The sequence below is a fragment of the Pseudodesulfovibrio sp. JC047 genome (genome assembly GCF_010468615.1).
Classification (GTDB): Bacteria; Desulfobacterota; Desulfovibrionia; order Desulfovibrionales; family Desulfovibrionaceae; genus Pseudodesulfovibrio.
Genome location: NZ_WUEH01000027.1, coordinates 1 through 42,282, shown reverse-complemented (window position 1 = coordinate 42,282; position 42,282 = coordinate 1). Strand labels below are relative to the sequence as shown.

38 protein-coding genes are annotated in these 42,282 nt (G+C 53.8%); 13 read left to right on the top strand and 25 right to left on the bottom strand.

The window, feature by feature from the left end; translation table 11 throughout:
• Positions 1-284: 284 nt before the first annotated feature.
• The 12 genes from GO013_RS14950 to GO013_RS14895 all read right to left on the bottom strand — a co-directional run bounded on the left by GO013_RS14950 (position 285) and on the right by GO013_RS14895 (position 13,938).
• Positions 285-2,432, bottom strand: a complete 2,148-nt coding sequence (locus GO013_RS14950; protein ID WP_343219581.1) for a response regulator — start codon at positions 2,430-2,432, stop codon at positions 285-287.
• Between the two features lie 209 nt (positions 2,433-2,641).
• Positions 2,642-3,991 carry a tetratricopeptide repeat protein gene (locus GO013_RS14945; protein WP_163812511.1) on the bottom strand — a complete coding sequence of 450 codons (1,350 nt, stop codon included), beginning with the start codon at positions 3,989-3,991 and terminating at the stop codon, positions 2,642-2,644.
• A 25-nt stretch (positions 3,992-4,016) separates the two neighbouring features.
• On the bottom strand, positions 4,017-4,973 hold the full coding sequence (locus GO013_RS14940; RefSeq protein ID WP_163812510.1) for a type II secretion system F family protein: 957 nt from the start codon (positions 4,971-4,973) through the stop codon (positions 4,017-4,019).
• 8 nt (positions 4,974-4,981) lie between these two features.
• Complete coding sequence (locus GO013_RS14935; protein ID WP_163812507.1) at positions 4,982-5,953, bottom strand: type II secretion system F family protein; 972 nt, start codon at positions 5,951-5,953, stop codon at positions 4,982-4,984.
• Between the two features lie 3 nt (positions 5,954-5,956).
• Complete coding sequence (locus GO013_RS14930) at positions 5,957-7,360, bottom strand: CpaF family protein (protein WP_163812505.1); 1,404 nt, start codon at positions 7,358-7,360, stop codon at positions 5,957-5,959.
• The gene (locus tag GO013_RS14925; protein ID WP_163812503.1) at positions 7,357-8,538 is read right to left on the bottom strand and encodes a histidine kinase; all 1,182 of its coding nucleotides are present in this window, start codon (positions 8,536-8,538) and stop codon (positions 7,357-7,359) included. The genes GO013_RS14930 and GO013_RS14925 overlap by 4 nt, the downstream gene beginning before the upstream one ends.
• Before the next feature lie 177 nt (positions 8,539-8,715).
• Complete coding sequence (locus GO013_RS14920) at positions 8,716-8,997, bottom strand: hypothetical protein (RefSeq protein ID WP_163812501.1); 282 nt, start codon at positions 8,995-8,997, stop codon at positions 8,716-8,718.
• A 17-nt stretch (positions 8,998-9,014) separates the two neighbouring features.
• On the bottom strand, positions 9,015-10,421 hold the full coding sequence (locus GO013_RS14915) for a type II and III secretion system protein family protein (protein ID WP_163812499.1): 1,407 nt from the start codon (positions 10,419-10,421) through the stop codon (positions 9,015-9,017).
• Positions 10,422-10,431: 10 nt separating this feature from the next.
• Entirely contained in the window at positions 10,432-11,250 is an 819-nt protein-coding gene (gene cpaB / locus GO013_RS14910; protein ID WP_163812497.1) for a Flp pilus assembly protein CpaB, read from the bottom strand.
• A gap of 12 nt (positions 11,251-11,262) precedes the next feature.
• Entirely contained in the window at positions 11,263-11,811 is a 549-nt protein-coding gene (locus tag GO013_RS14905) for an A24 family peptidase (RefSeq protein ID WP_163812495.1), read from the bottom strand.
• A 138-nt stretch (positions 11,812-11,949) separates the two neighbouring features.
• Complete coding sequence (locus tag GO013_RS14900) at positions 11,950-12,129, bottom strand: Flp family type IVb pilin (protein WP_163812493.1); 180 nt, start codon at positions 12,127-12,129, stop codon at positions 11,950-11,952.
• A 423-nt stretch (positions 12,130-12,552) separates the two neighbouring features.
• On the bottom strand, positions 12,553-13,938 hold the full coding sequence (locus GO013_RS14895) for a sigma-54 dependent transcriptional regulator (protein ID WP_163812514.1): 1,386 nt from the start codon (positions 13,936-13,938) through the stop codon (positions 12,553-12,555).
• Between the two features lie 260 nt (positions 13,939-14,198).
• On the opposite strand from GO013_RS14895, the gene GO013_RS14890 reads away from it, so the two are divergent.
• From GO013_RS14890 to GO013_RS14875, 4 genes are all read left to right on the top strand, one after another.
• Positions 14,199-14,591: a TadE/TadG family type IV pilus assembly protein gene (locus tag GO013_RS14890; protein WP_163812491.1), complete on the top strand. Its 393-nt coding sequence runs from the start codon at positions 14,199-14,201 to the stop codon at positions 14,589-14,591.
• Positions 14,488-15,822 (top strand): VWA domain-containing protein, encoded by a 1,335-nt coding sequence (locus GO013_RS14885; protein ID WP_239057895.1) that lies wholly within the window; start codon positions 14,488-14,490, stop codon positions 15,820-15,822. The genes GO013_RS14890 and GO013_RS14885 overlap by 104 nt, the downstream gene beginning before the upstream one ends.
• Before the next feature lie 11 nt (positions 15,823-15,833).
• On the top strand, positions 15,834-16,301 hold the full coding sequence (locus GO013_RS14880) for a TadE family protein (protein ID WP_163812489.1): 468 nt from the start codon (positions 15,834-15,836) through the stop codon (positions 16,299-16,301).
• Positions 16,302-16,591: 290 nt separating this feature from the next.
• Complete coding sequence (locus tag GO013_RS14875) at positions 16,592-17,329, top strand: tetratricopeptide repeat protein (protein WP_163812487.1); 738 nt, start codon at positions 16,592-16,594, stop codon at positions 17,327-17,329.
• A gap of 103 nt (positions 17,330-17,432) precedes the next feature.
• Here GO013_RS14875 and GO013_RS14870 read toward each other — a convergent pair whose 3' ends face one another.
• From GO013_RS14870 to GO013_RS14835, 8 genes are all read right to left on the bottom strand, one after another.
• Entirely contained in the window at positions 17,433-18,260 is an 828-nt protein-coding gene (locus GO013_RS14870; RefSeq protein WP_163812485.1) for a carbohydrate ABC transporter permease, read from the bottom strand.
• 1 nt (position 18,261) lies between these two features.
• A complete protein-coding gene (locus GO013_RS14865; RefSeq protein ID WP_163812483.1) occupies positions 18,262-19,380 on the bottom strand; it encodes a sugar ABC transporter permease in 1,119 nt (372 codons plus the stop codon).
• An 89-nt stretch (positions 19,381-19,469) separates the two neighbouring features.
• Positions 19,470-20,723, bottom strand: a complete 1,254-nt coding sequence (locus tag GO013_RS14860; RefSeq protein ID WP_163812481.1) for an extracellular solute-binding protein — start codon at positions 20,721-20,723, stop codon at positions 19,470-19,472.
• A gap of 76 nt (positions 20,724-20,799) precedes the next feature.
• The gene (gene ugpC, locus GO013_RS14855; RefSeq protein WP_163812479.1) at positions 20,800-21,897 is read right to left on the bottom strand and encodes a sn-glycerol-3-phosphate ABC transporter ATP-binding protein UgpC; all 1,098 of its coding nucleotides are present in this window, start codon (positions 21,895-21,897) and stop codon (positions 20,800-20,802) included.
• A gap of 35 nt (positions 21,898-21,932) precedes the next feature.
• Positions 21,933-22,964 carry an aldose epimerase family protein gene (locus GO013_RS14850; protein WP_163812477.1) on the bottom strand — a complete coding sequence of 344 codons (1,032 nt, stop codon included), beginning with the start codon at positions 22,962-22,964 and terminating at the stop codon, positions 21,933-21,935.
• Positions 22,961-23,983 (bottom strand): LacI family DNA-binding transcriptional regulator, encoded by a 1,023-nt coding sequence (locus GO013_RS14845; protein WP_163812475.1) that lies wholly within the window; start codon positions 23,981-23,983, stop codon positions 22,961-22,963. Before GO013_RS14845 ends, GO013_RS14850 begins: the two co-directional genes overlap by 4 nt.
• Entirely contained in the window at positions 23,980-25,290 is a 1,311-nt protein-coding gene (locus GO013_RS14840; RefSeq protein WP_163812474.1) for a galactokinase family protein, read from the bottom strand. The genes GO013_RS14845 and GO013_RS14840 overlap by 4 nt, the downstream gene beginning before the upstream one ends.
• On the bottom strand, positions 25,290-26,339 hold the full coding sequence (locus GO013_RS14835; RefSeq protein WP_163812472.1) for a UDP-glucose--hexose-1-phosphate uridylyltransferase: 1,050 nt from the start codon (positions 26,337-26,339) through the stop codon (positions 25,290-25,292). Before GO013_RS14835 ends, GO013_RS14840 begins: the two co-directional genes overlap by 1 nt.
• 283 nt (positions 26,340-26,622) lie before the next feature.
• On the opposite strand from GO013_RS14835, the gene GO013_RS14830 reads away from it, so the two are divergent.
• On the top strand, positions 26,623-27,615 hold the full coding sequence (locus tag GO013_RS14830; protein ID WP_163812470.1) for a Gfo/Idh/MocA family oxidoreductase: 993 nt from the start codon (positions 26,623-26,625) through the stop codon (positions 27,613-27,615).
• A 481-nt stretch (positions 27,616-28,096) separates the two neighbouring features.
• Here the strand turns inward: GO013_RS14830 and GO013_RS14825 are convergent, their stop codons facing one another.
• The 4 genes from GO013_RS14825 to greA form a co-directional block, all read right to left on the bottom strand.
• Positions 28,097-30,280 carry a glutamine synthetase III gene (locus tag GO013_RS14825; RefSeq protein WP_163812468.1) on the bottom strand — a complete coding sequence of 728 codons (2,184 nt, stop codon included), beginning with the start codon at positions 30,278-30,280 and terminating at the stop codon, positions 28,097-28,099.
• A gap of 335 nt (positions 30,281-30,615) precedes the next feature.
• Positions 30,616-31,260: an RluA family pseudouridine synthase gene (locus GO013_RS14820; protein WP_163812466.1), complete on the bottom strand. Its 645-nt coding sequence runs from the start codon at positions 31,258-31,260 to the stop codon at positions 30,616-30,618.
• Positions 31,257-31,952 carry a hypothetical protein gene (locus GO013_RS14815; RefSeq protein WP_343219580.1) on the bottom strand — a complete coding sequence of 232 codons (696 nt, stop codon included), beginning with the start codon at positions 31,950-31,952 and terminating at the stop codon, positions 31,257-31,259. The genes GO013_RS14820 and GO013_RS14815 overlap by 4 nt, the downstream gene beginning before the upstream one ends.
• Positions 31,953-32,148: 196 nt before the next feature.
• Entirely contained in the window at positions 32,149-32,640 is a 492-nt protein-coding gene (greA, locus tag GO013_RS14810; RefSeq protein ID WP_163812462.1) for a transcription elongation factor GreA, read from the bottom strand.
• 397 nt (positions 32,641-33,037) lie between these two features.
• Here greA and GO013_RS14805 point away from each other — a divergent pair, with 397 nt between their 5' ends.
• From GO013_RS14805 to GO013_RS14770, 8 genes are all read left to right on the top strand, one after another.
• The gene (locus tag GO013_RS14805; protein ID WP_163812460.1) at positions 33,038-34,213 is read left to right on the top strand and encodes a BMP family ABC transporter substrate-binding protein; all 1,176 of its coding nucleotides are present in this window, start codon (positions 33,038-33,040) and stop codon (positions 34,211-34,213) included.
• 24 nt (positions 34,214-34,237) lie between these two features.
• The gene (locus GO013_RS14800; RefSeq protein WP_163812458.1) at positions 34,238-35,716 is read left to right on the top strand and encodes an ATP-binding cassette domain-containing protein; all 1,479 of its coding nucleotides are present in this window, start codon (positions 34,238-34,240) and stop codon (positions 35,714-35,716) included.
• Complete coding sequence (locus tag GO013_RS14795) at positions 35,713-36,753, top strand: ABC transporter permease (RefSeq protein ID WP_163812456.1); 1,041 nt, start codon at positions 35,713-35,715, stop codon at positions 36,751-36,753. The genes GO013_RS14800 and GO013_RS14795 overlap by 4 nt, the downstream gene beginning before the upstream one ends.
• Positions 36,754-37,737 carry an ABC transporter permease gene (locus tag GO013_RS14790; RefSeq protein WP_163812454.1) on the top strand — a complete coding sequence of 328 codons (984 nt, stop codon included), beginning with the start codon at positions 36,754-36,756 and terminating at the stop codon, positions 37,735-37,737.
• Between the two features lie 89 nt (positions 37,738-37,826).
• A complete protein-coding gene (locus GO013_RS14785) occupies positions 37,827-39,014 on the top strand; it encodes a response regulator (RefSeq protein ID WP_163812452.1) in 1,188 nt (395 codons plus the stop codon).
• Positions 39,015-39,471: 457 nt separating this feature from the next.
• Positions 39,472-40,218 carry a glutamine ABC transporter substrate-binding protein GlnH gene (glnH, locus tag GO013_RS14780; protein ID WP_163812450.1) on the top strand — a complete coding sequence of 249 codons (747 nt, stop codon included), beginning with the start codon at positions 39,472-39,474 and terminating at the stop codon, positions 40,216-40,218.
• A 75-nt stretch (positions 40,219-40,293) separates the two neighbouring features.
• Positions 40,294-40,962: an amino acid ABC transporter permease gene (locus tag GO013_RS14775; RefSeq protein ID WP_163812448.1), complete on the top strand. Its 669-nt coding sequence runs from the start codon at positions 40,294-40,296 to the stop codon at positions 40,960-40,962.
• Positions 40,963-40,971: 9 nt separating this feature from the next.
• Entirely contained in the window at positions 40,972-41,703 is a 732-nt protein-coding gene (locus GO013_RS14770) for an amino acid ABC transporter ATP-binding protein (protein WP_163812446.1), read from the top strand.
• A 6-nt stretch (positions 41,704-41,709) separates the two neighbouring features.
• Here GO013_RS14770 and GO013_RS14765 read toward each other — a convergent pair whose 3' ends face one another.
• Positions 41,710-41,970 (bottom strand): hypothetical protein, encoded by a 261-nt coding sequence (locus GO013_RS14765; RefSeq protein ID WP_163812444.1) that lies wholly within the window; start codon positions 41,968-41,970, stop codon positions 41,710-41,712.
• Between the last annotated feature and the right edge of the window lie 312 nt (positions 41,971-42,282).

Here is a 42,282-nt window from a genome sequence, read left to right as displayed (position 1 = left end):
GTTAAGCTGTTTGTGTCCCATGTGGTGTTGTCCCTCCGTTGTGGAGTTTTAGTGATAGGACAACATTTTCATGGGACATTCATTTTGGGAACTCCCCCCCCCGAAAGTGTTAAGTTTGAGATTACAATCTGCGCCAACAAAAAAACGGCCCCCGCCGGGAGGGCATGGAAGTGGTTCGGGTGCGCAGCACCCACCCTGGCTCCGCGCCAAAGGCGCATCTTTTTCTTCTCTTCTCTTCTCTTCTCTCCAAGAAAAGCATCACCGCTGCAAGCGGCATCCTTCAATTACTCTTTCGCCAAAAGCCGACTCATCGCCGCAATAAGATCATGCTTCAAAATCGGCTTCATGATGAAATCACCAACACCGATGTCACGCAAACGATCATATGAAACAGCATCCGAAAATCCGGTGCACAAAATAATCGGCGTATTTGGCCGCAATTTGAGCACCTCTCTGGCAAACTCCATGCCGGTCATGTTGGGCATGGCTTGATCGGTAATAACCAAATCAAAATCATTCGATCGATGCCTGAAAGCCTCCAACGCCTCAATGCTGGATGTTCGGGTCACCACCTCAAACCCGCAGGATTCAAGCATTTCCCGACCAATATCAATGAGCGGTTTTTCATCATCAACAAATAAAATGCGCCCTTCGCGAAAGACCAGATCGACCGGAGCCTCGACAGTCGCGTGTCCAATGTCCGAACTCTTGGGCAAAAATATGTGAAAAGCCACTCCATGGCCCGGATTGTTTTCGAGCTCAAGATACCCGTCATGCTGCTTGACGATACCATGCACCATGGCCAGCCCCATTCCCGTGCCTTCCCCATGTTGTTTTGTCGTAAAAAACGGATCGAAAATACGGTCAATCAACTGCGGATCAATGCCCGGTCCCGTATCGGCGACAGTCAACCGCACAAAACGTTCCGGTTTGCCCAAACCAACCGGCGGGACCACAGCATCCGAATCAAAAACATCGGCCAACGTAACCGTCAACGTCCCGCCTCTGCCCTGCATGGCAAAGGATGCGTTCCCACACAAATTCAACATGATTTGATGAATCTGCGTTGGATCGGCCATCACATGATCCTGATCGGTCTTGATGCGGGTAATGATCTCCACATTTGACGGCACCGAAGATCGGAGCAATTTGAGTGCTTCCTTTATCAAGGGAGTGAGCGTCATGGCGTGCCGCTCCTGCGGGCCCTGCCGCGAAAAATTCAGAATCTGCGTCACCAAATCCCGTGCCCGCTTGCCCGCCCGGGCAATCTCCTTGACGCGTCGCTCAAGCCCGGACCCGGCTTCGGCTCTTGATTCGATAATTTCTGAATAGCCCAGAATCACGCCAAGAATATTGTTGAAATCATGGGCGATTCCACCGGCCAATGTGCCCAGGGCCTCCATTTTCTGCGACTGGCGGAGTTGATCCTCCAACCGCTTTGGCTCTGAAATATCAAAAAGATAGCCCCGATATTCCTGCACATCGCCATGAGAATTGGGCACGGTGTCACAACTGACCAATAAATGCCGCCGAAGGGAATCCCTATGAAAAACAACCTCATGATTGGCCAGTCGGCCAACGCCGACAAGCAGCTCGTGAAGGGATTCGGATGCCTCCATCCCCTCCCACAACGTGAACACGTTGGAACCGGAGGCCTCCTCGGGAGACGCAAAGCCGAACAGGTTGGCAAAGGCGGCATTGCAGTCGAGAATCACCCCGCCACTGTCCGCCGCAAAGTTGCCAGTAATATCCTTCTCGAACAAAAGCCGATATCGTCGTTCACTGGACTGCAATTCACGAAGCACGGCGGCACGTTTGGAGATGTCCAATCGAAGACGATGGTTGACCGCATTCAATTCGGCGGTACGGGCCTCGACCTTGACCGCCAGAGTCGCGTTGAGATCACGCAGCCGATTCTCCACGTCCCACTTGGAACTCAGCGACATGGAAAGCTGCTTCAACTCCGGGGCACGAAACGGCTTCTGGACAAAAAGGAGTTTTTCGGGCGGGGGCACACGTCGATTGATTTCCTTCAAAGGGATTTCATGCATGGCCGACAACAAGACAATTTCCAGATTGGGATCGACGGCACGAATTTTCGCCGCAACATCCAGCCCAAGCAATGAATCCTCATCCTTGGACAACTGGATGTCGATCAAGGCGATGGCAAAAGGCTCGCCCTGCTTCAGGGCATCCGCCATGGCGTACAACCCTTCGGTGGCCGACGAGGTCTGTACCACTTCAAAGACGGGTTTACCCGACTCTTCGTTGATCTCTTCGGGAGACGGCAGTTGCACGTCGTCGCCAAACAGTGCTTCCAAGGCCGATGGCTCGGCACTCTCATAGCACAGGATATCGCGATACAGCGTGAGCATGGACGGATCATGGTCCACGGCAAGAACCCGAAAACGAGTGATGGTTTCTGTTTCCAAATACGGTCTCCCCAACTGGCTCAAGGCCCTGGCTTTTAGCCAGTTTCCAAATGGAATATAGTGAAATCCACTTGAAAAGCAAAGGGCGTCAGCCGTTGGTCGCTCCTCAGACCGAACAGACTTCTCCTGTCTGCCAATGAGACCGCATTTCCCGACTCCTTTTCCGGTTGTCACAACACAATCCGCTTTTGCAACCCATGCCGTGTCATTTACAACCCTGCATCCGCAACAGCAGCCAAATCACGCTCCAACACCGGAGCACGATCCACGTTCAAAAGCACAAGTACGTCATCCCGCTCCCTGCGGGCCTCGGCTATCGAGTCGAAACGTCCCACCAACACGCGATACCATGTGCCCTTGGGACCAAGATCAATGGAATTGATCCACGTCTCAAACCCTTTTTCTCGCAAAATGACGCACTGGGCAGCCGCCTTTTCTGAGCTGGACCAGGAACTGACATGCAAACCATATGAGACACCCTCTTTGCCCTCATCCCTGACATCCGCTTCAAACGGCCCCTTGAGAAGACCATCGTCAGAAGATGGCGAACCTGCGGACGCGGGAGTTGCCGCAGGTTCGCCGGGGTTCTGCTTCGCGTCGGGGAAAGACGGACGAAGCAGCGGGTTCGGGGTGGAACCGTTCAATGGTGTCTGGGCATCGCCGCGTTGAAACCGGGCCGCAAGTCGGGCACGTTTCAGATTGTCGGCAGCCTTGACATAATAGCTGGGAGAAAGCGTGAGTGCCTTCTCGAAATACGGGACAGCCCGAGCGGGCTGGTCGTCAGTCAAAAGCACGTACCCGAGGTTATTGTAGGCCTTGGCCTCACCTCCGGCATATTTAAAGGACTCAAGGGCTTCATCGAGCCGCCCGGCACGGGTCAGGGCCAACCCCAAGTTGTTATATGTACGCACGGATATGCCGCCAGCCTTCAAGGCCAACCGAAAGGAATCGATCGCCTTGGAATATTCCTTGCGAGCGATGTGAACCACGCCGAGATTATTGTACATGGTATCGACACCCGTGCCCTGATGGATGGCAAGGGCCTGCGAAAAATGATTGGCTGCGGCATCATAGTGACCGTCTCGGTCTTCGAGAATCCCCAGATAATTATGGGATTTCCACAACAACGGATTGAGCTGCACCGCCTTTTCAAGATGCAGTCGGGCCTCATCGAACAAACCGGCACGAAAATACACGCCGCCCGCAGCCTGATTGGCAATGGCGTGATCTGCGTCCTGTTTGAGCACATTGTTGAATTCAGCCAATGCCTGTTCATCCAGACCTTCGGCGACCAGCAGTTCTCCCCGCTTCACACGGACATCCATGTTTGTCGCGTCCAATGCAATGGCCTTGTTGTAATGAATCAGGGCCATTTCCGGCTTGACCCGACGCACAAACCCGTCCCCGACCTGCTCGTGCTGTTCGCTGGTCAGGGAAACCGTCCGCTCATCACCATACGCCAGTTCGTCAAAGGTCATGTCATTGCGAGAGGATGCCGCACACCCGGCCAACACCATTCCGGCCACCATCACTATCAAAAACTGAATACGCGTCTTCATCAGAGGTCTCCTTGGCACACGCTGCCTAATTATTCATGGCCTTGAACATATCCATGCTCATGATGACCGCTGGGCCGAGAATCGTCACAAACAACGCCGGAAGAATGAAGGCGATCAGGGGAAGCAACAACAAGACCGGCATCTTGGCCGCTTTTTCCTCGGCCCGCTGGGACCGCTTCACCCGCATGGCATCGGAATAGACACGCAGGGTTCTGCCAACACTGATCCCGAAGGCATCAGCTTGAATAAGCAGTGACGTCAGGCTGTTCAAATCATCCATTCCCACCCGCTCGGCCAAAGAACGAAGGGCCTCTGTCCGGGCCTTGCCCGCACGCAATTCCAATGTCAGCAACTTGAACTCCGCACTGATGACCGGCCCGGACCGCCTCAGCTCGTGACACACCCGGTCAATGGCCTGATCCAACCCCATGCCGGATTCGACACAGACGACCAGAAGGTCCAAGGCATCGGGCAACTCATCGGCCACGGCCCGCTTGCGCCCGTTGATCTTCTTGGTCAGCCAGTATTCCGGTCCGTAGACACCGATGGTGGCCAGAAAGACGGTCCCAAAGGCTGTGCCCGCCATGCTCATATCCGTGACAAAAAGAAAACGGATCGCCAGGAATCCACCAGCAAGCACACAGGCCAGAACGCCCTTGATTCCCTGAAAAACCTTGAATGAATCCGGACCACGCAACCCGGCCTGTATCAATCGCATCCGATTTTTGGTAATTTCCGCAGCTTCCGTGGGACCAATTTTTGATCCCATACGGCCAAACAGACTCAAAGAATTTTCCACCACGGAGGCCAACGGGGCGGTCAATGCCTCGGACCGCTTGACCGACGTTCCAGCGACACGTTCCTTGAGCTTGGCCGTATCCGTAGCCCCACCCAGATAACTGCTCACCCCGTACCCGCCCAAAAGCACGGCCACAAATCCAAGCCCCGCAGCAAACAGGGGAATCAATTGCGCTTCAGTCATGCCCCCCCTTATACCTTGATCTTGATAATCTTACGGATGACCAGCACACCCAGTACGATGGAAACAGCGGCGGTCCAGACCATATTCTGCCCGAGTTCACGGGTCCACAGTAGGCTGACATACTTGGCATTGAGCATGTACAGAATGCCACTCAACAAAAAGGGAAGAGATGTCAGAATGTAGGCGGACACGCGACCTTCAGCCGACAGCACCCTGATCTTGCCAAACAGGGCGAAACGTTCTCGGACCAGTTCCGCGATCTTGGCAATGATTTCCGCAAGATTGCCGCCGGTTTCACGCTGGATATTGACGGAAACGATGAAAAACTTGAGGTCAGTGCAGTCCACCCGGTCTTGCAGATTGAGCAACGCCCGGTCCACATCCATGCCATAGTTGATTTCATCCAGCGTCTGGCCGAATTCAGGACCGATTGGGGCTACAAACTCATCGGCCACCATACGCATTCCACCCCCGAATGTGTGCCCGGCCTTCAATGCCCTGGCCATGAGATCGAGCGCCTCGGGCAACTGTTGTTGAAATCTGTCCATCCGTTTCCGCTTCATGCCTTTCAGTCGCATGATCGGAAAATACCCGAGCAACAGCCCGGAGCCGAGGCTGATCAGTGTCCGGCCAGAAAAACTCCCGGCATAAAACCCGATCACGAACAACAGCGCGCAGACCAGAAAATACACCCCCGCTGTCCCTTTGGCATCCGCCTGGGAAATCGTTTTTTCCAAGGCCGATGCCCACCGCATCTTTTCCAGTAACCGATTGAATAAAGGGACTTCGCTCATGGCGGCTTCGTGCAGAACAAGATCGATATTTTCGGCACTGATGTCGGTCATGGCCATGGCCTTGAGTCGATTCCTGACCCGCTGTTCAGCCTTGTCCGACCCGGACTGCATCAGCGAACTGATGCCCATGACCAATCCGAAAACGATAAGGACTGCCACCACCGCGAGAATCACTGTCAATGGCATAAGCTACCTCTTTCCCTGCGGTTTATGGGCCACATGAAACAAGTCCTTGGGAAACGGAAAGCCCATCCGCTCCAGCTTGTCCGCAAATTTCGGACGAATACCACGGGCCGTGAAAAAGCCTTCGACCTTGCCTTCCTGACTCATGCCGGTCTGCTCAAAGGCGAAAATTTCCTGCATGGTTATCATTTCCCCTTCCATGCCGGTCACTTCCTGAATGGAAATCACTTTTCGTGTGCCATCGACCATACGCGTGGCCTGGATGATGACGTCAATGGCCGACGAGATATACCGCTTCATGGAGATGGGCGAGAGATTGAGTCCGGCCATGGAAATCATGGTTTCCAACCGCATCAGGGCATCGCGCGGGGTATTGGCATGAATGGTGGTCAGCGACCCATCATGCCCGGTATTCATGGCCTGAAGCATATCCAGAGCCTCGGAGGCGCGGACCTCTCCAACGATAATGCGATCAGGACGCATACGCAGACAGTTCTTGACCAGATCGCGCATGGTGATCTCACCCTTGCCCTCGATATTGGCCGGACGGGTTTCCAGCCGGACCACATGATTCTGCTTGAGTTGCAGCTCAGCAGCATCTTCGATGGTGACGACCCGTTCATCTTCCGGCACATTGCGAGACAGGCAATTGAGCAACGTGGTCTTGCCGGACCCTGTGCCGCCTGAAATCAGGACATTGAGCTGCGTGGTGACAATGCCTTCCATGAGCACCGCCATTTGCTGAGTCAACGAATTGAACCCGATGAGGTCCGCGACTTCGAGTGGGTCCTTGGAAAATTTACGAATGGACAGGGACGGTCCGTCAATAGCCAATGGGGGAATGACCGCATTCACACGCGAACCATCCAGCAAGCGAGCATCACAGAGCGGTTGCGATTCGTCGATTCGGCGACCGACCTTCGAGACGATACGATCGATGATCCGCCGCAGATGATCGTCATCCTTGAATCGGGCAGGTGTCAGCTCCAACACACCAGCCCGTTCCACATAAATCTGTTTGTACCCATTGACCAAGATATCATTCACGGTGGAGTCCTGAATGAATGGTTCCAGCGGTCCAAGGCCGATGACCTCGTCCTGAATCTCGGACAGCATCCGCTTGCGTTCTGCCAAATTCAAGGGCGCGTTCTGAAATTCCTCCCACAACAGCCCTTCGGCCACCTTGGCAATCTCCGACCGCATGTCGCTTTCGCTCAAGGTGTCCAAAAGCGAGAGGTCGATCATGTCAATCAGCCGGTCATGGATACGTGTCTTGATGTCGAAATACTGATCCTGTGCTTCATTTCGGGATACGACAGAAGACGATTGACCGCTCTGGGACCGAGCCTTCTCTGAATTGGCCACCCCACGCTTGACCGCCTTTCGTTTCAATCGTTCAGCAAGATTCATATAGACGCTCCTGCAACCGACTCATCCTTCTTTTTTCTTCTGAACAAGGATGCGACGCGCGTGGACAATTTTCTGTGTGGAAGCTTCGTCGCCGGGACCAGATCTGCCACCAGAGCACGAATGTTTTTTGTCACAGGGGATTTCGGATAGGCCTGCACCAGTGGCTTTCCCTGATTGATGGCAGACAGGGCCGCCGCACTGTCGTCCGGGATCACCCAGGCAACGTTCCGGCCCAAAACATCCGAGGCCTCGCTGAATCCAATGGAAGAATTCTTTGCCACACGGTTGGCCACCAGCTTCATGCGCCGCTCTGCATCCGGGTCCTGCCCACGGATGGAGTCCATAAGCCGGGATGTTCGGGCCAGACACGGTAATGAAAGCTGAAAGGCGATGAGAATGTCATCGGCCTCTTCCACTTCCTTGGGCAGAATTTCATCGTGCGGATATGCGGTGTCCACGACCACATGCGTATAGGTACGGCGCAACTGTTCCAAAATGAGATACAGAGCGTGTGCGTCAGGCGAACCAAATCCCGCTGGTCCGGGCAAGACATGCAGACCGGATTCGTGTTCGGTCACCACACTTTGCAGATAGGTCGCATCCAGGCGCGAAATATCCTCGATCAGATCCCCCCAGGAATAGTCATATTTCAAATCCAGAAAATAGGGAGTCTCACCACCCGGACGCCGCAGGTCAACGAGAATGGTTCGCCCCGGGTCCTGTTCATTCAGGATCGAGGCCACATTCACGGCCAGAGAAGTTACCCCCATGCCGGACTTGCAGCCGAGCACCGTCACGACCCGGCCTTTTTCACTGTCGTCTTCCACGAGACTCGACCGCATGGCCGTCCGCACAATGGCGGCCCGAAAACTCTGCTCATCCACCGGGAATTTGATAAATTCACGAATCCCGCTCTGCATGGCCTGAATGAGAATGTCGGGATCGGTATTCTTCCCAGTCAGGAAAACGTCTTCGGCCTGCCCGGTTTCAAACGCCTGAATGACGTGCGGCATGTCTTCCGCCACGGAGGCACTCGGTTCATAAATGAGTATGCCGACTTCATCGGCATCGTCTTCCACCAAACGCACCATGGGATTTTCCGCAATGATCCGCTCGAAACGCGCCTGCTGTTCCTTGGTGGTAACCGCCAGTGAAATCGGTATGATTCTGCTGTTCATGGTTTTTCCCGCATCCCCTTTCCTCTGCTATGCCGTCCACCGATTGAAGGAGGTCCTTCACGGTTTTCCCCTACGGCCACAATGATTCAAACAGCGTAAAATTCAGAATCAGCACCCCCACCATCAGCATCAGGAGAATACACTCCGGCCAGTAGTCAAAATGCCCTGAACCCCGCATCACTTCGACGCCTCGACAACGCCGAAAATCGAACCGGACTCCCGGTCCTTTTTCTCTTTGGGCCCGGCCTGATATTTTTCGGCGGCCTTGGCCGCGTAGCGACCGTCAAGCCCCACCACCGGCGCGCTGGAACCGGCTTCGGGGTTGGCTCGCTGACTTTCAAGCGCCATGCGGACCGAACTGCCGAACCGCGGCGCCGATGTATCCACATTGTTCATGATGCCACACCCAGCCTGAAGCATGATCCCAATCATGCCGAGATAGATCAAAAGATTCTGCATGGTCCCCTCCGCGCATATTATTGTGGCCAGGAATGACCAAACTCCCCGTCAAATCCACTTTCAGGACGAACCACTGTTCCGGGTTCCGCCGCGCCGACACCGACCTCGGTGACCGCTGTTTTCCCGCTTCCACTCAGTCCTTCCATCAGTCCCAGAATGTAAAATTCACTGTCGCTCGGTTCCGAGAATCCATCGGTGGGCAACGTCTGAGAAGCCATGTCCACGGGCTTTGCCAGATGGGCGGTAACCAGCACGACCAACTCGGTCTTGTTGCTGGAAAAATCTCGGGAACTGAACAGATTGCCAAGAATCGGCACTTCACCCAATCCCGGCAGTTTACTCGAATTTTCCTTGAGAGAATCACTAATGAGTCCCGCGATCACAAAAGATTGTCCGTCACCCAGCTCAACCACGGTATTTGCTCGACGCGTCGATATGGTCGGGATTTCATACCCGGAAACCGCGATGGATTTGGAATAATCCAACTCGGATACTTCCGGGTTGACCTGAAGATTGATCGTACCGGAACTCATGACCGTGGCCACGAATTTCAGTCCAATGCCAAAGGGTTTGTACTCGATATACACATTTCCCAACGTCCCGGGCATGGGAATGGGAACTTCACCACCCACCAGAAATTCAGCGGATTCGCCGGACACGCAGGTGAGATTCGGCTCGGCCAGCATTCGGACCAACCCGTTGGCCTTCAACGCATCGATCATGCCGAATATATTGGTATTGCCGCTCCGATACGCCCCGTTGAAGGTAATATTGTCGGTCAACTCGAACACATCGTCATCCGCATTGTACCGGGTCAGATTGTTGATGATGGAATAGATGGAAAAATTCGATCCGATCGCTGCGAAGTTGATACCGAGCCGCTTGGTCACGGACCGGGACATTTCCGCCACACGCACTTCCAGCATGACCTGCTGAATACCATCCACGGACAAGAGATTGACCACCTTGCCCGGAGCGGCGGCCTCGGCCAAGGCCAACGCGGATGACAGATTGGCAGTATTGGAAACACGACCAGCCAGGGTCACGGAATCGCCGGACGTCAGCACCTTGATATTTTTTTCAGAGGGCATGACCTCGTGGATCATCCGCTTCAGGTGCGTCATGTTCGGGGTCACGATCACGTCAAAGACATCGGCCACAGCACCGTTGGACCACAGGGTCAAGGTGGTGGACCCCAGTTCCTTGCCGCTCAAATAGATTTGTCGGGGCGAAAGGACTACGATCGACACCACGGTATCGGAAGCCAGCGAAACCCGACTCACCTTGAAATCCGTATCAATAACCAGAGATTTACCCAAGGTCAGCTTCAGAGCCTCGGATGGTTTGGCATGAACCAGCGAAGCCCACAGCACACACCACACAAGGCTGATCAACAGGAAACGGAGACCTTTTTCACTTTTCATGACACGCCCCCTAAAACCTGACCGACGAGCGTTCGCCGCCGGTGATCACTTCAACCCGCTGAGACCGCTTCCGTTTGACATGTCGCACAGGAGCTTTCGGACGCAGGGCAGCAAGCGTCTTCGGGATATCGGATCCATTTGTCCGCACCGTTGCTTCATCCTGTTCATTACGCAATGCAAAATGCAGCGTTCCCTGCGTGGCCGCCAAAGCCAGCCGTTCACTTTGCGGTGGGCTGAGTTCCAGGGTGTAGACATCCACACTGGCAGTCGAACCATCCTCATCCGGCGGCGTCAACTGTGTGCCAGTGGCCAGGACCTTGACCCGCTCAAGCACCAATTTGGTAACGGGAATTTCTTCCCGGCCAATAACCAGCGTGACAATGACATCCACTCGGTCGCCAGGGCGCACAAAACCGGACAGTCCCATAACCGCATTCCCCTTGACCGCCATGGCCCGTTTTCCGGGTTCGATAAGCGCACTGACACCGCCGCCAATGACGGATTCGTCCGCCAACCGCATGGCGGTCACCGCTTCATTGGCCCCGACGGTCTGGTTGAGCACACGGCCCAACAGCTCTTCGGGATCGGAAAACGCACCGGATGGACGAGAGTCATGTGTATATTTGCGGACACTCAACATCTCTTCTGTCAGTTTAAGTCCCCGCTTGATCTTCACCGTGGCAACCACGACAGGGACCGTGTCGGCAGTCTGTTCAGCTGATCCCCCCTGCGTGATCGTACTGGACCATTGAAAAATGAGCACACCGGCAACGATGGCCAACACCAGAGACACCGTTATCTGAATCAAGGCTCGCTTGGATTTCGTCATACCGCCCTTCCCCTAGTACGCCCCGAGCACGGTGCCGGTCTGCCAGACCTGCAACACCATGGCGGAAGCGGTTCCAATGGCAATAGCCACCCCGTAGCACAACCGGGGCAAAGTCTTGTGCGTCTCGGTGGGCGCAAAGTTGAAACGACGGGTGGCCACGAACACGGAAAAAGTTGTGGTAATATTCGTCAACACGGCTTTGAAAACAGCTCGGTCAAAGGCCAATACACAGACGGCATAGACCCCACCTGCGATGCAGGTAAACAGGAAGGCGACCAGGGTCAGAGGAAAACCGAGACACGCCCCGATTCCCGCCATCAGCTTGACATCTCCCGCCCCCATGACCCCCAAAAAATATGGCAGAACCATGGCTCCAAACCCGAAGGCAAACCCCAGGCTGGCAAATTTCAATCCTTCCAGCCCGCCAAACACGGTATGTGTGGCAAATCCTCCCAGCAACAACGGAAAGGTCAGCCAGTTGTAAATTCGCTGATAACGAATGTCTGTCATGGACGAGACAAGCAATGCCACCGTCAGCACGATACTGATACACAAATTCATGGTCCCCCCCGAGATTGTTCAAAGCCGATCTGGCCGTCTTCGTTTCCCCTCAAAGACAAAACCAGGGCAACGGGCCATTCCCGAAGCCCTGGTTCGGCTGCTCTGGCTGCTTCCGTTAAACGGTGAGCGTGCCGTGATTTAGGGAGTGGTGGCTTCAGCCATTTTACCTTCAATGAAAGAAAAGGTTGCGACAACCTGGTCACCCAAGGCAGAGGTCGCACCAACGATACCGGCGGCGATCAAAGCGGCGATCAGACCGTACTCAATTGCAGTTGCGCCTTCTTCATCAAGAAGCAGATTCAGCATTTTTCTCATCATTTTCTCCTTACGGTTGATTCATTCCAAAAAACCACTGTCATTCATGCAAAAAAACACCAGACTGACCACCATAAAGCAACGCGTGTGCCACACGCGGCCCAAAAAAATGAATAAGCACTCAAATACTTAATATATTTGGATATAAATCTAAAAAAATGAAAGAAAGTAACTTTGCGTGTACTGTTCACGGTACAGACAATCCACAATTTATGGATCATTGTTTTTGGGATTTTCGATACAAATTGATAAAAAGAAATGTATTTTAATAGGTTGAGTCAATCCATAAATAATCGATTCACTGAATGTTACAAACGATGTCGTTCAGAGACAGCGGGCACAAGTAAGCCCCACGAAACGGACGGAATCATGGACAGGAAAAAGAGACAAAAAATCTGTCACCGAAAAAGCAACTGATTGATTTTCCTATTTTTTGAAAAGAGCCGGATGAATCCCGTGCTTGCGCAGCTTGTTCCACAAATTCTTGGCTGACACGCCGAGCTGTGTGGCGGCTTCGGTCTGGGTCCCCCCGCAGGAGCGCAGGGCATTCTCGATAAGAAACTTTTCATACTCGTTCAAGGCCTGTTTCAGCGGTAGTCCGTCGCAGAGAGGCGCGGGTATCCCGGTATCCGCCACCGGAGGCGTGTTGGTAAAGGCCTGATCCACCTCTGCCGGGGTAATGGTGGTCGATTTGCAAAAAATGGCAGCCCGTTCAACCGCATTGGCAAACTGCCGAACATTGCCGGGCCAATCATAATTGAAGAATATTTCCATGGCGGAGGTGGAGATGGAACTGATATCCGTCCCAAGGCGTCTATTGGCTCGATCAAGAAAAAAATCAGCCAGTTGAGGAAGGTCTGATTTGCGATCCCTGAGCGGGGGAAGCACCAGTGTCGCGACATTCAACCGATAGTACAGATCGCTCCTGAACTTCCCATCCTTGACTCGTTGCTCAAGTTCCTGATTGGTGGCCGCAATGATCCGCACATTGTACCGAATGGGTTTGGCACCACCGACCCGTTCCGCCTGTTTCAACTCCACGGCGCGCAACAATTTCGCTTGCAGATGAAAGGGCATATCGCCGATTTCATCCAGCATGAGCGACCCGCCTTTGGCCTGTTCAAACTTCCCCTGTTTCATGGCCGTCGCCCCGGTAAAGGCGCCTCTTTCATGGCCGAACAATTCGGATTCGATAAGATTTTCCGGGATAGCGGCACAGTTGATTTTGACAAACGCTTCTTTGGACCGCGTGCTCATGTCATGAATCACATCCGAAACCAGCTCCTTGCCAGTCCCGGTTTCTCCCATCACCAGGACATCGGCATTCAGCTCGGCCACCCGAGCAATGCGTTCCTTGATCGCCATCATGGGCGCGGACTGACCTATAATGGAGTGTAATGGACTGGCTCCGTCCTTGCGTTTCAGCTCGGATAATTCCTTTTGCATCCGCCGCTTTTCCAGTGCGCGGCGAACAACGACCTCCATCTCGCCCAACGAAAACGGCTTGGTAAAATAATCATACGCGCCACATTGCATGGCCTGCACGCCGGAATCCTTGGACGCATACCCGGTCATGACAATCACATCCACGCCAGGAGCCGCGTCGCGCAAGTGAGGCAACGCCTCCAACCCGGACATGCCGGGCAATCGGATGTCGTGCAAGATAAGATCAAAGGAACCGGCCTTGGCCTTCCTGATTCCGGCCTCGGCAGTGGAGGCGATCTCCACAGCATAGCCCTTGTCCTTCAAGGCTTCGACCAACATACCTTGAAAAGCCCTGTCATCATCAACAATCAATATTCGTTCCGCCAAAACATCCCCCATACAGACTCTTTCCCGCAAACAGACAATAGATCAAACATGGATATTTATCCACAAAAAATAGATACATATACATATCCTCACCATTCCCGACACACGAAACCAGCCATCTCTATTGTCAATATCATCAAATATATCAATGATAAAAAGACAACACAAAGAAATATTTCACTCTTTTGGCACAGCCATTGCTTTATTCCACATGCCATGTGTGAAAAACGATTTTAAATGGACAATCAAGGAGAACGGGAATGGGAAAGAAAAAACAACGTCAAGGCATGGCCGCCATTGAATTCGCCTTGGTGCTTCCCGTAATAGCCCTTTTACTCATGCTTCTCGTGGAAGGAGCCAACGCCATGCACACCTATTCCTCATTGGTCGAAGCCAGTCGGGAAGGCGCACGGCATGTGCTTTTGGAAGGGAATGAAGCCAACGTAGAAGCACTCGTCAACGCCCTGGTTGCCGATCTCGATACACGGGACCTGTCCACCAATGTGGTCATGGACCCTGTCGCCAAAACCGTCACAGTAGAGGTTTCCTATGACTACCAATTCTTCGGCTTCAATAACGCCGGTCCATCCATCCTTGATGACGAGTCAAAAACAGTCCAGCTCATCGCTCAAACCACAATGCCAATGCCATAAATCGAACCGTCGAGGGTCAACCTGTACTATCCTGGCTCTCGTCCTTCCCGTCATTCTGGGAATCACGGGAATCGCCATTGACATGGGGAACATGTATCTGACCCACACCAGGCTCCAGGCCGCGGTGGACGCCGGGGCTTTGGCAGGCAGTCTCGAACTGCCCTATGACCCGGATCTGACCAAGGGTATAGTGCGTCAAGCCGTGGAAAATATGGTCGCCAAGAATATGGACGCGGCCGAAATTCAATCAGTAGTCGCTGGAACCGAAATCAGAAGCGTCCAGGTCTCTGCAAAAGCGGAAGTCTCCATGTTGCTCATGTCCATTCTGGGCATGGCGGATTCCGAGGTGGAGGCCCATGCAAGCGCGGGGTTCAACAAACTGGAAGTGGTCTTTGTCATCGACAACTCCGGGTCCATGAAAGGCACGCCCATTAATATGGTCAAGCAGGCATCCATCGAATTGACCGACCTGCTCATACCGGATGGCGCATCGTCCGACACCAAAGTCGGACTGGTCCCCTTCAAAGGCAAGGTCCGCATCGGGGATGGAGCTGATATGGACGCGGGATGTTACAACGCCGACGACACCGTCAACACGGGTATCCACGAAGATTTCATGGACAACTACTGGCGGCTGTCCTCCTATTACCGACGACGAATTTCTCTGGATACCTGCTCGGATATTCCCAAGGTACTCCCCTTGAGCAAAGACAAGAGCAGAGTCATCAACTCCATCAACACCCAGACCGGCACCGGGGATTGGTCCGGGACTGTCATTTCCGAAGGGATTAAATGGGGACGGCGTGTTCTGACACCGGAACCACCCTACACACAGGCCGGAGACAAGGAAGATTTCCGCAAAATCATGATCGTTCTCACAGATGGAGACACCGAAGACGGCGAATGTGGTGGCAGCCACAGTGTCTCATACAGGCCGAACAACTATTGGACAAACGCTTACTTCGGCAGTGGTCGCGATGATGCCCACTGCGAAAACGGTGGGGTGCTGAACACCGACATGCTGACAGAAGCGCACCAGGCCAAAGAGGCGGGTATCGAAATATTCTCCATCCGGTTCGGCAGCTCGGACCGCGTTGATATCGCGCTCATGCAGGAAATCGCCTCCAGCAAACCCGGGACCAACGATCATTATTTCGACGCCCCATCGGTCTACGACATTCCTGACATATTCAAACAAATCGGCAAACAGCTCGGCTGGCGGCTGCTCTAGGGAGATTGTCCATGCGTACCCACACACAGAGAACCCGAAAGGCCGGTATGGCCGCGGTTGAAACAGCCCTGATTCTCCCCATTCTCTTTACCATGATAATGGGCGTCATCGAAGGCGGAAACGCCGCGTACTCGTGGCTGACCGTCCAAAAAGCGACACAAATCGGTGCTCGATTCGCTGCCACAGGTCGTGGTGACGAAGACGGAACCCGACTGACACAAATCATCACCGCCACGGAAAAGGCCCTGGCAACACTGGACGAAAAAGCCTTCGTCATTTCGATCCGGTCCTGGCCGGACATGGACGCATCCGGTGACGGCATCGAGAACGATCCCGGCGCGCCTTGCCATCTGACCGAAGTCGCCGTCCACTATACGTACAAGCCCTTCACCCCCCTGGTCAGTGCCATACTCCCGGACACCATTCCACTGTATGGATATGACCGAAAAATCAACGAACCATGGAAGCCTTGCGATTAACACCCCCACTCCTCCCAACAGCCCTCCCAAGGGCGTGCAGAAAATGACCCCATTCTGAGAGAGTGTTAAGAAAGCTTCACGAGCAAGGCGAACACACAGATCAGAGCCACAACGTCTTCCAGAACGCGAGGCTCTGATCTTTCCATGAACGCACGATTCGTCCTGCGGCGGTATGGCAAAAGCACCCACTGAAACAGGAAGACCAATTGCTTTCCATCCTGACGTAGGATACGTTTTTACGAGCGACGTATAACAGGCACCACACCGTGCAAGACCAGGAGTTCAGTCCTTTGAGCGAATATCCCGAAGTACTTGGCGTTTACTCGCTTAAAATTGACGCTGAATTGGGAGCGGGAAGAACGTCTTCCTCCCATGACAACGTCACCTATTGGTACGCCCGGCAACTTTCAAAGCATGAATTTGAAGTGCAACCGCTCAATGCACAACATGTTCCGTCCGGGGTCCGCAGCCAGATGCAGGAAGTCGATTTTCTGAGTCAATACAGGCCGGAAATGGACTACTATCGATTGCATACCGTCCCGGCCCTTGAAACGCTGCTCAAAAAAATCAGAATGGGTGAACAGGCATTTTTCAATGGCGATCTGGATGAAGCGGAACGGCAATTCATCAAGGCCCTGATGATCGACGACAAAAGCGTTGACGCCAACTACGGTCTCGGCGCGGTCTATTCCGAACAAAAGGATTTCGACAAGCTCAAGAAGGTGCTGGATACCCTGCTCAGTCTGGAAGAGGCGTTTTCGGAAAAACACCGATTCAAATTCAATCAGTTCGGTATTTCCCTTCGCAAAAACGGCCATTACGACGAGTCGATCCGCTACTATAACAAGGCACTTGAAATCGTCGAAAGCGACGAGCACCTCTATTTCAATCTGGCCCGGGTTTTTTTCGAGAAAAAACACATCCGCCAATGCATTTCCAGCCTGGAAACAGCCCTCTCCTTCAACCCCGAGTTCACGGAAGCCAAGCAGTTTCTCTCGTATTGCAAGAAATGGCAGGAAGACGCCTGATCGGTCGCCACAGCATTGATCGCAACGCCCTTCTGTCTCAAGACCATCGTCAGCCCAAGTTCAACCATCGTCCGCCCCGGCCTGAACCGGGGCACAACGTATTCTATTCCTTGACCGAACCGGCCAACAACCCTCGAATGAAGTATCGACCCAAGAAGATGTAGATACAGAGGACAGGCACTGCCGCCATGATAGACCCGGCCATAGGGAGATTCCAACTCACGGCCTGCCCTCCGGCCAATTGGGCCAGTCCCACGGTGATGGGATTATCCGCATGGCGCGTCAAACAGATACCCCACAGGAATTCATTCCAGATCTGGGTGAACTGCCACAGGGACGTGACCACGAATCCAGGAATGGACAGCGGGAAAACAATCCGAAAATAAATCGAAAAGAATCCGGCACCGTCCAATCGGGCGGACTCGACAAGTGCGGTGGGAATCTGGGAATAGAAATTTCGAAAAATCAACGAAGTGATGGGCAACCCATATACGATGTGCGCCAAAATAAGCCCCGGAAGGCCGCCATAAAGATTCATGGCGCGCAGCGTTTGAAAAAGCGGAATCAGAATAACCTGATACGGAATGAACATGCCAAACAGAAACAGGGTGAACACAATTTCCGACCCTTTGAACTTCCATTTGGAAAAGACATACCCATTCAGGGAACCAAGCACCGTGGACCCCAGCGTGGCGCATACTGTCAAAATGACCGAATTGATAAAGCTGGGTTTAAGCAATTCGACAGCCTCGGAGAAGCTGCCCCAGTTAAAGGTGGCAGGGAGTTCCCAGGCCGACGGCAGACTGATATCCCCCGGCATTTTCAAGGCCGTGACAGCCGCCATATAGGCGGGCATGAGAAAAAGCAGCGCAAGGACGGCCAGGGTGCCGTACAGGAAGATGGAACCCGGCGTAATTTTTTTCGTGGTCATGTTAGCGTCTCCCTCTCTGGCGATATTGACTGACCAGGTAGGGCACGATGAACATGGCCGCAACCAGGAAAAGCACGATGGCAATGGCCGCGCCCTGCGCAAAATCATTGGCGCGGAACGTGGTCAAATACATATTCAGGGCAGGATGACCGGTTTCCGCATTGTCCGGGCCGGTCATGGCAAAGACAAGGTCAAACATCTTGAGCGAAATGTGCGACAAAATAATCACTGCGGAAATGGTGATGGGTTTCAGCATGGGGATGGCAATGTATCGATAATATCCGACTTCCGATGCGCCATCGAGCATGGCTGCATCCCGCAGATCCTGCGAAATGCCGTTGAACCCGGCCAGATACAAGGCCATGGTATAGCCTGAATATTGCCAGATAGTGGCCATGATGATCCCCAGCGTGGCCATGTTGAATCCGTGTTCCTCTTCCATCATGTAGGCATCGGGAATCAGACTTCCGAACAGCCAAACACACGCACCAATGACGATTCCAGGGACAAGCCACCGTTTCATGGCTTTGCCCGTGTCTTTCCGCATGGCAAAAAGACCGATCAGAATCAGCACGAAGGAGACCAGATACAACAGGATTCGAAGGATGTCCTGCCAATTGAAAACGAGAATGGACGCCTGACTGGACAACCAACTGAAGGTCAATGGTTCCAGACCGACATAGGTCGGCAGGACATTGACGCCCCCCTGCGGAGCCAGCAACCACCGCCAGATCGTGCCGGACACGATGAACGACAGGGACATGGGGTACAGAAAAATGGTCCGTAACAGGTCCTCGCCCTTGGGTTTCTGGTCAAGCAGAATGGCGATGAACATTCCAAGTCCCACCGCGCCCACCAAAAGCATGACGGAATAGTACACGGCATTGACCAAATCCTGACGAAATCCTCCTCCGAGAAACCCGGTAAACAGATCCACGTAGTTGGCCAATCCGATAAAATTCTTTTCCGGTTCGAGAGCAAGGGCGCCGGAGCCGCCCCAGTCCGTCATCGAGGTCCAAATGGTGTTGCCAATAAACCCGTACACAAAGACCCCGACAAGGATCATCGACGGGAGCAACGTCAAAAACGCTTTCAATCTATCCAATGACGCTTCGCGCATACTTCACTCAAATACGTAAAAATATCCAAAAAAGGGATGATGTGCCGAACGCCGAACAGCGTCCGGCACATCATGATCCCATTCATTCACTACATACCGGCTTTATCGGCGAGTTGCTGACAGGCCTTGGCTGCGGCAGTTGCATTCTTTGACTTGAGGAACATTTCCATGACAGAGGCGAATCCACCCATGAAGGTTTCATTGGCGGCCACACCGTGTGCCAGGGAACCAACCACCTGGTCCTGGCTGAAATCGGCAGCAGCGGACTGGAGGTATTTGTTGTACTTGCTCAGATCGGAATCGGTCCGGGCTGAGATGGAGCCCTTGAGCGGGTTGAAGGTATCACTCCCTTCCTTGGAACCCAGCACCTTGAGCCATGCGATGGCGTTATCACGATGTGGGGAGCCTTTGGGCAGACCAAAGGAGTCGGCCAGGAACATGAACTGTCCACCCGTTGCAGGGGAAGCGATCCAGCCATATCCGGTTCCGGGAGCCAACTTCTTGGTGGTGGACATATAGCCTGCGGCCCAGTCACCCATGATGTTGAATGCGGCACGGCCATCAATGACCATGTCTGTCGCCTGCTGCCAGGACAGGGAGGAGGCATCGGCATTGGTGTATTCAAGCACACGGCCGAACAATTCCCATGCCTTGACGCCTTCGGGAGAATCAAAGGCCAACTTGCCGGACCACAAGGCGTTCCAGTTGTCGGCACCAAGAGCTGCCAGGGCAACGGATTCCCACAGATGGTTCGCGGTCCAGTTCTGGGCCAGAGACAACGGGATAACACCCGCGGCCTTCAGCGTATCAGCAGCGGCAAAGAAATCATCCCAGGTCTTGGGCGGCTCAATGCCCCATTTCTTCAGATTTGCAGGCACATACCACATCACGTTGGAGCGATGGATGTTGACCGGCACGGACCAGATGCCCTTGTCGGTTCCGATGAGCTTGATAACGCCTTCAGGGAACACGTCCATCCAGCCCTGTTCCTTGAACAGCGGAGTCAGGTCTTCCATACGATCAGCCTGGACCCAGGTTCCGATCAGTTCCTGACCGGCGTGGACCTGGAAGGAATCCGGCGGCTCACCACCGAGCATCCGCGTCTTGAGCACGGCTTTGGCATTGACGCCGGAACCGCCGGTGACCGTGGCGTTGATCACGTTCACATTGGGATGCTGGTTTTTATAAATGTCGATCAGCGCGGCCAAGGCCGGGCCTTCATCGCCAGCCCACCAGGAGAAAATCTCCAGATCGCCAGCCAGTTCATCTGCCTGCGAGACCTGCGGAGCACCAAGCAGCAGGACTGCGGCAAAAACCAGCAGCAACTTTGCAAAACCCTTCATACTACCTCCTAAGGTTTTCGGAATATCCTGAACCAATCAATTAACTATTCAAAACAACCACTTCGCAGATGCAACCCTAACGAAGCGCGTTGGTTGTTTCCGGATCGAAAAGGACCATTCTATCAAACTCGAAACCAATGGGCACGATCTCGCCGGGATGGGCCACCACTCGGCCTTCCACTTCAGCAAGCAGTTCATTTTCACCGTCAATGACGATTTCCAGATGCGACTGTCCACCGAGAATCTCTGAAACCACGACCTCGCCATGGCACAGCCATTCCTTGGGGAATGTCTCGATCTTGTCGCCCATCTTGATGGAATCGGGCCGAAGACCGACCAACACAGGCGCACCATCTTGTAGAGATTCGGCTTTGCCATCGATCACAGGGAAAATTGAATTGCCGACCACCACCTGCCGTTTGCCATCCGCAACACGAAAGGTGCCCGACAGGATATTCATGGGCGGATTCCCGATGAACTGCGCCACGAACACGTTGGCCGGTTCCTCGAAAACTTCAATGGGCGTGCCGATCTGCTGAATCTCACCATCTTTCAGAATCACGATACGGTCCGCCAGGGTCATGGCCTCTATCTGATCGTGCGTGACATAGATTGTGGTGGTCGCCATGCGCAGGTGCATCTTTCGAAGCTCCATGCGCATCTGCGTCCTGAGCTGGGCATCAAGGTTGGAAAGCGGTTCATCAAATAAGAAGACATCCGGCTTGCGGACCATGGCCCGTCCCATGGCCACCCGCTGCCGCTGCCCACCGGACAATTCCGAAGGCTTGCGGTCAAGATATGGTCCAAGTTCGAGAATCTGTGCGGCCTCGTCCACCTTGGCTTCGATGTCTGCCTTGGACAATTTACGCATCTTCAACGAAAATCCCATGTTCTCCCGCACGGACATATGCGGATACAAGGCGTAATTCTGAAAAACCATGGACACGTTCCGGTCCTTGGGCGACACCTGATTTACCACGCGATCACCGATAATGACCTCGCCCCCGGAAATCGCTTCCAGCCCGGCGACCATGCGCAGGACCGTGGATTTGCCGCACCCGGAAGGGCCGACGAGCACAATGAATTCGTTATCCTTGATATCAAGATCGACACCGTGAACGACTTCCACATCACCATACCGCTTGACCACTTTCTTCAACTCAACGTTTGCCATATTTGCCGTCTCTTTACGTTTCCTGATGCAATAAGCTATTTCACGAAAAACCTGAACTCTATTGTCTGAAAAAACGTCTGCCCCGGTTCAAGAACCACGGACGGGAAATCCGTGTGATTGGGCGCATCCACAAATCCCTGCGCTTCGAAACAGACCCCGGAATGCACGCCATACCGCGCGCCATCCTTGCCCTTCAACGACTCGGGAATATGATTGCCGGAATACACCTGCACCCCCGGAGCGGTCGTCCACACCTCCATGCCCCTGCCAGACACCGGCTCATACACGCTGGCGGCCTGCCGCATCGCCGATCCGGTCTGGTCAAGCACATAATATTGATCGTATCCCTGTTCGGGAAACCGACTGCCCAGCTCGACTTCACGCGTGAAATCCAACGGTGTCCCGGCCACGTCCAAGAGCCGTCCCGTGGGAATCTGGTCCGCATCCAACGCCAACACCCGGTTAGACCACATCCGAAGCCGGTGGGACAAACAGTCGGTCCCCGGCTGACCGGACAGGTTGAAATATCCATGGTGCGTCATATTCACGACCGTGGGTGCATCGGTTTCCGCCGAAAAATCCAACCGCAAACCGGTCTCTGACAGCACATACCGAACAGCGCACTCCACCGTGCCGGGATACCCCTGTTCTCCATCCGGGCTGACGTACCGCAGCTCCAGACCGGGACCATCGTCGGTGGACACGGGCATCGCATCCCAGACCTGGGTATGAAATCCATGCTCCCCGCCGTGCAGATGGTGACAGCCGCAATTTTTCTCCAATTCCACGGACTGACCATTCAGGGGAAAACATCCATGCCCGATCCGATTGGCGACCCGACCAACCAAACGACCAAAAAACAAACGGTCCTCGACATACGCATCCAACGCATCAAAACCAAGGACCACATCCGCCAGATTCCCGGCCCGATCCGGTGCGGTCAACCGGGTGACGATTCCGCCATACGTGGCAATGGACACCTCCATTCCCCGCGTATTCGTCAAGGTGAACAGATCCACCGGTGTTCCATCGTCAAGCACGCCCCACCGTGTTCGGGAAAGGGTCATGACACCCTCCTGGCCGCTGACGATCCCCGAACCAATAATTTTGTCTCCAGCGTCACGGTCTCGGGGATAAAATCCGGCCCGGCCTCGAATTGCTTGAGCAGCAACGACACCGCCATCCGGCCCATTTCAAAGGCGGGTTGGTACACGGTTGTCAACGCAGGCTCGATCAACGCGGCTGCCGGGGTATCGGAAAAACCCACCAACGCCACGTCTTCGGGAATACGGACCCCGGCTTCCTTGAATCGGGTAAACAGTCCCACGGCCACCGGATCATTGATGGCCAAAATAGCTTCGGGCATGACATCCATGGCCAAAAACGTCTCGGCTCCGGCCCTGCCGTCCTCTTCCCGATAGCCACCATGCACATGAAATTGTTCTTCCACCTGGAGTCCATGATCCTGCAAGGCATCTCGATACCCCTCGAAACGATGTTGGTTCAAGGCGATACCATCCTGCCCGGCCAAATGACCGATACGGCGATATCCGGACTCGATCAGGTGCTCCACCGCGCCATACGCGGCGTGGTAGTCATCCACGACCACCTTGCTCGTCTTCAACGATTCCACCACCCGGTCGAACTGGACCAACGGGACCTTCTGATTGAGAACGCTTTCAAGATGATCGTATGCCGTGGTTTCCGACGAGATGGCGATCAGCAATCCCGCCACCTGATTGGCCACCAAAGCCTGCGTATTCATCCGTTCTCGAGCCAAGGTCTCATTGCTCTGGCAGACCATGATGATATACCCATTTTCATAGGCAATCTCTTCTATTCCACTGATGACGTTGGAGAAAAAATGATGACGAATTTCAGGAACAATCACGCCGATGGTGTTGCTCCGCTTCTTTTGCAAGGATTGGGCGAGCTGGTTGGGATGATAGTTGTATTTTTCGGCAGCCGCTGCCACTTTGCGTTGTGTGGCTTGACTGATATCGGGATGATTGCGCAGGGCACGAGACACCGTGGACGGTGACACATTGAGTTTTTTGGCGAGATCCTTGATCGTCAAAGAACTCATACACCGCCCCCGCCACCCGGTCCGTTCAATCGCACACAATCAAATCCCGGCTTTCGTATAGACAGCGGCACCACAGACCCGCGTTTAAAAACCTCGTCCATGAATTCAGTATATGAGGGCACCAATTCATTGGGGATATACGCCTGAATAGTTCCGGCAAATCCGCCCCCCTGAACACGCCATGCCCCCGCACCGCCAAGAAACCGTTCGGTCATGGTCAGGGCCAGAGGAATCCCCTGCTCAAGCGCATTCGTGGTGCTGATACAGTTCTGAAGCAACCGCCATGATGAATCGCCTGATTGTTTGACCAGTGCGAGAAAACCGTCCATGTCACCAACGCGCAACGCGTCCGCCTGCTGCTGCGCCCGTTCGTTCTCTTCGATGAAATGGATGAGCCGAAGCACGGCCCTGTCTCCGGCTTCCTTTCGAATGGCCGACACGTTGTCCAGCACCTGCTGGACAGTCAGTCCTCGGGCCACATCCTGACCAAACACCCGCGAAGCGCGGTGCATCTCATCGGGAATCGCGGCATATTCCGGGGTCAAATCGGCATGACTGCCGCCAGTGTCAACGACCACCAACTGATACCCGTTCGCACCAAAATCACAATCAATGCTCTCGACCTTCGGGGTTTCCGGGGTCATGAAATCAATGGATAAAATACCGTGAGACGCACACGCCAACTGGTCCATGAACCCGCACGGCTTGCCAAAATGGATATTTTCGGCCTCCCGACCGATCTGAGCCAGCTCCAACGGGGTCACCGCCCCGTCGCAATACAATTGATTGATGACTTGCCCCACGCACACCTCAAACGCGGCAGACGAACTCAACCCCGCTCCCAGAGGCACATCGCCGGACACGCAAGCGTCAACCCCACCCACGGTCCACCCGCGTGCCACGAATCCGGCCACCACGCCACGCACCAATGCGGTGGATGTGCCCTGTTCATCATCGTGTACAGCGAAATCGGTACTTTCAACCTCAATGCACCCGGAAAAACCTTCGGACCGAATCCGAATGGTCGGCCCGTCTCCGAAACAGGCTGCGGCCAGACAGTCCAGATGCACCCCGGCAGCCAGAACCACCCCGTTATTGTGGTCCGTATGATTGCCGCCAAGTTCGGTTCGTCCCGGAGCGGTCACAAGAACGGCTCGACGACACCCACTCCATTTTTCCAATCGCAACAGCAGGTTGTGATACCGTTGCCGCTGAATGGAAAGGCCGGCACTTCCATACAGTTCGGACAGCGTCGCATCCAGTGATCCAACATCCAAGTTCCGAATGAAAGAAGCGATGGAGTCCATTACCGCGTCTCCAAATAATGCTGTTCCGACTGGTCCCGAAGCCGCTTGGCCGCGGATTCGGCGGTCAAATCCCGTTGCGGCATGGCCATCATTTCATATCCCACCATGAATTTTTTGACTGACCGGGACCGCAGCAGCGGCGGATAATAATGGATATGGAAATGCCACGGTGCATGATCCGCCCCATCGGTCGGGGCCTGATGAATTCCCATGGAATAAGGAAAGGAAGTCTGGAACAGATTGTCGTACCGGATATTCAACCGAACCATGGCGTCTGCCAGAGCATCGCGACAGTCCGTATCCATCTCCAGAATATTCGACATATGATGCTTCGGCACAATCATGGTCTCGAACGGCCATGTCGCCCAAAACGGCACCAACACCACAAACGCGTCATTCTCAAAAAGGATACGCTCGCCCCGCTCCCGCTCGACAGCCAGATAGTCGCAGAGCAGACAGGAATCGTGTTTCCTGGCAAAGGCCGCCTGCCGAGTCCCTTCCGTGGCCGGATACATGGGCACGGTGCGGGTGGCCCATATCTGTCCGTGCGGATGCGGATTGGAACACCCCATGACCGATCCACGATTCTCGAAAATCTGGACATAGCCGATATCATCCCGCGCGCCCAGCGTCTGGAACTCCTCGCACCACAGGTCAACGACCTTCCGGGCCGTGCCGGTCCCGAGTCGAGCCAGGGTCAAATCATGTCTGGGGGAATAACAGAGCACCCGACAGAGACCGGTTTCCGGTTCGGCCACCAACAGGGAATCTTTCGGGAAATGAGTCGGCGCATCATCACCAGCATCAGGCAAAAGCGCGGCAAAGTCATTGGTAAAGACGAAGGTATCCGTGTAGGACGGATTGACCGCACCACCAGCCCGGACATTGCCGGGACACAGATAACAATCGGCATCGTATTCGGGCAGCATCGTCATATCAGGCGCTTCCTGCTGCCCCTGCCAGGGACGCTTGGTCCGATGGGGCGACACCAACACCCATTCACCCGTCAATTGATTCAATCGTCTATGCGGAGTATCTTCGAAGGTCATTGTGATTCCTGCACAAAAAGAGTCTCAAACAACGCTGCTGAAAATCCGAATTCCAACGTCACGACCGCGTTTTCCTTTCATCGTCGCAAACGTTTGCAGAACGGTCTAAACCGAATCATGGAATCGTCACTTTGTCAATATATCGTCACAATCTTCCACGGGCTCTCGCACAAATAAATCGCTCTCGGCTTCTGACCGGAAAGACGACGGTTCCGCTTGCGAATCAGCCCATGAACACGGTAGGAAAGACATCCGTCACTGCACCAACAGCAAAGAGGATTTCATGAAAAAAATACGTTTCGGTATTTTGTCCACCGCCAAGATCGCCCGCACCAAGGTCATTCCAGCCATGCAAAAAGGGAAATGGACAGAGGTCACGGCCATCGCGTCCCGATCGAGTAAAAACGCACAGGCCGTGGCTGATGAGTTGGGCATTACCAAGGCATATGGAAGCTATGAAAGGCTGCTGGCCGACAAACAGATTGACGCCGTATACATTCCCCTGCCGAACCACCTGCATGTCAAATGGACGCTCAAGGCCATGGACAAGGGCAAACATGTCCTGTGTGAAAAGCCTATGGGATTGACCAGCGGCGAGGTCAATCGGCTCATCAACGCCACAGTCCTTTCACCGGACGTCAAGGTCATGGAGGGATTCATGTTCCGGTTCCATCCGCAATGGGTAGAAGCCAAACGACTGGTGGATACAGGAGCGATCGGCGATCTGGTGACGATCCAATCCTTTTTTTCCTATTTCAATGCAGATCCGGACAACATCCGTAACAAAGCGGACCTCGGCGGAGGCGGTCTCATGGACATCGGCTGCTATCCCGTGGCCCTGTCCCGGTTCATCTTCAATGCGCAACCCCGTCGCGTCATGAGCTTCATGAATCAAGACCCAAATTTCGGCACGGACCGGGTCTTTTCCGGCATGTTGGATTTCAATGGCCGGATTTCGACCTTTACCTGCTCGACCCAAATGGCCCCCTATCAACGGGTCAACATCCTGGGCACCACGGGCCGCATCGAGATACTGATCCCGTTCAATGCTCCGCCGGACGAACCGTGTACGATCCTGCTCCAGCAGGATGGCGAAACCACAACCCCTATCGAACTGGCCCCCTGCGACCAGTACACCCTGCAAGGCGACGCCTTTGCCCGGGCCATTCTGGATGACACGAATCCACCAGCCACCCTCATGGACGCCTTTGATTCCATGCACGTCATCGACGCACTTTTCAAAAGCGCAGAAACCGGCCAGTGGGAACGCAGCTAATCACCCAAAACGACGTCCACCACCCACACGATCAGGTCAGCCACCAGCCGACCTGATCTTTTTCTACTCCCAACAAGGCGACCCAACACTCACCTCTCCCCCAAAAAAGACACCACACCTTTCCCTCAAAAGGGTGCATCGCACCCGCAACTCTCCTCAAAGAGGGTGCACAGCACCCGCCCCTCTCCCTCAAAAGGGTGCACCGCACCCGACCCCAAAAAATGGAGTGCCTTGGGGGGCATTGCCCCCCAACAACGGCTCTCCTTCCCCGACGGCTCAAGGCTTGGGAGAGTGGTGCAGATGTGCATTTTCTCGGGTGCGGGTTCACCGGAGGCGTAGCCCAGCTACGGTGAGGATGAACCCGCACCCGAAAAATGTGCAGATGCGCCGCTATCGCAAGCCGCCCCTCCGAACTCAAAGCCAAAAAAAAGAGAGTCCAGCGCACGCGCAGGACTCTCTTTTTTTTGGCTTTGAGTTCGGACTACTTAATAAAAAGCATTTCTTGATAGCTGGGGAGTGCCCAGAGATCGTCGGCGACCATGCCTTCGAGATCATCGGCAACTTCACGAACTTCAAGCATGGCAGGCAGAATCTTGTCGTTCTTGAACCGAGCTTCTTCAACCACGGATTTGAAAGAATTCTGTGCCATCAGCTCTTCCAAAACATCAGTGGTTTTCTGCAATTTGCGCAACTTGTCGGTCAGCTCAGTCAGTGTCCCCAGGGTCGGCTCAATACCGGCGGCCTTGAGACTGGCAGCGGTTCCGGCCAATTCTCCCTGATAGCGAATGGCTGCGGGAAGGATGATGGTCTTGGCGATCTTGACGACCAGCGCGGACTCGGTGTGAACATGGTGATTGTACTGCTCGAAAAAGATTTCGTGCCGGGAATACATCTCATCCTTGGACAAGACGCCATAGTCACTGAACACCTTCACGACATCCTCGTCGATCAGACTGGGCAGGGCATCAACAGTGGCCTTGAGATTGGGCAACCCGCGTTTTTCGGCCTCTTTCTGCCACGCATCCGCATAGCCGTCACCGTTGAAAATCACATGACCATGCTTTTTCATGATCGCCTTGATGACTTTCTGACAAGCGGCATTCAACTTTTTGAAATCGCCCTTGGTAATCTTTTCGATCTCATCGCACACGAAATCCAACGACTCAGACATGATGGTGTTCAATGCGACCTGCGACCCGGCAATGGACTGATTGGAACCAACGGCCCGGAACTCGAACCGGTTGCCGGTAAAAGCGAACGGCGAGGTCCGGTTACGATCACCGGAATCCATGGGCAGCGGCGGCAAGGTGTCAACACCGACACGCAATTTGCCCTTGGCCTTGGTGCCCTTGAGATCACCCATTTCGATCTGGTTGAAGATCTCGGCAAGTTCGCCACCGAGAAAGATGGAAATAATGGCCGGTGGTGCTTCGTTGGCCCCCAGACGATGGTCGTTACCAGCCGAGGCAACCGTGGCACGCAACAGCTTTCCGTACTTTTCGACAGCCCGGATCGTGGCGGCGACAATGGCGAGGAACTGCATGTTCTCGTGCGGAGTGGCACCCGGGGAGTACAGGGACCCCTGTTTGGCCGTGGACAGGGAATAGTTGAGATGCTTGCCTGACCCATTGATTCCGGCAAACGGTTTTTCGTGCAACAGACAGGCCATGCCGTACCGCTTGGCGACACCTTTCAAGGTGGTCATGATCATCTGGTTATGGTCAGTGGCGAGGTTGGCCTGTTCAAAAACCGGAGCGATCTCGAACTGACCGGGAGCCACTTCGTTGTGACGGGTCTTGACCGGCACACCGAGCTTGTACAATTCACGCTCCGCTTCGAGCATGAAGGCGAGCACCCGGCGGGGAATGGCACCAAAATAGTGATCGTCCATTTCCTGTCCCTTGGCGGGCTTTGCACCGAACAACGTCCGGCCACACACCATCAGATCAGGACGGGCAAAATAGAAGTTGCGATCAAGGAGGAAATATTCCTGCTCGGGACCCGCGTTGGACACGACCATTTCACCGTCATCGTTGCCAAACAGCCCGAGGAAACGACGACCGGCTTTGTCAATGGCCTGATTGGCCCGCAACAGCGGCGTCTTTTTGTCAAGCGCATGGCCCTTCCATGAAATGAACGCTGTGGGAATACACAGGAACGTGCCGTTGGGATTCTCCAGAATGTAGGCAGGGTTGGTCACGTCCCATGCAGTATACCCGCGGGCTTCGAACGTGGCACGCAATCCACCGGAAGGGAAAGAAGACGCATCAGGCTCACCCTGAATGAGCAGCTTGGCGTCAAATTCGGCGATGGCCCCACCATTGCCGTCAGGAGACAGGAATCCGTCATGCTTTTCAGCAGTCAAGCCGGTCAACGGATAAAAAACGTGGGTGTAATGGGTCGCCCCCTTGGAAATGGCCCATTCCTTCATGGCTGCGGCGATCGGTCCGGCAATGGCCGGGTCCATTTCCTCACCGGATTCTTTAGTGGCCATCAAGGACTTGTAAATGTCCTTGGGCAACATGTTCTTCATAACCTTGTCACCGAACACGTTGGACCCGAAAACCTCAGTCGGCGAGGTCTCGGAAAAATTCAACGGCTCCACAGTAGGGGTATAATTTGTCACTGCGGCTATGGCGTTCTGACGTGTCTGATATCCACTCATTTCAATGCTCCTTCAGGCAGGTAAATATGGATTTTCCAACGTAAGTCGGACGGCAGGGTACCTCACCCTTGATATCGCTCTTTGTGGCTTTTATTAACAAGGATCATGCCAATATATAAAAATCATTGATAAACAATGAGTTATGCATTTTTCTCACTGTGTATTCACAAAAAAATACTACAAAATTGTATATTTTCGCTATTTCAAACGTGACAATATAACAATTTTGCAAAGACGGAAACTTCTCATTCACACCCATATGTTCCGCGGACAGTGGATACCATCATGCCCGTGTGCGGAAAAGGGATTTTTAAAGAATTCTCTTGGGTTGGAGATCAAAATGGAGCGGGAGTCATGAATTCCATGGGCTTCTTGGTGACCGGATGTCTGAAACGCAATGTGGAGGCATGAAGCTTGAGCTGTCCTGGTTTGGTCCCGGTGCCATATAAGCGATCGCCGACAATGGGGAATCCAAGTCCTTTTTCATGGGAAGAATGCAGCCGCAACTGATGCGTCCGGCCGGTGTGTGGTTTGAATTCGACACGGGTCCGACCGTTTTCAATACCGAGCTTGCGCCACCGGGTGATCCCGTTTTTGCCGTTGACCGGATCATAAATCTGATGCGGACGATTGTCCGGGTCCAAACGGAATTGCAACTCGATCATCCCACCGGATTCCTCAACAACGCCGTCCAGCAAAGCAATATACCGCTTACCCACCAACCGATCCATGAATTGCTTGGACAAGGTGCGATGGGCGTCGGTTGTCCGAGCCAAAACAAGCAGCCCGGAAGTATCCTGATCGAGTCGATGCACCGACGGTTGTTCAATACAATTTGGGAACATGGCCCGTACCCGGGAAACCACGCAATCCTGATTGGCCTCGCCTTTGCCCGGCACCGACAACAGACCGCTTGGTTTGTTGACGACTACAATATATTTATCCACATGCAGGACATCGAGAGTCAATGCATCCGTCATTCCCGTTCCTCCAGACCGCACACCATATATCCAAGAATACGGCCACATTTATGCAGACACGATGGATAAATCTCGCCATGGTGTCTGGTTTCGGACCGATTGGTCCGTCCACAATAGAATTCAGCCAATCCCAGAGGGATCAGCCCGTGCATGGCCGCGTGATTGAGCAACTTGGGCGCGCAACAATCCCCGGTCCCGGTGGGAATTCCCTCCGAGCCATACACTGCCTGCGGCAAGGGCACACGCTCTCCCCGAAAATTGGACACCATGAACATGCCATGAATTTCCCGCATCAGCGTCTGCGACGCCTTTTTCCGCACAGCAACCAGCGACCGCCGTTGCGGAGACCCATCGGGCAAGGCCACAATATCGCGGCCCAACCGCTTGATATGCCGTTCCGCATCCCGGGTTTCTCGATAAAATCGCTGCACATCAAGCAATGGATCAACCCAGCCATCCACTTGCCAGAGGGAATTGTACTGCCCGGAAAAGGCCTTGAGTACCCCGGTATTCCCGGACTGGTCACGAACCACAAGCACACCGAACATCTGCCCACGGGCCGGACCGTACAGATAGTCGATGGTTAACCGGGGATCAGCCTGATCGGCTGGCACGGACAAATCGATACGACGTTCCCGCTCCATGGTTCGCAAAAGGGCCATGGCCGGCTCACGGGCGGGACCAATGGGCACAACATGCTCTTTCCCGCACTGGGCGCACATGCCCCGACAGGCAGGGGAGGGGTCATATTCACCCGTTAATTTAATCGGTTCCATTATCATATAAAGAGTATGCAGAATGCAGCATGAGCCTCAAAAGAAAGCCCCACCGCATGTGCGATGGGGCGAATGTACACGGTCTTTGTCCGAAGACAAAGCAATATGCCCGCTATTTGGGCAATCCTGCCGAGCCAAGGAATTTGACAGACAGAATCTCGTACTCGATGCGGCCACGCGGCGCATCAACAATAACCTCTTCCCCCTCTTCCTTGCCAAGAATGGCCTGGCCCATGGGAGACAGGACGGAAATGGAACCATGTTTGTGGTCCGCGTCGTCCGGTCCAAGCAGGGTAAAGGTCCGCACTTCCTCAGTGTCGATATCCTCCACTTCGACAGTGGAGCCGAAGATGGCTCGTTCACCGCCAAGGGTATTCAAATCAAGGACATCGAATAACGGCATCCTCGAATTGATGTAGGAGATACGAGCTTCGAGCATCCCCTGACGCTCGCGAGCCGCATCGTACCCGGCGTTTTCACTGAGGTCCCCCTCTTCACGTGCCTCCGCAATGGCCTGAATGATGGCCGGACGCTGCGCCTTCAAATCGGCCAGTTCCTGAGTGATCTTTTCGTGCCCTTCTTTTGAAATGGGAATACGATCCATTTTTGAAACCTCTCTCAATTCAAACGTCAATGTATATAAAAAAAGATGCAGATGGCGCGGCTTCCCCAAAAGGATCGCGCTTCTGCAAAAAACGTCATGTATCGGTGACAATTCCCTCGTTAGAACATCAAACGGCTGTGGTCAAGGGGATAAATCCTCTTCCAGCCCCATATTTGCTTCCCATTTATCCCTTTCCCACACTCTGAGATTCACCACGGGGAACACGAATTTGTTGACACAACCCCGGTTTCCGGTTCAAAGATGTTTTTTTACGGGAGGCATTCTTTGATGTCTCCCGCGATTTTCTATTTTTTATGGCATACTCGAAAAACTATAGAATCGTCTGCCAAACACGACATCAATTCGTCATCGACAGACAATGCACACGGAGGAGAGGATGAAACGGTTTACCATGGCATTGTGTACAGCCCTGCTGACACTGACACTCATGCCCGGTCTGGCCTTTGCCAAAGATTTTACCATCGGCATGATTCTGGTCGGATCATACAATGATAAAGGATACAGCCAAGCCCAGTACGAAGGCGGCAAATACGTCGAAGCCCACATGGATGGAGCCAAGCTGATCTATCTCGACAAGGTCAATCCCGGAGACCGTCCAGGCCTGACCGTTCCGCAAATTGTTGATGACCTCGTGGAAAAAGGCGCTGACCTGATTATCGCTGGTTCCGACGACATGAAAGACGGTATCCTCGAAGCCGCTGCCATGCATCCCGATAAAACATTCGTCCACACTTCCGGCGACTCCGTCTGGAGTGGCAAAGCTCCCAAAAATCTCGGCAACTTCTTCGGCAAAATGGAATATTCCAAAATGATGGCCGGATTCACCGCTGCCATGACCACTCAGACCGGCAAGATCGGTGTGGTTGGCCCGCTGGTCAACGAAGAAACCCGTCGCCTCATGTCCTCCGCCTATCTCGGCGCAGCCTATGCCTGGACTCACGTCCGAGGCAAAGATCTGAAGGACCTGTCCTTCAACGTCAAATGGATCGGTTTCTGGTTCAACATTCCCGGTGTCACTTCCGACCCGACCCAGGTCGCTGGTTCGCTGTTCGATTCGGGCTGTGACGTCCTCATCTCCGGTATCGATACCCCGGAAGTCGTGACTGTTGCCAAACAACGCAAAGCCGCTGGCAAAAAAGTCTGGGCCTTGCCGTATGATTATGAAAAAGCCTGTGAAGGCCAGGGCGATGTCTGTCTCGGCGTTCCCTATTTCAACTGGGGTCCGAGCTTCCTGCGCATTGCTCAGGAAGTAGTTAACGGCACCTACAAACCTGGTTTTGTCTGGGAATCCCCGTATTGGGAAGACATCAACAATCAAGACAAATCCCTGGTCGGATTCATGCCCGGCGAAGGCATGACCGCTGAAACACAAAAGGCACTGGATACCTTTGTCGCAGATCTCGGTTCCGGCAAACTTGAGCTTTTCACCGGCCCGCTCAATTATCAGGACGGCACTCCCTTCCTGAAAGCAGGCGAAAAAGCGACTGACAAACAGATCTGGTACATGGACCAACTGCTGGAAGGCATGGAAGGCATCTCTTCCGCCAAATAGCCGATCACATCGGCTCAGGACACAATGATAGTCCTCAAAGACATACATAAACACTACGGCCGGGTTCGGGCCAACGACGGCATCAGCCTGACACTCGAACCCGGCCGCATTTACGCCCTCGTGGGTGAGAATGGGGCTGGAAAGTCCACTCTCATGCGCGTGTTGGCAGGCCATACCCGTCCCACGTCCGGCACACTGGATATCGGCGGGGAAACCATCTCCTATCTGACGCCGTCTCTGGCTCGGGAAAAAGGTGTGGGGATGCTCTATCAGGACCCACTCGACTTCCCAGCCATGCCTGTGTGGGAAAACTTCCAGCTTGGTGCGCCCAAACGGTCCAAACAGGAAGTGGTGGACGTCATCGGCGAGCTGTCCTATCGGCTGGACGCCTGCTTCCTGCCGGACGAGCCGGTCTCATCCCTCACTGTGGGCGAACGCCAATTGCTCGAACTGCTCCGGCTGCTCGATCTCGGTGCGACCACGCTCATTCTGGATGAGCCGACCACTGGCATTACCCCGGAACAGAAACAGGACCTTTTCGACCTGCTCATGAAGCTGGCCAAGGAAGAGGGGCACACCATCATCCTCGTCACCCACAAACTCTCCGAAGCCTTTGAAATGGCGGACTCCATTTTCATCATGCGACAGGGCGCACTGGTGGCGACACTTGAACCGCCCTATGACGAAAAGGAACTGGTCCATCTCATGTTCGGCGACGCTGCGGATGGCGAAATCGCCGCATTGCCAGACGTCCCATCGGATGACGTTCCCCCGCGACTCACCTTGCGGAACACCTTGTTCGCCGGACCGAAATATTCCATGGGTAATTTGAACTTCACGGCCCGTCCCGGTGAATGTATCGGCCTGGCCGGTCTGGATGGATCGGGTCAGGAATTATTTCTTCGAGGACTCTGCGGACTGGACCGGATGCCCGGTGGCACACTTGCGTTGGACTCGACCACCTATCGTTCCAACGACTTTGCCACACTGCGCAAGGCCGGTGTACAATTCGTGCCCGCCGACCGCTTGCAAATGGCCCTGTTTCCGGCCCTGAATCTCATGGAGCACATCACGCTCGCGTTCCCGGACAAGAAAGGCGACCTGACAGAATTCTATCAGTCCCAATGCGTGGATGAATTCAACCTGCGCGCACACCCGGAAACGCAAGCCATTGAACTCTCCGGGGGCAACCAGCAACGGCTCCTGCTGTCACTCATCCCCAATGAAACCAGACTGCTGCTCATGGAACACCCCACACGCGGCCTGGATGCCGGATCGGCCCGGCAGGTATGGAATCATCTCAAAGGCCGATGTGCCAACGGTTCAACACTCATTTTCTTTTCTCCAGATCTTGACGAAGTTCTGGAACACAGCCACCGGGTTATTGTCTTCTATGACCGGGCCATTGCGGCCGTGGTCGAAGGTGACGACATCTGCATGGATGTGATCGGCGCACTCATGGCCGGAAAAAGCATGAAAGATATCAAGGAAAGCACCCGATGAATCGCGACTCACTTCTGACGCAAATCGGATGGTTTTGCGCAGCCCTTGGTCTGGCCCTGCTCCTGACCGTTCTCGTGGCGTGGCCTGCTGGCGCACCCCCCTTTGAAACCATCTATATTCTGTTCAAGGGCGGCGTCGGGTCCATGTCGAAAATAGGGCGTGTCCTGGCAGGTTGGGTACCGCTCACCCTCTGTGCCGTGGGACTGCTGGTTCCGTTCACGGCCCGACTGTGGAATATCGGTGTGGAAGGCCAGATAATCATGGGGGCCATTTTCTGTACCGCTGCCCTACGACCATATGATGACGGCGGCGTCCTTCAGATCGCCCTCGCCATCGGTGCGGCCATGCTCGGCGGCGCACTCTGGGCACTCCTTGCGGGCTGTCTGCGCGTCTTTGGTCGCGTCCATGAAATCTTTTCCGGACTGGGCCTCAACTTCGTCGCCCTGGGCATCACACTCTGGCTCATTTTCGGACCATGGAAACGCCCCGGCGTGGCCTCCATGTCCGGCACGGAACCACTGGATATTTCACTCTGGTTGCCCCGGATCGGCTCGCTCTCCGTCAGCTGGGTCGGACTGGCCCTTGCCGTGGTCGCCACCATTTTTGTCTACATTCTACTGTACCGCACCAAATGGGGACTCAAAATGCGCGCGGTGGGTGAAAATCCCAAAGCCGCCACCCTGTTTTCATTGGGCCCCCGACGCCGCCTGCTCCAGGCATTCATGATCTGCGGCGCATTGGCCGGACTAGCCGGAGCGACGCAGGTACTCGGCGTCTACCACCGGCTGCTCCCCGCTATCTCATCCAACTACGGCTACACGGCCCTACTCGTTGGCATGATGGCGTCATTCCGACTGCCACTGGTCCCGTTCATCTGTCTCTTTTTCGCCATACTCAATGTCGGCTCCATCCAGTTGCCACTTCAGCTTGGACTCGACTCCTCCCTATCCGGCGTCATTCAAGGCGTCATGGTCCTTTCCCTGTTCATTGTTCAGGGACTTCGCCTCTGGCTCAAACAACGGAAGGAGGTCGATTAAATGGACACGTTCGGACTGACCATTGCCGCCATTCTCGTCGCGGGCGCACCGCTTGTGCTCGCCACACTCGGTGAAACGCTCACGGAAAAAGCCGGTATCATCAACCTGTCGCTGGATGGCTCGATTCTGCTGTCCGCCATGGCCGCGTTTGTTGTTTCCGTCACCTTTGACAACCCATGGATCGGCCTGCTGGCCGGTATGGCAACAGGAGCCGCCATTGCCGGACTCCTCGGTATTGTCGGCATCTATCTCGGACAATCCCAGTTCGCCGTGGGATTCATTCTGACCCTGCTCTGCCGCGACCTCGCCTATTTTCTGGGACACACCTATTCTCGCCAACCCGGCCCGGACCTCGGAATATGGTCCATTCCCGGCATCGGCACCATTCCGTTGATCGGCCCGATCTTCAGCACGCAATCCCCGGTCGTCTATATCGCGATGCTCTCCATCGTCACCTGCTGGTGGTGGATGTATCGAACCGAAGGCGGCATGAAACTCCGCGCTGTTGGCGAGTCCCCCAGAGCCGCTTTCGGACGAGGTATTCGTGTGCGACTGGTCAGGCTCTATTACTGCTTGGCTGGCGGCGCACTCGTGGGCATGGCTGGTGCGGCATACTCTCTTGCCGTCAAACCCGGATGGGGTCGTCCCCAGGGCTGTGAAGGCGCAGGCTGGATCGCTCTGGCCATTGTCATCTTCGGCGGCTGGCACCCGGTTCGGGCCGCATTGGGCGCATTTTTCTTCGCGGCTTTGCAGGTTTCCGGCATTTATTTGCAGGAACTCTTCCCCTCCATACCGGCACCAGTTTTCCAAGTCGCTCCATTCCCGATGATGATTCTCACCCTGCTTGCCGTCAATCTTGGCCGTATGGGATGGATTCAGGATATTATCCGTCAACACCCACTCCTCAAGACCTTCTCCAAAGGCTGGTCCATTGAGGCCCCTGCCGCCCTGGGACAAAGCTTCGACCCGAAGAAGGGGTTATAAAAAACGGTCTTTCGCCTGAATTTGTTGCCCACCCGCGCATAATTAGCTAACTATCTAGTGGGCGGTTATATCCGTTTCAAAGGAAAACCATGCGCGTAAAGGACACACCCACAGTCCTGATTGTTGACGACAACAGGCTCAACATAGACCTTCTGGTCGATATTCTTGAAGATCAGTACAAGCTTCTCGTCGCTCTGAATGGACCGACAGCGCTTGAGCTGCTTCAAGACTCACTGCCTGACATCATCCTTCTGGACATCATGATGCCAGAAATGGACGGGTACGAAGTCTGTACTCGACTCAAAAGCGATGAACGCACGACCAAAATCCCCATCATTTTCATCACCGCCAAAAGCCAAACTGAAGACGAAGCCAAGGGACTGGGGCTGGGGGCAGTCGATTATATTACCAAACCCGTCAATCCGGCCATCGTGTTAGCCCGCCTCAAAACGCATCTCGCGCTCTACAACCAAAATCGCGAACTCAAAAAAATGGTCAGCCTCCGCACGCAGGAACTGGAGTTAAGCCAAAACAAAGCGCACGAGGCAAGCCGAGCCAAGTCCGCATTTCTGGCCAACATCAGCCACGAACTTCGAACACCGCTCAATCATATCATGGGGCTTTCCAGCCTTCTGCTCGAAATGGACAATGACCCGACACACCAGGAACTCCTTACCCCAATCAATGAAGGGGCGGTGCATCTGACCAATCTTTTCGACCAACTTCTCGACCTGAGTATGCTGGAATCAGACGCGCTTGCAATCACGTTTAAAAATTTCAACTTCCTCGAAACGCTCGATCAACAGATCAGAATTTGCACGGCATACGCCAAGAAACGACACCTTGAATTTTCTGTCACCCTTCAAGAAGGACTGCCCACACTCGTCCACGGTGCTCCTCTGGAAACCATCCAGGCACTGAGTAACATTCTCCTGAACGCTTTCCGCTATACGGAAAAAGGGACGGTCTCTCTCGATGTCCGCAGAGATCCAGACAAATACGCCGGGACATCCCCTGATAAAATCATGCTCCGATTTACCGTGACCGACACAGGTATCGGCATCTCGCCCGACAAGTTGGAATGCATCTTCAAATCCTTTGAAATAGGTGAACAGGTGATGACCAAACGCCTCAGCGGTTCCGGTATCGGCTTGACCATTTCAAAACACCTTGTCAAAAAACTGGACGGAACCATTTGGGCTGAAAGCACGGAAGGGCACGGCAGTCAATTTTTCATTTCTCTTCCGTTTTCACTGCCGGATTCCTCACTCGACTGAGACAAGGAATCATTCAGAGGAATCTGATCCCGCCACGGAACCAACCAGAAACATTTCTATTTTTTCAGTACAAACTGAAAACACTTTCTTTTTTTCACTCTCTTTTCATCTTGAAAAACATCGAATAATCTTCTGTCAGCGTCATTTCTTTCTGAAAAACACGGATCGTATTCAACGTCCATTGCGTCAAACATTTCAGTTTAGTACAAAAAACTGTTCGATTTCGTCTTTTTTCATTTCAATTATTCGCACAAAATGTTCCGAAGTATATTCATCTTTTCCTTTTTTTCACGGAATAAACACCAGAAAAAGAGGACACCAGAACAACGTTTACTTGATTTTTTTTGTTAATCAAGGCACAAGAATCCTGCTCAATCCAAGATTGGGGACACCCCCCTTCTGGACTCTCGTGTCCAACAGTCCCTGCTGGACAGCCATACCCATTTAGGAGGAAATCATGAAACGGATTCTTACTTTTTTCATTGCATGTGCGATCTCTTTGTCCATGGTCGCCACCGCCTTTGCAGGCACACTCACAGTCGCGACTGACACCAACTTCCCCCCGTTCGAATTCAAGGACCCGAAGACCGGTGAACACACTGGTTTCGATGTCGAGATATGGGCTGCCATCGCCAAAGAAATCGGCGTTGAATACAAATTGCAGCCAATGGCGTTCAAAGGCATTGTCCCGGGCTTGCAGTCCTCACAGTTGGATGCCGGAATCGCCGGTATGTCCATCACGGACAAACGCAGAGAAGTCATCGATTTTTCCGACGGCTACTATAATTCCGGTCTGCTGCTTCTGGTCAAGGCTGACGACGACAGCATCACCGGCCTCAAAACACTGGATGGCAAGGTCATCGCCACGAAACAGGGAACGACCAGCGTTGAATTTCTCAAGGAAAACGCCACACCCAAAGACGTCAAATTGTTCCCCAATGACAATGCCATGTTCATGGAATTGCTGACCGGCGGCGTTGATGCGGTCATGTTTGACAAACCTGTTGTTGAATCGTTTGTTTCCAAACGCGGCAAGGGTCAGGTCAAAATTGTAGGCGACCTGTACGCAGGCCAGCCTTACGGCATCGGTTTCCCCAAAGGCTCCGAGCTGGTTGGCAAGGTCAACGCAGCCTTGAAGACCCTCAAGGAAAACGGCACCTACACCACTCTGTACAAGAAATGGTTTGGAGTTGCCCCCCGCTAGGGACTGAAAATACTTGATTTATTCTTGGGGGCGGCATTGGCCGCCCCCACTGTTTTTTTTACACAGGGTGAGACTATGGCTTTTGAATTTGAACCTTCAGTAATGATCGAGTCCCTGCCTCTACTTATGGGGGGGGCGAAAATGACGGTTATCCTGACCGTCGGCGGTCTGTTTTTCGGTTTCATTCTCGGCGTCATTGCCGGGATGATGAAACTCTCCCACAACATTTTCGTCCGCAAATTTGCAGGACTGTATGTCGAAATAATACGCGGGACTCCCATGCTTGTGCAGGCGATGTTCCTGTATTTCGGTGTGCCCATGGCTTTGGGAATACGCATCCCGGCTGTTGTTGCCGGTATAATCATCATCGCGGTCAACTCCGGCGCATATATTGCCGAAATCGTGCGCGGTGCCGTTCAATCCATCAATCCAGGACAAGGCGAAGCCGGCCGTTCCATCGGCCTGACCCCAATTCAGACCATGCGCTATGTGATCTGGCCCCAGGCTTTTCGCCGCATGATTCCGCCTCTTGGCAACCAATTCATCATCAGTCTCAAAGACACCTCACTGCTTATGATTATCGGTGTGGGCGAACTGCTTCGCACTGGTGATGAAATCGTGGCCGTGAACTTCCGCTCTTTTGAAGTCTATCTGACCTGTGGTCTGGTGTATCTCGTCATGACCATGAGCATTGCCAAAGCTCTCGAGATCGTGGAAAATCGTTTAGTCGCAACGGGCAGGTAGAAAAAACACATGATCCAAATCAAAAATCTTCATAAAAGTTTCGGAGATCTCAAGGTTCTCAAAGGCGTAAACCTCAATGTGGAGGCTGGTCAGGTCGTGGTCATCATCGGCCCATCCGGTTCCGGCAAATCCACGGTCTTGCGCTGTATCAACAAGCTGGAAGAGCCGACATCGGGAAGCATCATCGTCGATGGTTTCGATATCATGGACCCGGCCACGGATATCAACATGGTACGAACCGAAGCCACCATGGTTTTCCAGCAATTCAACTTGTTTCCGCACATGTCAGTCCTGAATAACGTCACACTCGGCCCGATCAAGGTTCGCGGCATGTCCAAGCCTGACGCCATGCGACTCGGCATGGACCTGTTGGACAAAGTCGGCCTGGCAGACAAAGCGGGCAATTATCCCGACCAACTCTCTGGCGGCCAGAAACAGCGTGTTGCCATCGCCCGTTCGCTGGCGTTGCAACCCAAGGCAATTCTTTTTGACGAACCCACTTCGGCCCTTGACCCCGAATTGGTCGGCGAAGTGCTTGAAGTCATGAAGCAATTGGCTCGCGAAGGCATGACCATGGTTGTGGTCACGCACGAAATGGGCTTTGCCAAGGAAGTGGCGGATCGGGTCATCTTCATTGATGAGGGCAAGGTTCAAGTCGATACCGACCCGGAGGCGTTTTTTGACAATCCGAAAAACCCACGGCTCAAGGATTTTTTGGGCAAGGTCGTGTCGCACATTTAAGTTTTATTACCCCAGTTTTATTGCAGTTTTGCTGCAAAAAAAGGTCATGTTCCGGCGAATTTCAGTTCGTCTGAACATGCCCTTTTTTTTGGGGATTGAAAGATGAAGAGAAGAGGAAAGAAAAAGGCCCAATTTTTCCTTATTTATTGAGGTTTGTGCGCTTGGCGGTGAGGAGTCTTTCAGCATTATTCCAAAGGTTTCGCCCTTACAACGACGTAAAAAGTTCCGGCGGCGGTATTTTTTCATTTGAGGATGAAGAGAAGACATGAGAGAAGAGCCTCATCGTTCCTTGTTTATTGAGCATTGCGCGCTACGCGGTGAGGGTCTTTCGAAATTATTTCAAAGGTTTCGCCCTTACAACGACGAGGGGGTGTTCCGGCGGCGGTAATTTTCCCATTGAAAGATGAAGAGAAGACATAAAAGAAGAGCCTCATCTTTCCTTGTTTATTGAGCGTTGCGCGCTACGCGGTGAAGGTCTTTCGAAATTATTTCAAAGGTTTCGCCCTTACGGCGACCTGCTTTTTGCTTGGGGCAAATTGTCAAACCAAACTTAACACCCCGGCAAGTCCCTGCTCCTCA

Excerpts from the sequence above, each read along its gene's own strand:
- GO013_RS14945 (WP_163812511.1), bottom strand. The coding sequence starts at position 3,991 with ATGAAGACGCGTATTCAGTTTTTGATAGTGATGGTGGCCGGAATGGTG.
- GO013_RS14940 (WP_163812510.1), bottom strand. The coding sequence starts at position 4,973 with ATGACTGAAGCGCAATTGATTCCCCTGTTTGCTGCGGGGCTTGGATTT.
- GO013_RS14935 (WP_163812507.1), bottom strand. The coding sequence starts at position 5,953 with ATGCCATTGACAGTGATTCTCGCGGTGGTGGCAGTCCTTATCGTTTTC.
- GO013_RS14930 (WP_163812505.1), bottom strand. The coding sequence starts at position 7,360 with ATGAATCTTGCTGAACGATTGAAACGAAAGGCGGTCAAGCGTGGGGTG.
- GO013_RS14925 (WP_163812503.1), bottom strand. The coding sequence starts at position 8,538 with ATGAACAGCAGAATCATACCGATTTCACTGGCGGTTACCACCAAGGAA.
- GO013_RS14920 (WP_163812501.1), bottom strand. The coding sequence starts at position 8,997 with ATGCAGAATCTTTTGATCTATCTCGGCATGATTGGGATCATGCTTCAG.
- GO013_RS14915 (WP_163812499.1), bottom strand. The coding sequence starts at position 10,421 with ATGAAAAGTGAAAAAGGTCTCCGTTTCCTGTTGATCAGCCTTGTGTGG.
- cpaB (WP_163812497.1), bottom strand. The coding sequence starts at position 11,250 with ATGACGAAATCCAAGCGAGCCTTGATTCAGATAACGGTGTCTCTGGTG.
- GO013_RS14905 (WP_163812495.1), bottom strand. The coding sequence starts at position 11,811 with ATGAATTTGTGTATCAGTATCGTGCTGACGGTGGCATTGCTTGTCTCG.
- GO013_RS14900 (WP_163812493.1), bottom strand. The coding sequence starts at position 12,129 with ATGATGAGAAAAATGCTGAATCTGCTTCTTGATGAAGAAGGCGCAACT.
- GO013_RS14890 (WP_163812491.1), top strand. The coding sequence starts at position 14,199 with ATGGGAAAGAAAAAACAACGTCAAGGCATGGCCGCCATTGAATTCGCC.
- GO013_RS14885 (WP_239057895.1), top strand. The coding sequence starts at position 14,488 with ATGACTACCAATTCTTCGGCTTCAATAACGCCGGTCCATCCATCCTTG.
- GO013_RS14880 (WP_163812489.1), top strand. The coding sequence starts at position 15,834 with ATGCGTACCCACACACAGAGAACCCGAAAGGCCGGTATGGCCGCGGTT.
- GO013_RS14870 (WP_163812485.1), bottom strand. The coding sequence starts at position 18,260 with ATGACCACGAAAAAAATTACGCCGGGTTCCATCTTCCTGTACGGCACC.
- GO013_RS14865 (WP_163812483.1), bottom strand. The coding sequence starts at position 19,380 with ATGCGCGAAGCGTCATTGGATAGATTGAAAGCGTTTTTGACGTTGCTC.
- GO013_RS14860 (WP_163812481.1), bottom strand. The coding sequence starts at position 20,723 with ATGAAGGGTTTTGCAAAGTTGCTGCTGGTTTTTGCCGCAGTCCTGCTG.
- ugpC (WP_163812479.1), bottom strand. The coding sequence starts at position 21,897 with ATGGCAAACGTTGAGTTGAAGAAAGTGGTCAAGCGGTATGGTGATGTG.
- GO013_RS14850 (WP_163812477.1), bottom strand. The coding sequence starts at position 22,964 with ATGACCCTTTCCCGAACACGGTGGGGCGTGCTTGACGATGGAACACCG.
- GO013_RS14845 (WP_163812475.1), bottom strand. The coding sequence starts at position 23,983 with ATGAGTTCTTTGACGATCAAGGATCTCGCCAAAAAACTCAATGTGTCA.
- GO013_RS14840 (WP_163812474.1), bottom strand. The coding sequence starts at position 25,290 with ATGGACTCCATCGCTTCTTTCATTCGGAACTTGGATGTTGGATCACTG.
- GO013_RS14835 (WP_163812472.1), bottom strand. The coding sequence starts at position 26,339 with ATGACCTTCGAAGATACTCCGCATAGACGATTGAATCAATTGACGGGT.
- GO013_RS14830 (WP_163812470.1), top strand. The coding sequence starts at position 26,623 with ATGAAAAAAATACGTTTCGGTATTTTGTCCACCGCCAAGATCGCCCGC.
- GO013_RS14825 (WP_163812468.1), bottom strand. The coding sequence starts at position 30,280 with ATGAGTGGATATCAGACACGTCAGAACGCCATAGCCGCAGTGACAAAT.
- GO013_RS14820 (WP_163812466.1), bottom strand. The coding sequence starts at position 31,260 with ATGACGGATGCATTGACTCTCGATGTCCTGCATGTGGATAAATATATT.
- greA (WP_163812462.1), bottom strand. The coding sequence starts at position 32,640 with ATGGATCGTATTCCCATTTCAAAAGAAGGGCACGAAAAGATCACTCAG.
- GO013_RS14805 (WP_163812460.1), top strand. The coding sequence starts at position 33,038 with ATGAAACGGTTTACCATGGCATTGTGTACAGCCCTGCTGACACTGACA.
- GO013_RS14800 (WP_163812458.1), top strand. The coding sequence starts at position 34,238 with ATGATAGTCCTCAAAGACATACATAAACACTACGGCCGGGTTCGGGCC.
- GO013_RS14795 (WP_163812456.1), top strand. The coding sequence starts at position 35,713 with ATGAATCGCGACTCACTTCTGACGCAAATCGGATGGTTTTGCGCAGCC.
- GO013_RS14790 (WP_163812454.1), top strand. The coding sequence starts at position 36,754 with ATGGACACGTTCGGACTGACCATTGCCGCCATTCTCGTCGCGGGCGCA.
- GO013_RS14785 (WP_163812452.1), top strand. The coding sequence starts at position 37,827 with ATGCGCGTAAAGGACACACCCACAGTCCTGATTGTTGACGACAACAGG.
- glnH (WP_163812450.1), top strand. The coding sequence starts at position 39,472 with ATGAAACGGATTCTTACTTTTTTCATTGCATGTGCGATCTCTTTGTCC.
- GO013_RS14775 (WP_163812448.1), top strand. The coding sequence starts at position 40,294 with ATGGCTTTTGAATTTGAACCTTCAGTAATGATCGAGTCCCTGCCTCTA.
- GO013_RS14770 (WP_163812446.1), top strand. The coding sequence starts at position 40,972 with ATGATCCAAATCAAAAATCTTCATAAAAGTTTCGGAGATCTCAAGGTT.
- GO013_RS14765 (WP_163812444.1), bottom strand. The coding sequence starts at position 41,970 with ATGTCTTCTCTTCATCCTCAAATGAAAAAATACCGCCGCCGGAACTTT.